55 protein-coding genes and 1 pseudogene are annotated in these 56,102 nt (G+C 64.6%); 28 read left to right on the plus strand and 28 right to left on the minus strand.

The window, feature by feature from the left end; all coding sequences use genetic code 11:
- Nucleotides 1-895: 895 nt before the first annotated feature.
- The 4 genes and pseudogenes from CG51_RS04045 to CG51_RS04060 all read left to right on the plus strand — a co-directional run bounded on the left by CG51_RS04045 (nt 896) and on the right by CG51_RS04060 (nt 8,703).
- Nucleotides 896-2,377, plus strand: a complete 1,482-nt coding sequence (locus CG51_RS04045) for a Y-family DNA polymerase (RefSeq protein WP_084695029.1) — start codon at nt 896-898, stop codon at nt 2,375-2,377.
- Between the two features lie 477 nt (nt 2,378-2,854).
- Nucleotides 2,855-6,139, plus strand: coding sequence for an error-prone DNA polymerase (locus CG51_RS04050; RefSeq protein WP_035742219.1), 3,285 nt, complete (start codon nt 2,855-2,857; stop codon nt 6,137-6,139).
- Between the two features lie 333 nt (nt 6,140-6,472).
- Nucleotides 6,473-7,372, plus strand: a pseudogene (locus CG51_RS04055) (serine hydrolase domain-containing protein).
- Nucleotides 7,373-7,488: 116 nt separating this feature from the next.
- On the plus strand, nt 7,489-8,703 hold the full coding sequence (locus CG51_RS04060) for an FAD-dependent oxidoreductase (RefSeq protein WP_035742222.1): 1,215 nt from the start codon (nt 7,489-7,491) through the stop codon (nt 8,701-8,703).
- Nucleotides 8,704-8,733: 30 nt separating this feature from the next.
- Here CG51_RS04060 and CG51_RS04065 read toward each other — a convergent pair whose 3' ends face one another.
- From CG51_RS04065 to alr, 4 genes are all read right to left on the minus strand, one after another.
- A complete protein-coding gene (locus tag CG51_RS04065; RefSeq protein WP_158212547.1) occupies nt 8,734-9,834 on the minus strand; it encodes a sensor histidine kinase in 1,101 nt (366 codons plus the stop codon).
- Between the two features lie 187 nt (nt 9,835-10,021).
- Nucleotides 10,022-10,777 (minus strand): ABC transporter ATP-binding protein, encoded by a 756-nt coding sequence (locus tag CG51_RS04070; RefSeq protein ID WP_416171661.1) that lies wholly within the window; start codon nt 10,775-10,777, stop codon nt 10,022-10,024.
- Nucleotides 10,774-11,556, minus strand: a complete 783-nt coding sequence (locus CG51_RS04075; protein ID WP_084695031.1) for an MlaE family ABC transporter permease — start codon at nt 11,554-11,556, stop codon at nt 10,774-10,776. The genes CG51_RS04070 and CG51_RS04075 overlap by 4 nt, the downstream gene beginning before the upstream one ends.
- Entirely contained in the window at nt 11,556-12,602 is a 1,047-nt protein-coding gene (alr, locus tag CG51_RS04080; protein ID WP_035742228.1) for an alanine racemase, read from the minus strand. Before alr ends, CG51_RS04075 begins: the two co-directional genes overlap by 1 nt.
- Before the next feature lie 118 nt (nt 12,603-12,720).
- Between alr and CG51_RS04085 the strand changes: the two genes are divergently transcribed.
- Entirely contained in the window at nt 12,721-13,137 is a 417-nt protein-coding gene (locus CG51_RS04085) for a GFA family protein (RefSeq protein ID WP_035742230.1), read from the plus strand.
- 802 nt (nt 13,138-13,939) lie between these two features.
- Here the strand turns inward: CG51_RS04085 and CG51_RS04090 are convergent.
- The 3 genes from CG51_RS04090 to pyrC form a co-directional block, all read right to left on the minus strand.
- Nucleotides 13,940-15,427: a replicative DNA helicase gene (locus CG51_RS04090; protein WP_035708253.1), complete on the minus strand. Its 1,488-nt coding sequence runs from the start codon at nt 15,425-15,427 to the stop codon at nt 13,940-13,942.
- A 287-nt stretch (nt 15,428-15,714) separates the two neighbouring features.
- Nucleotides 15,715-16,389: an orotate phosphoribosyltransferase gene (locus CG51_RS04095; protein WP_035742232.1), complete on the minus strand. Its 675-nt coding sequence runs from the start codon at nt 16,387-16,389 to the stop codon at nt 15,715-15,717.
- Nucleotides 16,390-16,458: 69 nt separating this feature from the next.
- A complete protein-coding gene (gene pyrC / locus CG51_RS04100; protein WP_035742870.1) occupies nt 16,459-17,493 on the minus strand; it encodes a dihydroorotase in 1,035 nt (344 codons plus the stop codon).
- Between the two features lie 115 nt (nt 17,494-17,608).
- Between pyrC and CG51_RS04105 the strand changes: the two genes are divergently transcribed.
- From CG51_RS04105 to ureG, 10 genes are all read left to right on the plus strand, one after another.
- Nucleotides 17,609-18,424: an urease accessory protein UreD gene (locus CG51_RS04105; RefSeq protein WP_035742234.1), complete on the plus strand. Its 816-nt coding sequence runs from the start codon at nt 17,609-17,611 to the stop codon at nt 18,422-18,424.
- A 12-nt stretch (nt 18,425-18,436) separates the two neighbouring features.
- Nucleotides 18,437-18,739: an urease subunit gamma gene (locus CG51_RS04110; RefSeq protein WP_035742237.1), complete on the plus strand. Its 303-nt coding sequence runs from the start codon at nt 18,437-18,439 to the stop codon at nt 18,737-18,739.
- Between the two features lie 10 nt (nt 18,740-18,749).
- Nucleotides 18,750-19,055 carry an urease subunit beta gene (locus tag CG51_RS04115; RefSeq protein WP_035742240.1) on the plus strand — a complete coding sequence of 102 codons (306 nt, stop codon included), beginning with the start codon at nt 18,750-18,752 and terminating at the stop codon, nt 19,053-19,055.
- 119 nt (nt 19,056-19,174) lie between these two features.
- Complete coding sequence (locus tag CG51_RS04120) at nt 19,175-19,525, plus strand: hypothetical protein (RefSeq protein ID WP_051930040.1); 351 nt, start codon at nt 19,175-19,177, stop codon at nt 19,523-19,525.
- A 113-nt stretch (nt 19,526-19,638) separates the two neighbouring features.
- Entirely contained in the window at nt 19,639-21,348 is a 1,710-nt protein-coding gene (gene ureC / locus CG51_RS04125; protein WP_035742243.1) for an urease subunit alpha, read from the plus strand.
- An 8-nt stretch (nt 21,349-21,356) separates the two neighbouring features.
- Nucleotides 21,357-21,653, plus strand: coding sequence for a hypothetical protein (locus CG51_RS04130; protein WP_035742246.1), 297 nt, complete (start codon nt 21,357-21,359; stop codon nt 21,651-21,653).
- Nucleotides 21,654-21,755: 102 nt separating this feature from the next.
- The gene (locus CG51_RS04135) at nt 21,756-21,989 is read left to right on the plus strand and encodes a hypothetical protein (protein WP_051930041.1); all 234 of its coding nucleotides are present in this window, start codon (nt 21,756-21,758) and stop codon (nt 21,987-21,989) included.
- A gap of 60 nt (nt 21,990-22,049) precedes the next feature.
- The gene (ureE, locus tag CG51_RS04140) at nt 22,050-22,613 is read left to right on the plus strand and encodes an urease accessory protein UreE (RefSeq protein ID WP_035742249.1); all 564 of its coding nucleotides are present in this window, start codon (nt 22,050-22,052) and stop codon (nt 22,611-22,613) included.
- A 22-nt stretch (nt 22,614-22,635) separates the two neighbouring features.
- Nucleotides 22,636-23,271, plus strand: a complete 636-nt coding sequence (locus CG51_RS04145; RefSeq protein ID WP_035742878.1) for an urease accessory protein UreF — start codon at nt 22,636-22,638, stop codon at nt 23,269-23,271.
- On the plus strand, nt 23,268-23,879 hold the full coding sequence (gene ureG, locus CG51_RS04150; protein WP_035742252.1) for an urease accessory protein UreG: 612 nt from the start codon (nt 23,268-23,270) through the stop codon (nt 23,877-23,879). Before CG51_RS04145 ends, ureG begins: the two co-directional genes overlap by 4 nt.
- 55 nt (nt 23,880-23,934) lie before the next feature.
- Here the strand turns inward: ureG and infC are convergent, their stop codons facing one another.
- Entirely contained in the window at nt 23,935-24,537 is a 603-nt protein-coding gene (infC, locus tag CG51_RS04155; protein ID WP_233141237.1) for a translation initiation factor IF-3, read from the minus strand.
- A gap of 68 nt (nt 24,538-24,605) precedes the next feature.
- On the opposite strand from infC, the gene CG51_RS04160 reads away from it, so the two are divergent.
- Nucleotides 24,606-25,226, plus strand: a complete 621-nt coding sequence (locus CG51_RS04160; RefSeq protein WP_035742254.1) for a hypothetical protein — start codon at nt 24,606-24,608, stop codon at nt 25,224-25,226.
- Nucleotides 25,227-25,229: 3 nt separating this feature from the next.
- Here the strand turns inward: CG51_RS04160 and CG51_RS04165 are convergent, their stop codons facing one another.
- The 6 genes from CG51_RS04165 to cysG are packed head-to-tail and all read right to left on the minus strand — an operon-like array spanning nt 25,230 to nt 30,624.
- A complete protein-coding gene (locus CG51_RS04165) occupies nt 25,230-26,048 on the minus strand; it encodes a ferredoxin--NADP reductase (RefSeq protein ID WP_035742256.1) in 819 nt (272 codons plus the stop codon).
- 49 nt (nt 26,049-26,097) lie between these two features.
- Entirely contained in the window at nt 26,098-26,502 is a 405-nt protein-coding gene (locus tag CG51_RS04170; protein WP_035742258.1) for a DUF934 domain-containing protein, read from the minus strand.
- The gene (locus CG51_RS04175; RefSeq protein ID WP_035742261.1) at nt 26,499-27,245 is read right to left on the minus strand and encodes a phosphoadenylyl-sulfate reductase; all 747 of its coding nucleotides are present in this window, start codon (nt 27,243-27,245) and stop codon (nt 26,499-26,501) included. The genes CG51_RS04170 and CG51_RS04175 overlap by 4 nt, the downstream gene beginning before the upstream one ends.
- Nucleotides 27,235-28,902, minus strand: coding sequence for a nitrite/sulfite reductase (locus CG51_RS04180; RefSeq protein WP_035742262.1), 1,668 nt, complete (start codon nt 28,900-28,902; stop codon nt 27,235-27,237). The genes CG51_RS04175 and CG51_RS04180 overlap by 11 nt, the downstream gene beginning before the upstream one ends.
- 19 nt (nt 28,903-28,921) lie before the next feature.
- Nucleotides 28,922-29,239, minus strand: coding sequence for a DUF2849 domain-containing protein (locus CG51_RS04185; protein WP_035742266.1), 318 nt, complete (start codon nt 29,237-29,239; stop codon nt 28,922-28,924).
- Nucleotides 29,236-30,624: a siroheme synthase CysG gene (cysG, locus tag CG51_RS04190; RefSeq protein WP_035742269.1), complete on the minus strand. Its 1,389-nt coding sequence runs from the start codon at nt 30,622-30,624 to the stop codon at nt 29,236-29,238. The genes CG51_RS04185 and cysG overlap by 4 nt, the downstream gene beginning before the upstream one ends.
- A 140-nt stretch (nt 30,625-30,764) precedes the next feature.
- On the opposite strand from cysG, the gene CG51_RS04195 reads away from it, so the two are divergent.
- Nucleotides 30,765-31,247 (plus strand): Lrp/AsnC family transcriptional regulator, encoded by a 483-nt coding sequence (locus tag CG51_RS04195; protein WP_035742272.1) that lies wholly within the window; start codon nt 30,765-30,767, stop codon nt 31,245-31,247.
- Nucleotides 31,248-31,272: 25 nt separating this feature from the next.
- Here the strand turns inward: CG51_RS04195 and CG51_RS04200 are convergent, their stop codons facing one another.
- The 4 genes from CG51_RS04200 to CG51_RS04215 all read right to left on the minus strand — a co-directional run bounded on the left by CG51_RS04200 (nt 31,273) and on the right by CG51_RS04215 (nt 35,274).
- Nucleotides 31,273-32,661 (minus strand): glutamine synthetase family protein, encoded by a 1,389-nt coding sequence (locus CG51_RS04200; protein ID WP_035742275.1) that lies wholly within the window; start codon nt 32,659-32,661, stop codon nt 31,273-31,275.
- Nucleotides 32,658-34,031 carry an aspartate aminotransferase family protein gene (locus tag CG51_RS04205; protein WP_035742278.1) on the minus strand — a complete coding sequence of 458 codons (1,374 nt, stop codon included), beginning with the start codon at nt 34,029-34,031 and terminating at the stop codon, nt 32,658-32,660. The genes CG51_RS04200 and CG51_RS04205 overlap by 4 nt, the downstream gene beginning before the upstream one ends.
- Before the next feature lie 64 nt (nt 34,032-34,095).
- Nucleotides 34,096-34,560, minus strand: a complete 465-nt coding sequence (locus CG51_RS04210) for a hypothetical protein (RefSeq protein WP_035742280.1) — start codon at nt 34,558-34,560, stop codon at nt 34,096-34,098.
- Nucleotides 34,561-34,620: 60 nt separating this feature from the next.
- Nucleotides 34,621-35,274, minus strand: coding sequence for a ribonuclease T2 family protein (locus tag CG51_RS04215; RefSeq protein ID WP_035742282.1), 654 nt, complete (start codon nt 35,272-35,274; stop codon nt 34,621-34,623).
- Between the two features lie 121 nt (nt 35,275-35,395).
- Between CG51_RS04215 and CG51_RS04220 the strand changes: the two genes are divergently transcribed.
- Both CG51_RS04220 and CG51_RS04225 read left to right on the plus strand, forming a co-directional pair.
- Complete coding sequence (locus CG51_RS04220) at nt 35,396-36,151, plus strand: DUF1013 domain-containing protein (RefSeq protein WP_035742884.1); 756 nt, start codon at nt 35,396-35,398, stop codon at nt 36,149-36,151.
- A gap of 73 nt (nt 36,152-36,224) precedes the next feature.
- Nucleotides 36,225-37,157 (plus strand): cation diffusion facilitator family transporter, encoded by a 933-nt coding sequence (locus CG51_RS04225; RefSeq protein WP_035742285.1) that lies wholly within the window; start codon nt 36,225-36,227, stop codon nt 37,155-37,157.
- Nucleotides 37,158-37,160: 3 nt separating this feature from the next.
- On the opposite strand, the gene recR is transcribed toward CG51_RS04225, so the two are convergent.
- The 4 genes from recR to CG51_RS04245 form a co-directional block, all read right to left on the minus strand.
- Nucleotides 37,161-37,757, minus strand: a complete 597-nt coding sequence (gene recR / locus CG51_RS04230) for a recombination mediator RecR (RefSeq protein WP_035742288.1) — start codon at nt 37,755-37,757, stop codon at nt 37,161-37,163.
- A 7-nt stretch (nt 37,758-37,764) separates the two neighbouring features.
- Nucleotides 37,765-38,109 (minus strand): YbaB/EbfC family nucleoid-associated protein, encoded by a 345-nt coding sequence (locus CG51_RS04235; protein ID WP_035742292.1) that lies wholly within the window; start codon nt 38,107-38,109, stop codon nt 37,765-37,767.
- Nucleotides 38,110-38,120: 11 nt separating this feature from the next.
- Nucleotides 38,121-39,896 (minus strand): DNA polymerase III subunit gamma/tau, encoded by a 1,776-nt coding sequence (locus tag CG51_RS04240; protein ID WP_035742295.1) that lies wholly within the window; start codon nt 39,894-39,896, stop codon nt 38,121-38,123.
- Between the two features lie 124 nt (nt 39,897-40,020).
- Complete coding sequence (locus tag CG51_RS04245; protein WP_143412842.1) at nt 40,021-40,242, minus strand: hypothetical protein; 222 nt, start codon at nt 40,240-40,242, stop codon at nt 40,021-40,023.
- Nucleotides 40,243-40,605: 363 nt separating this feature from the next.
- On the opposite strand from CG51_RS04245, the gene CG51_RS04250 reads away from it, so the two are divergent.
- Nucleotides 40,606-41,058, plus strand: coding sequence for a TspO/MBR family protein (locus CG51_RS04250; RefSeq protein WP_035742300.1), 453 nt, complete (start codon nt 40,606-40,608; stop codon nt 41,056-41,058).
- Here the strand turns inward: CG51_RS04250 and metH are convergent, their stop codons facing one another.
- A complete protein-coding gene (gene metH, locus CG51_RS04255) occupies nt 41,059-44,814 on the minus strand; it encodes a methionine synthase (protein WP_035742302.1) in 3,756 nt (1,251 codons plus the stop codon).
- A gap of 167 nt (nt 44,815-44,981) precedes the next feature.
- Between metH and CG51_RS04260 the strand changes: the two genes are divergently transcribed.
- Nucleotides 44,982-46,160: an MFS transporter gene (locus CG51_RS04260; RefSeq protein WP_035742303.1), complete on the plus strand. Its 1,179-nt coding sequence runs from the start codon at nt 44,982-44,984 to the stop codon at nt 46,158-46,160.
- 420 nt (nt 46,161-46,580) lie between these two features.
- On the opposite strand, the gene CG51_RS04265 is transcribed toward CG51_RS04260, so the two are convergent.
- Nucleotides 46,581-48,173 carry a D-alanyl-D-alanine carboxypeptidase family protein gene (locus CG51_RS04265; RefSeq protein ID WP_084695056.1) on the minus strand — a complete coding sequence of 531 codons (1,593 nt, stop codon included), beginning with the start codon at nt 48,171-48,173 and terminating at the stop codon, nt 46,581-46,583.
- Between the two features lie 242 nt (nt 48,174-48,415).
- Entirely contained in the window at nt 48,416-49,114 is a 699-nt protein-coding gene (locus CG51_RS04270) for an HAD family hydrolase (protein WP_035742309.1), read from the minus strand.
- Between the two features lie 116 nt (nt 49,115-49,230).
- Here CG51_RS04270 and clpS point away from each other — a divergent pair, with 116 nt between their 5' ends.
- From clpS to fmt, 7 genes are all read left to right on the plus strand, one after another.
- A complete protein-coding gene (gene clpS, locus CG51_RS04275) occupies nt 49,231-49,551 on the plus strand; it encodes an ATP-dependent Clp protease adapter ClpS (RefSeq protein WP_088216640.1) in 321 nt (106 codons plus the stop codon).
- A gap of 31 nt (nt 49,552-49,582) precedes the next feature.
- On the plus strand, nt 49,583-50,632 hold the full coding sequence (locus tag CG51_RS04280; RefSeq protein WP_051930042.1) for a class I SAM-dependent methyltransferase: 1,050 nt from the start codon (nt 49,583-49,585) through the stop codon (nt 50,630-50,632).
- A complete protein-coding gene (locus CG51_RS04285) occupies nt 50,629-51,450 on the plus strand; it encodes an SDR family NAD(P)-dependent oxidoreductase (protein WP_035742312.1) in 822 nt (273 codons plus the stop codon). Before CG51_RS04280 ends, CG51_RS04285 begins: the two co-directional genes overlap by 4 nt.
- A gap of 51 nt (nt 51,451-51,501) precedes the next feature.
- Nucleotides 51,502-52,023, plus strand: a complete 522-nt coding sequence (gene def, locus CG51_RS04290; protein WP_035742316.1) for a peptide deformylase — start codon at nt 51,502-51,504, stop codon at nt 52,021-52,023.
- Nucleotides 52,020-52,529, plus strand: coding sequence for a peptide deformylase (gene def / locus CG51_RS04295; RefSeq protein ID WP_035742319.1), 510 nt, complete (start codon nt 52,020-52,022; stop codon nt 52,527-52,529). Before def (CG51_RS04290) ends, def (CG51_RS04295) begins: the two co-directional genes overlap by 4 nt.
- On the plus strand, nt 52,526-53,026 hold the full coding sequence (def, locus tag CG51_RS04300) for a peptide deformylase (RefSeq protein WP_035742322.1): 501 nt from the start codon (nt 52,526-52,528) through the stop codon (nt 53,024-53,026). The genes def (CG51_RS04295) and def (CG51_RS04300) overlap by 4 nt, the downstream gene beginning before the upstream one ends.
- Before the next feature lie 75 nt (nt 53,027-53,101).
- On the plus strand, nt 53,102-54,001 hold the full coding sequence (gene fmt / locus CG51_RS04305) for a methionyl-tRNA formyltransferase (protein WP_035742325.1): 900 nt from the start codon (nt 53,102-53,104) through the stop codon (nt 53,999-54,001).
- Nucleotides 54,002-54,016: 15 nt separating this feature from the next.
- Here the strand turns inward: fmt and CG51_RS04310 are convergent, their stop codons facing one another.
- From CG51_RS04310 to ispH, 3 genes are read right to left on the minus strand one after another with little or no spacing between them, the layout of a single operon-like run.
- Nucleotides 54,017-54,640: a trimeric intracellular cation channel family protein gene (locus CG51_RS04310; protein WP_035742327.1), complete on the minus strand. Its 624-nt coding sequence runs from the start codon at nt 54,638-54,640 to the stop codon at nt 54,017-54,019.
- A gap of 2 nt (nt 54,641-54,642) precedes the next feature.
- Nucleotides 54,643-55,104 carry a ribonuclease HI gene (gene rnhA, locus CG51_RS04315; RefSeq protein ID WP_035742329.1) on the minus strand — a complete coding sequence of 154 codons (462 nt, stop codon included), beginning with the start codon at nt 55,102-55,104 and terminating at the stop codon, nt 54,643-54,645.
- A 40-nt stretch (nt 55,105-55,144) separates the two neighbouring features.
- Nucleotides 55,145-56,095, minus strand: coding sequence for a 4-hydroxy-3-methylbut-2-enyl diphosphate reductase (gene ispH, locus CG51_RS04320; protein WP_035742888.1), 951 nt, complete (start codon nt 56,093-56,095; stop codon nt 55,145-55,147).
- Between the last annotated feature and the right edge of the window lie 7 nt (nt 56,096-56,102).

Raw genomic sequence — 56,102 nt, forward strand, 5'->3', positions numbered from 1 at the left:
CCTGGCCGGATAACCTCGGAATCTGCAAGGGACCCACGGGGGGCAGGTCAATGCTCAGCCTGACTCAGAAGTTGGAGCCTCCGAAAAACCGCGCGGTTCAGCTTTTTGTCCTTCACGATTGGCTCACCGATCAAATTTGTGGTGCAGTCAAACAGCTGAACTGGTCCCCGTTTCGGCGGATACCCCTGCTTGGAGGACCTGAGCTTATGCGGGAGCATATGCTTATGATAACGTAGATATCACTCCGAGGGCGAGCTTCCGTGCCACTGGAGCGCGGCGGAGAAGTTGCCGGAGACGCGGAAGGTTGTGAGTCTGACATTCGGATGATGTCTTTCAGAAGCAAGCACTATAGTTGAGACCATGTCTTCACCTCTCCCCATACCCCTGCGCAGTGGTCGCGTGCATGAAGCCTTCGGGCCGCTTTCGGCGGCTTTTGCCGCTGTTCTCGGCGCTTTGGGCAAGCGGCCTGTCCTTTGGGTGCGGGAGGCATGGGCACCCGCCCAGGTGACGCCGGAAGGTTTGCGGACGCTTATTGATCCGCGGCGCCTTTTGCTGGCCCGTGGTGACGATCAGGTGGAAACCCTGGCTATCGCAGAAGAAGCATTGAAGGATGGGGTCATACCCATGGTGGTGGTTGAGATCACCCGACCGCTCAATCTGCGTGAGGGGCGGCGGTTGCAGCTCGCGGCGCAGGCGGGGGAAGCAACGGGTCTGTGTCTGATCCCGGAAGGTATGGGCAGCAATGCGGCGGAGACGCGATGGCATTGCGGCCCGGTATTCGATCCCGCTCCTTCTGGGCCAATGTTGAGGGGGCCCGCCTCTGGCAATCCTGTGGACTCGACTCTCATGAGGTGGGAGCTTATTAAGAACAAAAAGGGAACAATTGGGGTGTGGCATGTTCGATGGGATGCAAAGGCGCATCGTCTCGATATGGTTTCCCCGGCTGGCGACTGACCGGGCGCTCCGCTATCACCCGGTGGAGGGGCCGTTCGTCGTTTCCCAGCGACTCAACAACACCGACTTCATTCATTGTCTCAATCCTCTGGCAGAGCGCGCGGGGTTATCGCGCGGTATGACATTGGCGGATGCGAGGGCTTTTTGCCCTCCGCTGGTGAGCGTGAGTGCCGACCAGGCGGGGGAACACCGTTTGCTCTGTGCCTTGCGTCGTTGGGCGCTCCGTTACTGCCCTTGGGTTGGGTTGGAGGAGCCAGACGGGCTGGTGCTCGACATCACCGGTTCCGCGCATCTTGCCGGCGGGGAGGGCCGGTTGTTGTCCGATATGCGGGAGCGGTTGGGAGGAGCCGGGTTCGACCTGCGGATGGGTCTGGGAGATACGCGCGGGGCGGCCTGGGCGCTGGCGCATTATGGTGAAGGGTTGGCGGCTCCCGGCAATACCCTTGCTGCTCTGGCGGATCTGCCGGTTGCCGCGCTGCGGATCAGCGAGGAGCATTCCGTGTCGCTTCAACGGCTGGGCTTGGGGCGGATCGGCGTGCTGGCCGGGGCGCCCCGTGCTCCACTGGCCCGACGTTTCGGCCCGGAACTGTTGGATCTGCTGGACCGCGCACTCGGGCAACAGGCGGAAGCGGTCAATCCCTTGGCGGAGCCTCCACATTTCGCTGTACGCCTGACGCTGCCGGAACCCATTGGCAGGACAGAGGACGTGATGGCGGGACTTTTCCGCCTGCTGGACCGGTTGTGCGACAAGCTGCGCGGACAGGAAGCCGGCGCGCGGGAGCTGCGGCTGACACTCCGGCGAGTGGATGGAAACGCGGTGCACGTGGATCTTCGGCTTGCCGCTGCCATGCGGGATGCAGGGCGGATTCAGCCCTTGTTCACCCGTGGGGTGGAGGGCGTGAATGCCGGGTTCGGCATCGATCAGCTGCGGCTGGAGGCGACGCTGGTCGAGCCGCTGCCCCTGCAACAGATCGGAGAGAGAACGGCGGCGACGGACCGGCTGAATGCGCTGGTAACCCGCATCGGCGCGCGGATCGGTCTTGAGAACATCCTGTGCTTCCGTCCGGTTGACAGCCATATCCCTGAGCGGAGTTTTGCGCTCGTACCCTTTACCGAGGCGCCGCCGATGCAGGAGCCATGGCCGGAGCCTCCCCGCCCTCGTCCACTGATCCTGTTCCCGCCGGAGCCGATTCTTGCGAGCGGCTCAACGCCGCCGGAAACCTTCCGCTGGCGCGGCCTTTGTCTGACGACGGGGAGGGCCACCGGACCGGAACGGATCGCGCCGGAATGGTGGGTGGAAGATGAGAACTGGCGCTCAGGCGTCCGGGACTACTGGCGGGTGGAAACCCTTGAGGGGCGCCGCCTGTGGCTGTTCCATACCCCGCAGGCACCTGGATGGTTCGTTCAGGGGATTTTCTCATGACGCCGCGCGGGACGACCTTTCCCGACCGGATACCCGGCCTTCCGGTACATTGCGGGGGGCCATCCCCTGTCGCAGGCGGTCCCGGGGCGGATGACAGCGAAGGCAGCTATCTGGCGGTGACCTCCCCCCGAGGATGTGCTGCCAGATCCCGTGCCTGCAGGATGCCTGCGATCAGGGAGACCGGCCCTGAACGACGTTCGCAGTCCCGACATGACGGCGGGCCTGACATAACGGCGGCCCTGACATGATAGTGGGCCCGACATGAGTGGGGGGCCGACTGTCCGGCACGGGTTGAAGCGCGGGAAGCACACCGGGCCTCGAAGGCTTCCGCAGCAGGGGGTCGAACCTTCCGGCCTGACAGACCACGCGTCTTCACCGGGCCAAGGCAACACGGCTGCACCCTTGTCCCCCGGCCCGAAGGTGGGGGAGCCGTCCCTTCGGAAGTCCGGAACCCCGCGTTACGCCGAACTCTGTGCCATGACGAATTTCACCTTCCTGACCGGTGCCTCTCACCCCGAAGAGATGGTTTTACGGGCCGCGGAGCTGGGGCTGGAGGCTCTCGCCGTCACGGATCGCAATTCTCTGGCCGGCGTCGTGCGCGCCTGGACCGCCCTGCGCAACCTGCGAGAAGCGGCCGAGGAAGCCCTTGCCGTACGGTCAGACAGACTGGTGGATACCTGCTCCCGGCAGGATGTCGGACATCAGCCCCCGCTCCGCCATCGGGTTCTGTCCGCTTTGCCGAAGCTTATCGTGGGCGCGCGGCTGGTGCTGACCGACTGCCCGGTGGAATGGGTGGCCCTGCCGATTGACCGGGCGGCCTATGGGCGGCTGACCCGGCTTCTCACCCTTGGGAAGGGTCGCACAGTGAAGGGAAAATGTGATTTGCGCCTCGCCGATCTGGAGGCGGGAGGGGAGGGGATGATCCTCATCGCCCTGCCCCGGGAAGAGGAGGAAAGCCTGCCCATCCTATCGCGTCTTCACGGGCGCTTCCCGGGGTTTGTCCATGTCGGTGCCGTGCCGCGATATGATGGGTCGGACCAGCAGTGGTTCGACAGTTGTGCCCGTCTTTCGGAGCAGTCCGGTGCGCCGATGGTGGCGGCGGGGGATGTGCTCATGCATCACGGACGGCGGCGGCCGCTCGCAGATGTGCTGACCTGCCTGCGGGAAGGATTGACCATCGACAGGATCGGTACCCGCGCGCTCCCCAATGCGGAACGTCGGTTGAAAGGGGCTGCCGATGTGGCGAGGCTTTACCGGCGCTATCCCGAGGCGCTCCACCGCACGCTGGAGATCGCGGCCCGCTGCCGTTTCGACCTGAAGGAACTCGCGCAGGACTATCCCGATGAAAGCGACTGCGGGGAGGATCCGCAGACCAGGCTGGAACGGCTGGCGCGGGAAGGGCTGTCCCGCCGCTGCCCGGAAGGGGTTCCAGAGGACTACCTCGCCCTGCTGGACAAGGAGCTCGCGGTGGTCGCAGAGCTCGAATATGCCGCGTATTTCCTTACAGTTCAGGACATCGTGCGTTGGGCGCGGTCAAAGGACATCCTGTGCCAGGGGCGGGGGTCGGCCGCGAATTCCATCATCTGCTGGGCGCTCGGGATCACCGATGTCAGCCCGAAGATGATCGGCATGGTCTTTGAGCGCTTCATCTCCCGTCACCGCAAGGAACCCCCGGATATCGACGTCGATTTCGAGCATGAGCGGCGGGAGGAAGTGATCCAGTGGATCTATGATAAATACTCTCGCGCCCGTGCGGCGCTCTGCGCCACGGTGATCCATTTCCGTACCCGCGCCGCGATCCGCGAAGTGGGCAAGGTGATGGGGCTGTCGCAGGATGTGACCGCAGCCCTCTCCGGCCAGATCTGGGGCACGTCCAACGAAGGCGCCGGAGCGGAGCGGATGCGTGAGGTGGGGCTGAACCCGTCCGACAGACGGCTCATGCTCACCATCGGGCTGATCCGGGAGATCATCGGCTTCCCCCGCCATCTGTCGCAGCATGTGGGCGGTTTCGTCATCACCCGCGGGCGGCTCGATGAGCTTTGCGCCATCGAAAACGCCGCGATGCCGGATCGCACCTGCATCGAATGGGACAAGGACGATATCGACACTCTCCGCATCCTCAAGGTCGATGTTCTGAGCCTTGGAATGCTCACCTGCATCCGCAAGGCGTTCAAGCTTCTCTCCGATCATGAGAACATTTCCCATACGCTGGGCAGCGTGCCGCAGGAGGATGGCAGGACTTACGGAATGCTCCAGCGCGCCGATGCGGTCGGTGTCTTTCAGGTGGAAAGCCGCGCGCAGATGAACTTCCTGCCCCGGATGAAACCCAAGACATTCTATGATCTGGTGATCGAAGTGGCCATTGTCCGCCCCGGTCCGATTCAGGGCGGCATGGTGAAACCCTATATCCGCCGTCGCATGGGGCTGGAAGCGGCGGAGCCTTTCGGCCCGGATCTGGCAGAGGTGACGGCGAAGACGCTGGGTGTGCCACTTTTTCAGGAGCAGGCGCTTCGGATCGCCATGGTCGGTGCGGGCTATTCGGCGGAGGAGGCTGACAAGCTCCGCCGCTCGCTCGCCTCCTTCCGTCGCATGGGTACGATCGCTGAGCACCGAGAGCGATTCGTCACCGGGATGGAAAAGAATGGCTATGCCCGGGAGGTGGCGGCACGTTGCTTCAGTCAGATCGAAGGCTTCGCGGATTACGGCTTTCCCGAAAGTCATGCCGCAGCCTTTGCCATGCTCACCTATGTGTCGGCCTGGCTGAAATGCCGTTATCCCGCCATCTTCACTTGTGCACTGCTGAACAGCCAGCCCATGGGGTTCTATGCGCCCGCGCAACTTGTGCGCGACGCCCGGGAACATGGGGTGGAGGTGCGGCCCGTCTGCGTCAACCATAGCACATGGGACAACAGGCTGCAGAAGCGGCCCGACGGAACCTTTGCCCTGCGGCTTGGTTTCCGGCAGATAAAGGGCTTCCGCAAAGCAGATGCGGAGGCCATCGCCGCTGCCCGCGGCAACGGTTACCCCGATCCGGAGAGCCTTTGGCTCCGCGCCCGGATCGCCCCCGCCGTGCTGGAACGGCTGGCGGAGGCCGATGCCTTCATCGGCATGGGCCTGAACCGGCGGGATGCGCTCTGGGCGGTGCGGGCCATCCGCGCCCCCGAGCCGCTGCCGCTCTTTGCCGACCCGCTGGATGGCGAGGGGCATCGGGAGCCGCCGGTGGCCCTGCCCGCCATGCATGAGGGGGAGGAGGTGGTGGAGGATTACGTGGCCACCCGCCTTACCCTGCGTACGCATCCCGTGGCCCTCCTTCGCTCCGCGCTTCAGGGGGTGACGCCACATGGGGATTTGGTAGCAACGCCGCTCCGATGGGTGTCGGTCTGTGGTCTTGTCATCACCCGGCAGCGGCCCGCCACCGCTTCCGGCGTGATCTTCCTGACGCTGGAGGATGAAACCGGGGTTTCCAACATCGTGGTGTGGAAGCGGACTTTCGAGCGGTTCCGCCGTGTCGTGATGGGCGGCCGGCTCATCCGCGTGAGGGGGCGAGTGGAGCGGGAAGGAGCGGTCGTGCACGTGATCGCGGAACAGCTGGAGGATCTTTCCCACCGGCTCACGGAACTCGGCCATCCACTCGAAGGGGTGGTGGGCGAACCTGCCGCTCCCGCCGACAGCGCGCCCCGGCCCGTCCGTCCACCCCGCCCGACCGCCCGGCACCCGAGGGAGCAGACCAAACGCCTGTTCCCAAGCCGGGATTTCCATTGATTGCAGCCTCCCTCTCCAGGATCCGCAATCTCTGTTCATCCGCATTCACCGAAGTCCCGGCAGCATCGGGAATCCTTGCTTGCAGGAAACGGGTAGCCAGCAACCCCGCAGGTTCCAGGGATTGCTGGCAAGCGATTGTTGGCGGGTGAGAGCATCTTAGCAGGCTGCTGAAAAAGACCTGCAGGTCCGCGATGGAACGAGAATTGTCCGCTCTCTGACGGAATTCCTCAAAAATTCACGCATCTCGAATCATTCCGGGCTTATTTTCCGACTTCCAGAGCCTGGATATGACACTTCAGAGCTTTTTCGGCAGCGTGGTAGCGTGAGAGGATGATGCAGCACGGTCCCCTGTTCTCCAGCACCCTTCTGCTTGGGGCAGCCGAGTCGGCTGACACTGGCGGCTCCCGTCTGTTTCCCTATTGGAGCTTCACGAAGACCGTCATCGCGATCTGCGCCCTCATGCTGGCGGAAAGGGGTGTGGTCGATCTGGACGAAGCTCTCCCGCGGCAGTCTTTTACCCTGCGCCAGCTTCTGAACCATACCGCTGGCCTGCCCGACTACGGGACGCTTCCTGCCTATCATCAAGCCGTGTGAAACAATGATGAGCCATGGGCGCGTGACGATCTGCTCCGGGAAACGATGATGCAGGGCATGCTGTTCCCGCCGGGCGGGGGCTGGCGCTATTCGAATGTCGGCTACATGCTTGCGCGTGAGCGTATCGAGGAAGCTGCCGGATCCGCTTTCCCCGATATGGTGGAAAGCATGATCGCTGGGCGACTTGGGCTCAAAACCCTTTCCCTCGCGACGACCCGGGAACAGTTCTCATATGTGCATTGGGAAGGGGCGCAGCGCTACCATCCGGGCTGGGTCTATCACGGCTGCCTCATCGGGACTGCACGGGAAGCAACACTGTTGTTGCATGCTCTCTTTACCGGACAGCTTCTGAACGAAGCATCGTTTCGGCAGATGCTGAGCCATGTGCCGCTTGGCGGCGCGCTCGAAGGGCGCCCCTGGACCGACTGTGGATATGGCCTTGGCCTCATGACCGGAAGGATGGGATCTGTCGGCAGGGCCATAGGGCACTCGGGCGGCGGGCCCGTCGGTGTGAACGCCGTCTATCATTTTCCGGACCTGCCCGAGCCAGTCACGGTTGCCACCTTCGCCGATAGCCATGATGAGGGCCGGGCCGAGTTTGCGGCCGTGAGGAACAGCGGCAGACGGCAGCCGAAGTGAACTCTTTCTTTTCGGCCCATAGGGATGCCGTATTCCGGGGAGAGCCCTTTCGGTCGCAGTGGAGATCGGCGATGATCACGGAGAGCCGCCGGAGATCCGACTGAAGGAGGAGCACCATGGCCCCGCAAAGCTGTGTGATCGTGGGAGCAGGTCCGGCGGGCATGATGCTGGGCTATCTTCTGGCCCGCGCCGGTATTCCGGTGACGGTGGTGGAGAAGCATCCCGACTTTCTGCACGATTTCCGCGGCGACACGATCCATCCTTCCACCCTGGAAGCCTTTGCCGATCTGGGCCTGCTCGAAGATTTCCTGAAGATCCCGCATCAGAAGGCGCCAGTGCTTCAGGCAGAGATCGGGGGCGTGCAAACGAAGATCGCCGACTTCTCCCGGATTCCTGCGCGTTGCCGGTTCATCGCCTTCATGCCGCAATGGGACTTTCTCGACTTCCTCGCTCGCCGGTCAGCGGCTCTCCCCTGTTTCCGCCTGATGATGGGGGTAGAAGTCTTGGGGCTTGTGCAATCCGACGGACAAATCCGGGGTATCCGCATCCGGGAGGAGGGTGTGGAGCGCGAGATGCCGGGCGATCTGGTCATCGGTGCCGATGGGCGGAATTCCGTCACGCGACGCGATGCGGCGCTTCCCGTCACGGATTTCGGTAGTCAGGTGGATGTGCTCTGGCTGCAGCTTTCGCGGCGGGACGGGGATCCGGTCCTGACCATGAGCCACGCCGGGCCGCAACAGGGCCTCGTCCTGATAGACCGGGGGGATTACTGGCAATGCGGATACGTGATCCGCAAGGGCAGCTACGATGATCTGAAGGCCCGCGGCCTGCCTGCGTTCCGGGAAAGCCTCGCGGCTCTCGCACCACTTCCCCCGGACCGGTTCGAGGAAATCCGGGACTGGGATCAGGTGCATCTGCTGTCCGTTCGTATGGACAGGCTCGAACGCTGGTGGCGGCCGGGGCTGCTCTGCATCGGGGATGCGGCCCATGCCATGTCACCGATCGGCGGGTTCGGAGTGAACCTTGCCGTGCAGGATGCGATCGCGGCGGCGAATATCCTTGCGGCCCCGCTTGGTGAGGGGCGAGTAAGCCCCGATGATCTTGCTCGTGTGGAGCGTCGTCGCCGCTTTCCGACCCGCGCCACGCAGAAGCTGCAACTGATGATGCGCCGCAAGCGGCCTGTGACTGCCGGGGAGAGTGCGGCTGCCACCCCGGAAAAATCTTCCGGCCCCCCGAAATTCCTGCGAGTCATCGGACGCTGGCCCGCATTGAGCCATCTTGCCGGACGCCTGGTGGGGCTTGGTTTCCGGCCGGAGCGGGTGCGCATATAGCGTGCCCACGGATTTCCTGCAGTTGCGCTCCTAGCGGACAGGGAAGTCCAGTCGGAACATCGCACCACCATCCAGCGTGTTCCCGCAGGTCAGATCTGCCTCAAGCTGATCGCTGTAGATCGACAGGATCCGCATACCCAAACCATGACGTGCGGTCGGGTCGAAGTTGGGGGGAAGACCAGGCCCATTGTCCGAAACGGAGAGAAGAAGCCGCCCCTCTCCCTCCGCGGCAAGGGCGACTTCGACAATCGGCAGACGCTCCTTTCCGGCATGCTTGATCGCATTGCCGACAAGTTCGGCCATGACCTGTCCGAGCGCAGTCGCGGCATTGACGGAAAGAAGCATCTCCTTCGGCACAAGGATCTCCGCCCGTACCGTTCCGGTCAGCGCCCGGTCAAGATCGGCGAGCAGGCCGGAGGCAAAAGCTGCCAGAGGCAGATGGTCGGATTCCGGATCGCGATAGAGCTGGTCGTGAACGCGGGCGAGGGTGGCGATTCGGCTTGCGGCCTGCGCCACGGCCTCGCGCAAGGCGGGGTCGGTATGGTTCCGGGCCTGCAGGTTCAGCAATCCGATGACAGCGGCGAAACTGTTTTTCACGCGGTGGTCGATCTCGGCCAGCAAAACCTTCTGGCGTGCCAGCGCGGTATCTTTTTCCGCGACTTCGCGCGCCAGCGCCGCCGCCTGTTCCTCCAGCATCCGGCGTGCATTGACGGTCTCGGTCACATCGCGGGAGGAGGCGAGGATCAGACTGACTTCCCCCATCGGGTCGCGAACCGGTGTCACGGTGACCGACCACCACCGGGGGGTTCCCTTGGCGGTCGGACAAAAAGCCTCGAATTCCGTCAGCTTGCCATCCCGGGCAGCCGCCAGCGCGGTTTCCAGCGTCTCCCTGGCTTCCAGTGGCCACATATTGGTCCACCGCAACCCGGCCACGGTGCCGAAGTCCTCGATCTCCATGGCGCACATGCCATTTTCACTCATGAAGGACACGCGTCCCTCGAGATCGATGAGCTTGATGCAATCCGGCGAGGCCCCGAGAATGCCAAGCGCAAATCCCGGCAGACCGCTCCCCATCAGGTCGAGGGCTCTGCGCGCCAGCATCTCCTTGTCGGAGGCGGGTGTGGCGTTCACCGACCGACCCCGCATGAAGCCGGGCTTCCGTGGTGGCTTGTCAGTTTGGCAAACATGGGGTTGCGGCAGAAATCCGGCATGAGCCCTCCCCCGGACAGGCGCAAGATGCGCTATCGGCTAGAGCAATGTAGGCGCTTTGGAGCGGGGGGGCAACGTGACATCCTGATTCACAGGCGGGAATACAGTGTCAACGGACGGATTCAATGGGTCCATCCGCGCGACCGTGGATGAATTGCTGCAGATAGGGGTCGTCCGCCGCGTCCATCTGCTCCACTGGCCCAGTCCAGCGGATCAGCCCGTCGTGCAACATGGCGACCGTGTCCGCGATGGCTCGGACGCTGGTCATGTCATGCGTGATTGTCATGGCGGTCGCGCCCATTTCGCTCACGATCTCGCGGATTAGATCGTTGATGACGCCGGACATGATCGGATCGAGGCCGGTGGTGGGCTCATCGAAGAAGATGATCTCGGGCTCCGCGGCAATGGCGCGGGCAAGGCCCACGCGCTTCTGCATGCCGCCTGAAAGCTCAGCCGGGAAAAGATCCGCTGTTTCCGGCTTCAGGCCGACACGGCGGAGCTTCTCGATGGCGATTTCGCGTGCTTCCGCCTTGGGGCGCTTCAGGGAGCCGCGCAGCAGACGAAAAGCGACGTTCTGCCAAACCGTAAGGCTGTCGAACAGCGCGCCACCCTGAAAAAGCATGCCGAACCTGGCAAGGAAGGCGTCGCGATCCCCCTCCGTCACGTCATGGCCATCCACCTTGATGTCGCCGCTATCAGGGGTAACGAGGCCGAGCACGCATTTCAGCAGCACCGACTTGCCCGTGCCCGATCCGCCGATGATGACCATGCTCTTGCCTTTGGGGACAGAGAGGTTCACACCGCGCAGAACATGCTTCGGCCCAAAGGATTTCTTCAGCTCGGTGATCTCGATCATATCGGTCATGAGGCGAAGAAGAACTCCGTCAGAACATAATTGGAAGCGAGGATCAGGATGGAGGCGGCGACCACTGCGGATTTTGTCGCCCCGCCCACGCCCTGTGCACCTCGGCCGGAATTCATGCCGTAGTAGCAGCCGACCACCGCAATCAGGAAGCCGAACACCGCGCCTTTGACAAGTCCGGAGCCGATGTCCCAGCCCTGAAGGAAGTTCCATGTGTTGTGCAGATAGGTCGCACCGTTGAAGCCAAGCCGGGTCACGCCGACCAGATAGCCGCCCATGATCCCGATGATGTCGCCGATCCCCACCAGCACCGGCACGGACAGCGTGGCGGCGAGCACACGGGGGACGGTCAGATATTTAATCGGATTGGTGGACAGCGTCGTCAGCGCGTCAATTTGCTCCGTCACCTTCATCGTGCCGATCTCCGCCGCGATGGAGGAGGCGACACGCGCGGCCACCATCAGCCCGCCCAGCACCGGGCCGAGTTCCCGTGTCATGCCGATGGCTACGATGGAGGGAACGACCGAGGAGGCATTGAACCGCGAGCCGCCCGCATAGATCTGGAGGGCGAGAGCGCCGCCCGTGAACAGCGCCGTCAACCCGACGACGGGCAGGCTGAGGTAGCCAATGGCAAGGAGTTGCTGCGCGAACTCGCGAAAGTAGAACGGCGGGCGAAAAAGATGGCTCACAGTCTGGGCCGCATAGATCGCGACCTGCCCGATGGAGGTCAGCAGCGACAGCACCATCCGTCCAAGGGTGGCGAGTGGAGAGAGCAGGATCATCAGCGCGTCTCCCTGTAGGTCCGGCGATAGCGGGGGCCAAGCGAGGTCAGCACCTCATAGCCGATGGTGCCGATCACCTCTGCCAACTGGTCGGGCGTCTGGCTCGGGCCAAGGATGTCGAGATAGCCCGGCATCTCGTCCAGATGCGACACGTCGGCAGTGATGAGATCCATGGAGACACGCCCGATGAGCGGGCAGGGCACGTCGCCCGCCCAGAGCGTTCCCTGGCCCGACAGCCGCCGGCTCAACCCGTCGGCGTAACCCGCGGCGACGGTAGCGATGAGCGTCGGCGCTGTTGCCTGCCAGGTTGCGGAGTATCCTACGATTTCCCCCGGCTCCACCGCGCGGATCTGCACCACGGGCAGCGACAGGCGAACTGTCTGGTTGGCCTCCGTAAAGGGCAGGCCGCCATAAAGACCGATGCCGGGGCGGGTGAGTTCGAAATGGTAGTCGGGGCCGAGCAGGATGCCGCCCGTCGCGGCCAGCGACCGGGGCAGGCCGGTGCCATCCGTCATGCGGCGGAAACTGTCGAGCTGCGCGCGGTTCATAGGATGATCCGGCTCATCGGCGCAGGCGAGGTGCGACATCACGAAATCCGGCCCCTGCGCAACGGCGAGGCTGGCAACGGCCGCCCATTCCCCGGGTTCCAGTCCAAGCCGGTTCATGCCGGTGTCGAGCTGGATGCCGAAAGGATGACCGGGCAGCGCCTCGAAATGCCGGGTGAGCTGGTCAAGCGAATTCAGCATCGGCGTCAGTTCGGCTTCCGCGATCAGCCGGGTATCGCCCTCCATGTGTCCGCCGAGCACGCAGACCTGCGGACCGGGGCCGAGCGCCTGCCGCACCCGCGCGCCTTCTTCCGTCATCGCGACGAAGAACCGCCGCGCCCCGGCGCGTGCGAGGGTCCGCGCCACCCGGTCGGCGCCGAGCCCGTAGGCGTCGGCCTTCACGACCGCGCCCGTCTGGGTCTGGGGGGAGGATGCCTGATCGAGCGCCCGCCAATTCGCGGCGATCGCGTCGAGATCAATGGAGAGGATGCCGCTTGCCATGGCGGTTGTTTCGGCTGGCCCTCCGCGAAGGTCAAGGGGCAAGGCACCACAGGCGGTTGACCTTGGCGCAGACGGGCGACAGCTTTGCCGCACTTTCGCGGCGGAAAAGGGGCAGGGCATGGAACGGAACGATGAACGGCTGGAGGGCGCCTGCCACTGTGGCAAGGTGCGTTTCAGCGTACGGCTTGCGGGCGGGCTGAACGCGGCCAGACGCTGCGATTGTTCCATTTGCGCGATGCGCGGTGCAGTAACTCTTTCGACGCGGCTGGCGGATTTCACCCTTCTGGGGGGCGCGGAGGTGCTGCGCACCTACCGGTTCAACACCGGGGTCGCGGAGCATCATTTCTGCGGAAACTGCGGGATCTATACGCATCACAAAAGGCGTTCCAACCCGGATCAATTCGGTGTGAATGCCGCCTGTCTGGGAATCAGCCCGTTCGATTTTGCCGAAGTTCAGGTGAACGACGGAGTTCATCACCCCGCGGACGGCAGTGAAAGCCGGGTGGTGGGTGTGCTGCGTTTCGAGCGCCTCTGAGCGCTTTGATGTGAGGCGAGGCGTGCCAGGGATCGTGCGAGCGGTGCACCGGTCCGCCTGCAGGTCTTCTTCGGCGAGCGGATTGGCCTTAGCAGCGACAAGGGCTGCGGCTCTCCGAGCTTCCAGACTGCCAACTCCCAGTGAGGCCCGCCCCCGGAAGGTCGCACCGAAAGTGCGACCTAAGCAGAACAGTCTCCCTTGAGGTCAGGTTGCTGCCCTCAAGCGCAGGTTGACGGCGCTTTGACCAAACGGGAGAGCTTCGCTGCCACGCTGCCACGCTGCCACGCTGCCACGCTGCCACGCTGCCACGCTGCCACGCTGCCACGCTGCCACGCTGCCACGCTGCCACGCTGCCACGCTGCCACGCTGCCACGCTGCCACGCTGCCACGCTGCCACGCTGCCACGCTGCCACGCTGCCACGCTGCCACGCTGCCACGCTGCCACGCTGCCACGCTGCCACGCTGCCACGCTGCCACGCTGCCACGCTGCCACGCTGCCACGCTGCCACGCTGCCACGCTGCCACGCTGCCACGCTGCCACGCTGCCACGCTGCCACGCTGCCACGCTGCCACGCTGCCACGCTGCCACGCTGCCACGCTGCCACGCTGCCACGCTGCCACGCTGCCACGCTGCCACGCTGCCACGCTGCCACGCTGCCACGCTGCCACGCTGCCACGCTGCCACGCTGCCACGCTGCCACGCTGCCACGCTGCCACGCGCTGAAGCAGGTCACCTGCACAGCAGCCCCGTGTCGATGGGGGCTGGCTAGCGGCAGGTTATGCCTGCCGCTGTAGCAGTAGCCTAAAACCCCGCGTCGATCCCCTGCTGCCATGGCTTCACGAGATTGCCGAATCGGGTGAAGCGTCCCTCGAAGGACAGCTCCACCGTGCCGATCGGCCCGTGACGCTGTTTGCCGATGATGACCTCGGCCTTGCCATGCACCCGTTCCATGGCCTCCTGCCACTTCGCCATCGCTTCGAGATTGTCGTCGCCCGGCTTTTCCCGCTCCCGGTAATATTCGTCGCGATAGACGAACATCACCACGTCGGCATCCTGTTCGATGGAGCCCGATTCGCGCAGGTCGGAGAGCTGGGGTCGCTTGTCCTCGCGGCTTTCGACCTGACGTGAAAGCTGGGAAAGGGCGACAACGGGGATGTCCAGTTCTTTGGCGACGGCCTTGAGGCCCTGCGTGATCTCGGACACTTCGTTCACCCGGCTGTCCTTCGCCGTGGCGGGGCGGAGAAGCTGGAGATAGTCCACCACCAGCAGATCCAGACCGTGCGTCCGCTTGAGCCGCCGCGCCCGCGCCGCCATCTGGCTGATCGGCAGCGCCGGCGTATCATCGATGTAGAGCGGGCAGGCCTCCAGCGCTTTTGCGGCCTCAACGAAGCGGCGGAATTCGGCCTCCGTCATGTCGCCCCGGCGTATCTGCTCGGAGGGCACCTCTGCCGCTTCCGACAGGATCCGGGCGGCAAGCTGCTCGGCCGACATTTCCAGGCTGAAGAACCCGACCACGCCCCCATCCACCGCGCCTTCGGAACCGTCCGGCATCCGGCCGCGCTTGAAGTTCTTCGCGACATTGAAGGCGATATTGGTGGCGAGTGAGGTCTTGCCCATCGACGGCCGTCCGGCGAGGATCAGCAGGTCCGAGCGGTGCAGACCGCCGAGCTTCTTGTCCAGATCGACAAGGCCGGTGGAGACGCCCGCCAGGCCGCCATCCCGCTGATAGGCGGCGTTGGCGACGTTCACTGCATCGGTCACGGCCTTCAGGAAGGACTGGAACCCGCGCTCCGCCACCCCCTGCTCGCCGAGCTTGTAGAGCCGCTGCTCCGCCTCGACGATCTGCTCCTTCGGCTCGCTCTGCACATCGACCTTGGCCGCCTTCGCGGCGATGTCGCGGCCCAGCCCGATCAGTTCCCGCCGGACGGCGAGATCGTAGATCATCTGCGCATAGTCCCGCGCCCCGAAGGAGGAGATGGCCGCCCCGGCAAGGCGCACCAGATAGGCCGGTCCGCCCAGTTCCTTGAGGCCCTGGTCGTCCTCAAGGAATGCCTTCAGCGTCACCGGTGAGGCGAGCGCGTTCTTGACGATGCGAGAGGCCGCGATCTCGAAGATCCGCTGGTGGACGGGGTCGTAGAAATGCTCGGGCCGCACCAGACTGGCGATGCGGTCGTAGATGTCGTTGTTCGTGAGAATCGCGCCCAGCAACTGCTGCTCGGCCTCGATATTGTGGGGAAGAACCTCTGCCTCCGGCTCGGCAGCGGCCTGGATCGCCCTTAGTTCGGTCATCATGATCCTGCCCTTTGCGACGCCCCCGCAGGCAGGCGGGCCGTCGTCTTCTGTCAAGCGACTGTCATACTCCCTATGGCGCCCGGCCAAAAGCACGGGAAAACCCTGTGGATAAGACTCGCCTCTGCCTGTGTGTAATCCTGTATATCACAGGCTGCGCCGCGGCGCGCCCCGAATGTTGGGGTCGGCCTGCGGTGCGACACCGCATCTACCCGATTCCGCCGCGCCGCCGAAACAGGACAGTCCACAGCGGGGTTCCTGTCTCGGCGGATTTCCGCAGACTCCTCTCAGGCGTGACGGCCCTGCCAGCCGCGGGGATCGTTCAGGAACTCCTCCACCCCGTCCAGCGTGGTGGCGTCAAAGCTGCCCGCGGCCTTTGCTTCCGCGAGCATGTCCCACCAGGTGCAGAGATGATGAAGCTGAACGCCATGATCGGCGAGACGCTGTTCTGTGCCCTCGAATATGCCGTAGAAGAAGATCACCGCGGTATGGTTGCAGCTCGCACCGGTTTCGCGGATCGCATCGACGAAGGAGAGCTTCGATCCGCCGTCGGTGGTGAGATCCTCCACCAGCAGCACGCGCTGACCCTCGGTCATGGCGCCCTCGATCCGGGCGTTCCGGCCATAGCCCTTGGGCTTCTTGCGGACATAGCTCATCGGCAGTCCCATCCGCTCCGCCACGAGGGCCGCGAAGGGGATGCCCGCCGTCTCGCCGCCGGCAATGTTGTCGAAAGCCTCGAAGCCCGCGTCCCGAAGCACCGTCATCGTCAGGAAGTCCATCAACGTGGAGCGGATGCGCGGATAGGAGATGAGCTTGCGGCAGTCGATATAGGTCGGCCCCTTCAGTCCGGAGGCGTAGGTGAAGGGAGTGGCGGCGTTGAAATCGACCGCCCCGATCTCAAGGAACATGCGGGCGGTGAGGCGGGCGATTTCCTCTCTGGAAGGGAAACTCGTGGGGATCATGCAGGATTTCCTTGGACGAAGGGTCTTTTGAAAAGGCCGCCCGGTGAGGGGCGGCCCGAAGCGGAGGTGTCAGGCGACGGCCCAATGGACCGGGAAACCCGCGTCGAAAACGGTGACCGGCCCAGCCCCCGTCTCGATCCTGGTCGGAAAACGGGTGGGCGCTTCCCGCTTGACCAGCGTCAGGGTGGCCTCGTTCGCGGGCAGGCGGTAGAAGGCCGGGCCGTTCAGGCTGGCGAAGGCCTCCAGTTGGTCGAGGGCCTTCTCCTCTTCGAACACATGCGCCAGAAGCGGCATGGTGTTCGTCGCGGTGAAGCAGCCCGCGCAGCCGCAGGCGCTTTCCTTCGCCGCATCCGCATGCGGCGCGGAGTCGGTGCCGAGGAAGAAGCTGGCTGCGCCGGAGGTGGCCGCCTCGCGTAGCGCGATACGGTGTTCCTCGCGCTTGGCGACGGGAAGGCAGTAGTAGTGCGGCTTGATCCCGCCCACGAGAATGTGGTTGCGGTTGATGATCAGGTGGTGCGTGGTGATCGTGGCGGCGATGTCATCCCCGCCGTTCTTGACGTATTCCACACCGTTGCGGGTAGTGATGTGTTCCATGACCACGCGAAGGCCTGGTGTCTTCTGCCGCAGCGGCGCCAGAACACGCTCGATGAACACGGCTTCCCGATCGAAGATGTCCACGGCAGGATCCGTCACCTCGCCATGCATGCAGAGGGGCAGGCCGATCTCCGCCATCGTTTCCAGAACGCCCCGCACCTTTTCCAGGTCGCGGACACCGGAAGCGGAGTTCGTCGTGGCCCCCGCGGGATAGAGCTTGACCGCCTTTACCAGACCGGAGGCATGGGCGGTGGCGACATCCGCCGCCTCCGTCGTCTCTGTCAGGTAGAGCGTCATCAGCGGCTCGAATGCCTGTCCCTCCGGCAGCACGGAGAGGATGCGGTCGCGGTATTGTCGGGCGTCATCGCCCGTCACCACGGGCGGAACAAGGTTGGGCATCACGATGGCGCGGGCGAAATCGCGGCTTTCGGGCAGGATGCCTTGCAGCATCGCGCCGTCGCGCAGATGCAGGTGCCAGTCGTCTGGGCGGCGAAGGGTGATCTGGGTCATGAGCCCGGCCCCTAGCATGCTCCGGCCTGCCGCGCAATTTCTCCCGGTGATTCGCAGGCCTCTTCCCCTGGGCCCTGCTTTCCGGGCATGGTGCGCAGCAAAGAGCGGAGAGACGATGCAGGGCAGGCAGGCATATCGGCTGGAACGGGTGCGGGGCGCAGCGGAAGTCACGCTCTCACATCGCGCTGATGCTGTCCGCCTCGACAAGCTGGGGCAGCAGGGGTCCGCCAAGGCGTTTCTGCCGCGTGTGCATGGGCCGGTTCCGGAAGTGGTTTTTCTCAACACCGCGGGCGGGCTCACGGGGGGGGACCGGCTTTCCTACCGGCTGGCCGTCGGGGCAGGGGCGGCGGTGACCGGTACCACCCAGACAGCCGAGCGGGTCTATTCCAGTACCGGCGATCTGGCGGAGGTGGAGGTTCGCCTTCTCGCCGAGGCGGGCGCACGGCTCCACTGGTTGCCACAGGAGACGATCCTGTTCGACCGCGCGCGCCTTGCCCGCCACACGCGGGCCGATCTGGCAGGCGATGCGGAGCTTCTTCTTGTGGAAACGCTGGTTCTGGGCCGCGCGGCAATGGGGGAGGAGGTGCGAAGCCTCGATCTCCTCGACCGGCGTGAGGTGTGGCGCGACGGGCGCCCGGTGTTTCTGGAGCCGCTGCGCCTGGGAGGTTACTCGCAGGGGCGGGCGGCGCTGATCGGCGCGCATCGGGCGATGGCGACCCTTGCGCTCCTGGCCCGTGGTGCGGAAGATGCAGTCGGACCGCTGCGCTCCGCGCTGGGCGGGATGAATGGAGTGGAGGCCGGGGTTTCGGGCTGGGACGGTCGTTGTCTTGTCCGTCTTGCTGCGGAACGGGCGGCAGCGCTCCGGCAGGCGCTGCGCCTGGCCATGGAAGTAGTGCGGGGTGCTCCCCTTCCCCGCGTTTGGCAGTTGTGAGGACGAGAACACGTGAACCTGACGCCCAGAGAAAAGGACAAGCTGCTCATCAGCCTCGCCGCCATGGTCGCGCGGGGCCGGCTTGAGCGGGGGGTGAAACTCAACCATCCCGAGGCGATCGCTCTCATCACCGGCTATGTGGTGGAAGGCGCGCGAGACGGTCGGTCGGTCGCGGACCTGATGATGGCGGGCGCGCATGTCGTCACCCGCGATCAGTGCATGGCGGGTATCCCCGAAATGATCCATGAGGTGCAGGTGGAAGCGACCTTCCCCGATGGGACCAAGCTCGTCACCGTTCACCACCCGATCCGCTAGAGGTCCAGAGATGATTCCCGGAGAAATCCTTCCCGCCGAGGGTGAGATCACGCTGAACCAGGGCGCCGAGGCGATCACCATGACGGTCGCCAATACCGGCGACCGTCCGGTTCAGGTCGGCTCGCACTATCATTTCGCCGAAACCAATCCCCGGCTGTCCTTCGACCGGGAGGCCGCGCTGGGCTACCGGCTCGACATCCCCTCCGGCACCGCCGTCCGGTTCGAGCCGGGGCAGGAGCGGGAGGTGCGTCTGGTGCCCTTCTCGGGTGCGCGTATCGTGTATGGGTTCAACCAGAAGGTGATGGGCGGCCTCTGATTGCGCAGCGTCATTCCATTGAATGATTGACGCGCTCCGCCTGCGCGACATCTTGTCGCGCAGGCGCTCCGGGATCGTTCCTGCGAGGCGGCTGGCCTTTACTGTCGTGGGAGCGTGTCATGAGCGATCTGAAAGACCTTCCCGACCCCCTGGCGCTATGGCGGACAGGGATGGAGTTCGCCCAGCTCGGTATGGAGGCGAACGCGATCATCGCGATGCGGATGATGGGGTTCATGGGCTTCTGGCGCATGCGGGATACCGAAGCCCTGCGGATGATAACCGAAAAGCCACCTGCCTTCTTTGAGGGCTGGATGCGGGGCATGTCCGCGGCGATGAACGGTGAATCGGCGGAAAGGGTGGCGGCAGAGGCGATCAAGCCGTTGCGCAAGAAGACGCGCGCCAATCATCTGCGCCTCGTAAGGTCCGGCCCCGCGGTCGGGCTCACTGCCAGACCGGGAAGCAAGCGCTGATTTTGCCTGAAAAGTGGGCATGAGCGGGATACGCCGCGGGCGACTGCGCGCAGCCTGTTGAAACGTACGCCGCTGCACGGCAGAACGGACCGAGAGCCATCCCGGAGAACCCGATGCCCGCCAAGATTTCCCGCGCCGCCTATGCCGACATGTATGGCCCGACGACCGGGGACCGGGTCCGGCTGGCCGATACCGATCTGATCGTGGAGGTGGAGCGCGACCTCACCACCTATGGCGAGGAGGTGAAGTTCGGCGGCGGCAAGGTTATCCGCGACGGCATGGGCCAGTCACAGGCGACACGGGCGGAAGGTGCGGTGGATACCGTCATCACCAATGCGCTGATCCTCGACTGGACGGGCATTTACAAGGCGGACGTCGGCCTCCGTGACGGCCGTATCCACAAGATCGGCAAGGCGGGCAACCCGGACACCCAGCCGGGCGTGGACATCATCGTCGGCCCCGGCACCGAGGCCATCGCAGGGGAGGGGCGGATCCTCACCGCCGGGGGCATGGATGCGCATATCCACTTCATCTGCCCGCAACAGATCGACGACGCCCTCTATTCCGGCATCACAACCATGCTGGGCGGAGGAACGGGGCCGGCTCATGGCACGCTCGCCACGACCTGCACGCCCGGCCCCTGGCATCTGGCGCGGATGATCCAGGCGGCGGATGCCTTTCCGATGAACCTCGCCTTTGCCGGCAAGGGTAACGCCTCGCTCCCCGCCGCTCTGGAGGAGATGGTGAAGGCGGGCGCTTCCTGCCTGAAGCTGCACGAGGACTGGGGCACCACGCCGGGTGCCATAGACTGCTGCCTGTCCGTCGCGGACGACATGGACGTGCAGGTGATGATCCACACCGACACGCTGAACGAATCGGGCTTCGTGGAGAATACGCTGGCAGCCATCAAGGGCCGGACGATCCATGCCTTTCACACCGAAGGTGCGGGTGGCGGTCATGCGCCCGACATCATCAAGGTGGTGAGCCAGCCGAACGTCATCCCGTCATCGACCAATCCGACCATGCCCTATACGGTGAACACGCTGGAAGAGCATCTCGACATGCTCATGGTGTGTCACCACCTCGACAAGGCGATCCCGGAGGATGTGGCCTTCGCCGAATCCCGTATCCGCAAGGAGACCATCGCGGCGGAGGATATCCTGCACGACATGGGCGCCTTTTCCGTCATTTCATCGGATAGCCAGGCCATGGGGCGCGTGGGAGAGGTCATCACCCGTACATGGCAGACCGCCCACAAGATGAAGGCGCAGCGCGGGCGACTGGCGGAGGAGACCGGCGACAACGACAACTTCCGCGCCAAGCGGTACATCGCCAAGTACACGATAAACCCCGCAATCGCGCATGGTTTGTCGCGCCATATCGGCAGCATCGAGGAAGGCAAACGTGCTGACCTCGTGCTCTGGCACCCCGCCTTCTTCGGCGCAAAGCCGGAGATGGTGATGATCGGCGGCACGATCGTGGCGGCGCAGATGGGCGATCCCAATGCCTCTATCCCCACGCCGCAGCCGGTCTATACCCGGCCGATGTTCGGTGCCTACGGCAGGTCGGTGGAACGCTCGGCCGTGGTGTTCGTCTCTGCCGCGGCGGAGGCGGAAGGGCTGAGAGGCAGGCTCGGCATTGCCAAGGAAACGCTCGCGGTCCAGAATACCCGCAACATCGGCAAGGCGGACATGAAGCTCAATGCCGCCACGCCCGAGATCGAGGTGAACCCGGAAACCTATGAGGTTCGCGCGAATGGTGAACTTCTGACATGCGAGCCGGCGAAGGAACTCCCCCTCGCGCAGCGCTACTTCCTGTTCTGAGGTCTCCCATGCGTCTCTGGCTCATCCTGCCTCTCGCCCTCGCCGCCTGCACAGATCCGGGTTTCCGCGGCGTTTCAGGTGTCCGTGAGGTGGAGGCTTCGCAAGTCGGCTCCTGCGTCTATGTGTCCAACATCACCGGCAGGCCCAGTGTCTATGGGCCGCTTCTTGGCGATCAGGGCATCAGCTATGCGCGCAATCAGGTATTGGATACCGCACGCAGCTCCGGGGCGAATACCGTGGTCTTCCAGAAGGTCACACCTGGCGAGCCGGTTTACGAGCTCAATGCGACAGCTTACCGCTGCTGATCCAGCAGCAACGCTGCAATGCAAAAACGTCCGTAGCGCTTCGGGAGAAGGCCGCCTATTTCCCCCTTCGGGGAGGAACACCGCAAGTTCGGACGTTTCCCAATGAACGCTTACAATCGCATCGAAACCACGCCCGCCCGCGAAAAAACCCTCCGCGAGATCGTGGATGATTTCTTTGTAGGCCTCGGTCAAGGCGTCAGCGCCTATCGTGTCCGCGAATCGCGCATGGCAGAAATCCGCAGGCTTGACGCCAAATCCGACGCAGAGCTCAGCAACATGGGCCTGACGCGCGACCGGATCCCGCAATACGTCTTCCGCGATCTTTTCGCCGCCTGAGCCGCCTTGACGCTTTTCCCGGAAGGAGGCACCAACGGGGAAAGCGCGGGAGATCAGGCAATGGCAGACATTCCGAAAGCGGTGCGCATCCGCCCGGCCGGCACTTGGGCAGGCGCGGTGGATGAAGTGCTGCTCGACTACGATCAGCGGTTTCTCCGTCGCCGTCGGCTGGACTCCGCGGCGGGCGAGGCGTTCATGGTCGATCTGCCGGAGACGACCAGCCTCAACCATGGGGATGCCTTCGAATTGGAGGACGGTCGCCTGATTTCCGTCGCTGCTGCGGATGAACCGCTGCTGGAAATCCATGCCGACGACTTGGTGCGGCTCGCCTGGCACATCGGAAACCGGCATACGCCCTGCCAGATCGAACCGGGCCGTCTGCTGATCCGCCGCGATCACGTTTTGCAGGACATGGTCGAGCGGCTGGGGGGACATGTCCATACCATAATCGCCCCCTTCCGGCCCGAAGGCGGCGCCTATGGCCACGGCCGGACCCTTGGCCATTCACATGGGCCGGATGACCACGTTCAGGATCGCCCTGACAGCTCCGGAACGCAGGTGCGTTTCCACGGCAGTCATGGCCCGGAGGAGGAGGAGGATCCGCCGCCGCGGGATCCCGAATGATCGCTGCGGGTTGATTTCCTCCATGACGGCGGCGCTTCTCACTCTTGCCCAACGCCTTTCCCCGGCATTCCCGGTCGGCTCCTTTGCCTATTCGCATGGGCTGGAGTGGGCCATTGCCGGAGGTGATGTGACGGACGCGGATACGCTTCTTCTGTGGGTGGAGGATGTCCTGGCCCATGGCAGCGGGCGAAGCGATGCGATCCTGCTGGCGCATGCCCTCGCCCCCGGGGCGGATTTGCGGATGCTTTCGGATGTGTCCCTTGCGCTCGCCGCCGGCGCGGAGCGGGTGCGGGAAACGCTCGATCAGGGCCGCGCCTATCTGGCGGCACTCCCGGAAGACAGGGGATCGTTGGCGCTCGATCTCCCCTATCCCGTGGCGCTGGGCGCGACCTGCCGTGATCTGGACCTCGCCGCCGAGACGGTCGTGGCCTTCTATCTTCAGGCTTTTGCCGGGATGCTGGTGCAGGCGGCGGTGCGCTTCGTGCCGATCGGCCAGACAGCGGGGCAGCGCGTGATCGCCGCGCTCCATCCACTGATGATGCGGGTTGCGGAGGAGGCGATCACAACGCCGCTGGAAGGCATCGCCAGCGGCGCCTTCCGCTCCGACCTCGCCGCCATGCGGCATGAGACGATGGATGTAAGGATTTTCAGAACATGAAGAGCGGGAATGGCCCCCTTCGCGTCGGGATCGGTGGCCCTGTCGGCGCGGGCAAGACGACCCTGACGGAGCAGCTTTGCAGGGCGATGCGGGATCGCTGGTCAGTGGCCGTGATCACGAATGATATCTATACCCGCGAGGATGCGGAATACCTCATGCGCGCACAGGCGCTGCCGCTCGAACGCATCCGTGGGGTGGAAACAGGCGGGTGTCCCCATACCGCGATACGCGAGGATGCGTCGATCAACCTTGCGGCGGTGGCCGATCTGACAGTCTCCATTCCCGATCTGGACGTGATCCTGATCGAATCGGGGGGAGACAATCTGGCGGCGACGTTCTCACCCGAACTGGCGGACTTGACGCTCTATGTCATCGACACGGCGGCGGGGCAGGACATCCCGCGCAAGAGGGGACCGGGGGTCACGAAATCGGACCTGCTCATCGTGAACAAGGTCGATCTCGCGCCGCACGTCGGTGTGGATCCAGCCTTGCTGGAGAGCGACACCCGCGCGGCGCGCGGCAGGCTTCCCTATGTGATGGCTTGTCTCCGGCAAGCGGTCGGCGTGGACGAGGTCGTCCGCTTCATCGCGCGGGAAGGCGGGCTTTAAAAAAGCGAAAGGCCCCCGCGAGGGGGCCTGGGAGGCGATAGAGATGATACGGGTTTTACCTCGGACCGATCATCATCACCATCTGGCGACCTTCGAGCTTCGGCATGTTCTCCACCTTGCCCACCTCGGCCACATCGGCAGCGACGCGATTCAGAAGTTCCATGCCGAGCTGCTGGTGCGCCATCTCACGGCCACGGAAGCGAAGGGTCACTTTCACCTTGTCGCCGCCTTCGAGGAACTTGAGAACGGAGCGCATCTTCACGTCGTAGTCATGGGTATCAGTCCCCGGACGGAACTTGATTTCCTTGACCTCGATGGTCTTCTGCTTCTTCCGCGCCTCGGCCTCGCGCTTCTGGTTCTCATACTTGAACTTGCCGAAGTCCATGATCTTGCAGACGGGCGGCGTTGCATTCGGCGAGATCTCGACGAGATCGAGACCGGCCTCCTGCGCCAAGGCGAGCGCCCGCGCTGGCGTCACGACCCCGACGTTCTCGCCCTCCGCCCCGATCAGCCGAATCTCCGGCGCGCGGATGCGTTCGTTGACACGGGGTCCGGTGTCGCGTTGGGGCGGGGCATTGTGCGGTCTGCGGGCTATGGTGGTAATCCTTACGATGTTGTGTGCCGCGGGCAAAATAGTGTTGGCGAAGGCGTGATACAACAGGGATTCGGTATTTCCGCCACGACCCGGTACCACGATGGGCGGTAAAAGCACCGAGGAGTTGGAAGATGAAGTCGTTTCTGATCGCGGCGATACTGGTGGCCATCGGCGTTCTGACCTGGCGCCACTTCGCCACGGAGGTTCGCGGCCCGGTCGGCGGACTCGCGCGGGAAGCGCCCTCTCCACCTCCGGTCTTCCGGTTTCCCGTCGAGGAGGACGACGAGGAGAGTTTCGTCACCCGCGCCGCCCGCACCGCGCGCGAAGCCGCTACCGACGCGCAGAGCGCCGCAGAGCAGGCAGGCCGAGCGTTACGCAGCATGACATCCACCAATCTGCGCGAGGCGGTGACCCTTGCCGCGGGAGAAGCGGAACGTGCTCTCGACGCCGCGATATCAGGTGTGCAGGACGCGCTGCGCGATCCCTCAGAGTCGACCCGGAGCGCGGCGGAGGGGGCGCTTGCCGCAGCCGATCATGCCACAGATCTCGTCACAGCGGGGACAGCGGCGTTGGGAGGAAAGGCGCAGCACTGGTGGGCGGAGCAGGCTGGAGCCTTCCGCGCGAACATCGCGGCGGCCGATCTGACACCGGAGTTGAAGGATCGGCTGCTCCAAGTCTGGGACAAGGCAAAAGACGCCCCGGCGGCGATCCAGGGCGTCCTTCAGGAACTTAGGGCTCAGCTGGCAGAGTGAGGGTCAGCCGACGAAAGCCTTTTCCACCACATACTCGGCCGGTTCGCTGTTTGCGCCTTCACGCAGACCGAACCCGTCGAGGATTTCCATGATGTCCTTGTTGAAGGCGAGGCTGCCGCAGACCATTCCCCGGTCCGTCGCGGGGTTGATCGCCGGGATGCCGAGCCGCTCGAACACTTCGCCGGAACGCAGATGATCCGTGATCCGCCCCATGACGGGCGAGGTCTCGCGAGTCGTCGTGGGATAATAGCGCAGCTTGCCTGCGGCAAATTCGCCGACCAGCGGATCCTCGGCGACGGAGGCGACCAGCTCCTCACCATAGGTCAGCGCCGCCACTTCCCGCGTGGTATGGGTGAGAATGACCTCATCATACCGCTCATAGGTTTCCGGGTCGCGGATCAGCGAGGCAAAGGGCGCGATCCCGGTGCCGGTAGCGAAGAGCCACAGTCGCTTGCCGGGCAGCAGCGCGTCCAGCACGAGGGTTCCCACCGCTTTCGGCTTCAGGATGATCTCGTCCCCTGGTTGGATGTGCTGCAACCGGGAGGTGAGCGGGCCGTCCTGCACCTTGATGGAATAGAACTCCAGCTCCTCATCCCAGGCGGGGGAGGCGATGGAATAGGCGCGCAGCAGCGGACGACCGTTGTCCCCGGTCAGACCGATCATCACGAATTCGCCCGAGCGAAAGCGGAGCGACCGCGGACGGGTCACGCGGAAGGAAAACAGATGCTCCGACCAGTGCCGGACAGAGGTCACTGTTTCGGTGGGAAGCGTCTTGGCGGCGGGTGCGGCGGCGTTATCGGTCACGGGAGCGAGGTCGTTCATGGCGGAGAATCGCATCCTTTTTATCGGGAATTGGCGGTCGGCGGAAGGGTCAGCCCCGCAGTCGCCGCTGGTAATCGTGTGCGCGCCAGTCGGCACGGGCGAGCCACTGATCCTCGGGCTGGCGCGCGGCGAGTTCGGAGGCAATCTCCACCTCGTCGAAACCGGAGCGACGCGCCATGGCATATTGATCGGCGATCACATGGCCTTTGGCGCGGAGCCGCCCGGTGAAACCCAGCCGCCGCAACTCCCGCCCGAGGGTGAAGCCGCGACCGTCGGAAAAGGCCGGGAAGTCGATCCTTACGAATCCGGCCGAAAGAAGCGGTGCCAGATCGGCGGTTGCAGTGTCCGAAGGGACATCCACAGCCGGGCTTGGACCATCCATCGCATCGAGCGGCAGAAAGTCTCCGGCAAAATCCTCGGCATGGAAGCCGTCGTCGCGCACGATCACGGTCATGCCGCGTTCTCCTTGTCCTTTGGCATCCGCACGGCCTTGCCGTCGATGAAATGGATGCCGCACTCGACCTTTGCCTGTCCCCGCCAGCGGCCGGCCCGCGGATCCTCTCCCGGTTTCACCGGAGAGGTACAGGGGGCGCAGCCGATCGACGGATAGCCTTTCGCGACGAGCGGGTGCCGGGGCAGGTCATGGCGGGTCATATAGGCGTCCACTTCCGCTGGCGTCCAGTCGGCGAGCGGATTGATCTTGATCCGGCTATCGCCCTCCACCTCGAACAGGTCGAGCGCGGCGCGGGTCGTCGCCTGAAACCGCTTCCGCCCGGTGATCCATGCGTCGAACCCCTTCAGCGCTCGTTCGAGCGGGCGGGTCTTGCGCAGGTCGCAACAGGCGTCGGTATTGAACTGGTACAGCGTATTGTCGGGATCCTCGAATGCAAGTTCCTCTGGATCCGCAGTGATGCGCCGGATGCCGGTCAGGCGGAGGCTACGTGCGACCTCCTGCTGATAGGCGATGGTTTCCGCGAACAGCATCTCGGTATCGACGAACAGGACAGGCAGATCGGGCGCGACTTCCGCCACCATATGGAGCAGCACGACCGATTCCGCCCCGAAGGAGGAGACAAGCGCTACCCGGCCCGCCGCCGGATCGGCAAGCGCGGCACGTATCGCATCCGCGCCACCTTTGCCGCCATGACGTGCGTTCAGGGCATCCACCCGATCCGCTACCGAATCGTCAGGCCGCATCGCGCTTGCCTTCCTCCGGGTAGAGCGCGGCCTTGAAGGGGGCCGGGCCAAGGCGCCGGAAGGCGTCGAGGAACGTCTCCTCCGGCCCCTGCCGTTCGGCCAGATAGGCGCGCATGAGCCGTTCGATGGCCGGCACCACCTCCTCCGCCGGAAATCCGGGGCCGGCGCGTTCGCCGATGGCCGCGCGTTCAGTGCCATCGCCGCCCAGCGTGATCTGATAATTCTCCACCCCCGCGCGGTCGAGGCCGAGAATTCCCACATGCCCCACATGGTGATGGCCACAGGCGTTGATGCAGCCGGAGATCTTGATCTTCATGCCGCCGATCTCCTCCTCCAGCCCGAGAGCATGGAAGTGGGTGGCGATGTCCTGCGCGATGGGAATGGAGCGGGCCGTGGCCAGCGCGCAGTAATCCATGCCGGGGCAGGCGATGATGTCGGAGATGAGCCCGATATTCGCCGTGGCCAGGTCGGCAGCCTTCAACGCGGCGTGGACGGCGGGCAGATCACCCTTGTGCACATGCGGCAGGATGACATTCTGCTCATGGCTGATGCGCAGCTCGTCATGTCCGTAGCGCTCTGCCAGATCGGCCAGCACGCGCATCTGGTCGGACGTCGCATCCCCGGGCGTCGCACCCTGTTTCTTCAGCGAGACGGAGACGATGGCGTAGCTGTCGTTCCTGTGGAGGCTCAGGTTCTGTTCGCTCCAGCGACGGAACTCCGGGTCGCGAAGCGCGACGTCATAGGCGTCAGTCGGCGCATTCTTCCATGCGGGCGGAGCAAAGGCCGCCTCGATATCCGCAAGCAATGCCTGATCCGCGCCATGGAACTCCGGCCGGATTTCCGAGAATCGCGCCTCGACAAGCTCCCTGATCGTTTCGAGGCCCGTTTCATGCACGGTGATCTTGATGCGCGCCTTGTATTTGTTGTCGCGGCGGCCAAGCTCGTTATAGACGCTGAGAACCGCTTCCACATAGGGCAGCAGGTCAGCTTTCGGCAGGAACTGCCGAACGACATGGCCAAGCATCGGGGTCCGGCCAAGGCCACCGCCCACGATCACCTCGAACCCCGGCTCGCCCTTCGCATTGCGCACCATGCGCAGCCCGATGTCATGTGCACGCGTCACGGCACGGTCGTTCGGGCTGCCGGTGATGGCGATCTTGAACTTGCGCGGCAGGAACTGGAATTCCGGATGGTCGGTGGACCATTGGCGGAGCAGCTCCGCGACGGGGCGCGGATCTTCGATCTCATCCGCTGCCGCGCCGGCGAAATGGTCGGCGGTAACGTTGCGGACGCAGTTGCCCGAGGTCTGGATGGCGTGCATTTCAACCTCCGCCAGAGCCTCCAGCATATCCGGCACGTCGCGGAGCAGCGGCCAGTTGTACTGGATGTTCTGACGGGTGGTGAAATGGCCGTATCCCTTGTCCCACCGGTCTGCGATGAGCGCGAGCTGACGCATCTTGGCACCATTCAGGGTGCCATAAGGGATGGCCACGCGCAGCATGTAGGCGTGAAGCTGGAGGTAGAGGCCGTTCATCAAACGGAGCGGCTTGAACTCGTCCTCCGTCAGCGATCCGTCGATCCGTCGCTCCACCTGCGCGCGGAACTGGGCCACCCGTTCGCGGACGAAGGCTGCGTCGAAATCGTCGTAGCGGTACATGCGGTCGTGCTCCTGGGGTTCAGCCGACGTGGTCGAGGTTGCGTTCGGCCTGCTTGCCGTGGGGATAGTTTGACGGGCCGGTCGCGCGAAACGCCTCCCGGAAGTGGACGGGTTCCGGTCCGGCGGATCCCGCCTTGGCATCGGCGAGATAGGCGCCAACGACAAGTCCGGATTGGGCTGCCGCATCCAGCAGGCGGATCGCGGCATGGGCCTCGTCCTCGATCAGTTCCGCCTCGCGCAGTTCGCGCGACCAGCGGTCATCGGGGGTGAGATAAACGACATCGCCCTCAAGGAGGGCGTTGGCGGTTACGACCTTCGGGGTGAAACGGCGGCTCATGGTCTGGCCTCCTTGTAATCTTCGAGAAGTTGGACTGCGCGTCGGGGTGACAGCCCGTAAAGAATGATCGCTGGGCCCGTCAGTTCCGTGACGGCCCTGGTAAAATCATTGAGACAACAGCCAATAATTCGTTCATCCGGGCGGGAAGCGTTCTCGATCAGCGTGACGGGAGTGGTCCCCACCGCGCCGTGCATCATGAGTCGGCCCTGAACGAATCGCGCGGACCTCCGGCCCATGTAGATGGCGGCCACCTCGCCCGGACGGGCGAGCGTGCGCCAGTCATGCTCGGCAAAGCCCTGCATGTCGTGGCCGGTGATGAACCGGACGGAGGAATTGCGTCCGCGGCGGGTCAGGCTCTGGCCTATGCTTGCCGCGGCGGCCACGGCGGAGGTGATGCCGGGGACGATGCGCCAGGAAATGCCGGCCTCCTCCACCGCCTCAAGTTCTTCGTCAAGCCGCCCGAACAGGCCCGAATCACCGGACTTGAGTCGCACCACATGTGCGCCCGATCCTGCGTGGGCAAGGATCAGCGCATTGATCCGCTGCTGGCTCATCGACGGGCCGAAACCTTCCTTGCCCGCATCTATCAGCGTGGCCTCGCGCCGGGCGAGTTCAAGGATCTCCGGGGAGATCAGGCGGTCGTGAATGACCACATCCGCCGCATCCAGCGCGCGCCGCGCCTTCAGCGTAAGCAGTTCGGGGTCACCGGGGCCGGCGCCAACGAAATCCACGTGGCCGGGCCGGGGAGCCGCGTCCAGGTGGCGGACGAGCAGATCGTCCAGCACCCGGGCCGCCCCGTCTTCGCCGCCCGTTTCATGCGCCCTGGGGCCGACGTCGAAGTAATACTCGCTCCAGAAATCGCGGCGACGCCGGCCCATGGGCAGCGCCTCCGCCATGTTGCGGAAGGCTTTACCGATCCGGGCCAGAGTGCCAAGGCGCACAGGCAACCGCGCTTCCAGATCCGCCTTGATTGCGCGGGCAAGGACCGGGGCCGCCCCCTCCGTTCCGATCGCGACGGTGACCGGATCGCGATCCACGATGGCGGGCGTGATGAAGGCGCTGCCATGGAGATCGTCAACGATATTGTGCAGAACGCCTGCCGTACGGGCGAGGGCCGCGGTCGCGGCATCGCGTGCCGCATCCTCATCCGCCGCATAGACGAGCATCGCCCCCGCCAGATCCTCGGAGGTGAGCGCGCGATGATGGAGCGTGATGCTCCCCTCTGCCGCCCAGAGGAGGATTTCGTTCACCGGATCGTCGGAAAACACTTCGACCAGCGCTTCCGTCTTGAGCAGCAGCCGCAGCTTCGCGACGGCAGCATCGCCCCCTCCGGACAGAAGGATGCGGCGCCCCGTGGTATCGAGAAAGAGCGGAAAATGCTTCATGACAGGAACCAAGTCTGGAATCGCATTTCCAATGTAGGATATTTTCCGCGATGAATGCTATCCTGACTTGCAGATAAGGATGTTTGTTCAGATAATCGGCTCCAACGGGGCATCCTTCCCGGTTTGAGGGAGATCAACGAATGGCAGTCCGGCTGGATGAGATCGATCGGAAAATCCTTGCCGAATTGCAGGAAGATGCCAGCCAGTCGTTGGATGAAATCGCCCGCAAGGTCAATTCCTCCAAGACACCGGTCTGGAACCGGATCCGCAAGCTGCGCGAAGCCGGAGTGATCGGGCGACAGACGGTGATTCTGGACCCGGAGTCGCTGGGGCTGGAGGCCTGTTTCTTCGTGCTGATCCGCACGTCGGAGCATGAGGCCGACTGGCAGAAGAAGTTCCTCAAGGCCCTTCGCGAACGTCCGGAAGTGCTGGAGGCGCATCGGCTTGCGGGCGATATCGACTACATCCTGAAGGTCCGTGTCGCCAATGCCCGCGCCTACGACAAGTTCTATCAGGCCCTGATCTCGGAAGTGCGGATCTACAACGTCACGGCGCTCCTTTCCATGGAGGAGATCAAGGCCACGACCATCCTGCCGATCCCGGAGGAGACGCCCTCCCAGTGACCCCCTCTGCCAGGGTCGCGCGCCGTCAGACGGAGTGGAGATAGAGATCGAAATCCACGTCAGGGATGGTCGCGGCGACACGGGCATATTCGGCCGCCTTGATGGCGGTGAAGGTACGATGCATCTCCTGCCCCAGGGCGTCCCGGAGGAATGCGGATTGTTCCGCTGCCTGAACGGCCTCTCGCCAGTCGCGCGGGATGGAGAGCGAAGAACTCTCCTCATATCCGTTGCCGACAGTCTCCGGCCCGGGGTCCAGCTGCTCGGCCAGCCCCTTGCGGATACCGGCCAACACCGTCGCGCCGACCAGATAGGGATTGGCATCCACCCCGGCGGGGCGATGTTCGATGCGGCGGGCCGAAACAGGTCCGGCGGGGATGCGCAGCGCCACCGAGCGGTTGTTCACCCCCCAGGTCGGGGACACCGGGGCATAGCTCTGACTCGCGAAGCGGCGCCAGGAGTTGCCGTGCGGGGCAAAGACCAGCATCGATTCGCCCATCGTGGCGCGAAGACCGCCGATCGACCAGCGGATCGGATCGTTCCAAACGCCCTCCTGCGGCTCGGTGAAGATGTTGTGCCCCCCGACATCGGCCATCGACACATGGAAGTGCATCCCCGACCCGGCGTAACGCGCAAAGGGCTTCGCCATGAAGCAGGCCGTCACGCCAAACCGCCGCGCGGCGAGGCGCACGATGCGTTTGAGCCGGATAAGGTCATCGGCCGCCCTCACGACATCGGACCTGTAATGGAGCGTCAGCTCATACTGGCCGGGCGCGTATTCGGAGATTACTGTCTCCGCCATGATTCCGGCTGCCGCAGCGCCCGCATAGATGGCGGAAAAGAGCGGCTCCATCCCGTGCAGGTGATCGACGGAATAGACCTCCGTCCGCTCCGACCGCCGCCCGTCCAGCACGGCGGCGGCGGGGCGGACGCGCCCCTCTGGGTCACGGGCGTTGTCGAGCAGGAAGAACTCCAGCTCGAACGCGCCCGCGGGAAACAGGCCCTCTGCCGCCAGCGCCGCCACCTGACGGCAAAGGGCGTGACGCGGATCGGAAGCCATCGGCTCTCCGTCGAGGGTGAACATGGAGATCAGCACCTCCGCCCGCGCGGGCGAAGTGCCCGCGATGGGCACCAGGCTCCCCGGCACCGGCCAAGCGCGAAGGTCGCCATCCCCCTGATCCCAGATGAGCCCGGTTTCATGGACATCCTCGCCGCAGATATCCAGTCCGAGAATGGAGATCGGAAGATGCCGCCCGTGACGGTAGAGCGACATGAGTTCATGTCGGCGTATGATCTTGCCGCGGCCCACACCGTTCGCATCCGTCAGAACCAGGTCGATCGCCTCGATCTCCGGGTGCCGGGCCAGAAAGTCCTCAGCTTCTGATGCGTCAGAGCTGGAAGGGGAAAGCGATGTCATCGGAACAGCTCCGCGCAGATCTCGTCAAACGCGTGGATAAGCTGGTCGATCTGCTTCTTCCGGGTGACGGGCGAGACGAGCATCATGTTGTGAAAGGGAGCGATCAGCAGGCCGCGGTTGACAAGGGACAGGTGAACGGCCGCCTCCACCAGCGGCTGATAGGAGTCCTCGGCCTCCGTGCCGTTGCGGAGGGGGCCGGGGGTGCAGACGAATTCCACCCGCGCGCCGCAGCGGGCGATGTGCCACGGCGCACCCCGCCCCTCGACGACAAGGCGCAGCCCCTTTTCCAGTCGCTTCGCGCCCCGCTCCATCCGCTGATAGGCGTCTTTGGTCATGACTTCGGAGAGCGTGGCCCGAAGCGCGGCAAACTGCAGCGGATTGCCAGAGAGAGTGGTGCCCATGCCGGTATGGCCCGCCGCGCGCTGTGCCTCCTGCGCCGAAAAACGGGAAGCGATGTCCTCCGTCATGCCCCAGACCGCCGCCGCGACGCCGCCCGCCACCGCTTTTCCGCAGGTGATGATGTCGGGCCGCAGCCCGTGGCGGCGCGTGTAGCCGCCGAGACCGGAGCTGATCGTATGTGTCTCGTCGAGGATGAGGAGCGTTCCTGTTGCCCGTGTGAGCCGCCGGAGCGCCTCATGAAAACCGGGTTCGGGCAGTACCATGCAGGCATTTGTCATCACCGGCTCCGCGATGACCGCCGCCACGTCCATTTCGCAAAGCGCGGTTTCCAGCGCGGCGGGATCATTGAACTCCACCGCGACCGTCTCCGAAGCCGGGTCCCCGGCCATGCCGACAAGGCCGGAGCGCGTCACCGTGCGCCCATTGGACAACTGCACCATCGTTTCATCCACGGTGCCGTGATAGGCACCGTTGAAGACGACGATCTTCCGCCGTTCCGTCACCGCCCGCGCGATCTTCAGTGCGAAGCGGTTGGCGTCCGTTGCCGTCGTCGCCACCTGCCATCGGAACTCTCCAAAGCGCGAGGAGAGCAGCTCTCCGACAGCCAGTGCGTCGATATTCGGCAGCATATAGGTCAGGCCGTGCCGCGCCTGCCGGCGAATCGCCTGTGCCACCGGCTTGGGTGAATGACCGAAGAGCGAGCCAGTGTCCCCAAGGCAGAAATCGTCGAAATTGTGCCCGTCGATATCGGTGAGCGTTGAGCCTTCCGCACGTTTTACCATGATCGGGAACGGCAGGGGCCAGTCCCGCATCCAGTGCATTGGCACACCGTCCAGCCAGGCTGCCGCGCCGTGGTCGAGCGCCATACGGCTCCGCGGGCGCGCCTGTGTATAGGTTTCCGTTTCCCGCGCAAGCAGCTTGCGGAGGCGATTCGTCGGGACACCGCCCGAAAGAGAAGTCAGCGGCGACATGGGCGCCTCGCTCTTGGGGTTCGTGGGGTTCTCACTCAAGGTGAGCGCAGGCGCAAGGGGGCCGTTACTCCACCAGCGGGACGAGCGCGAGCAGGCGCTTGCTCTCCTCCGCGCTCAGAAGGGTGCGGAACAGCCGCTCGATCCGGTCGCGATAGGTCAGCAGGGTGGCGGAGGACAGCGCTGCCGGATCGCCTCGGAGTTGGCCGGCGGAAGCCTTTTGCCACAGGATCAGCAACTCGCGCGCGGCAACGGCGCTGGTGGCATTAGCGACGCGGCTTTCCTCCCGGAGAAGCTGAACCCGGAGGCGCGTCTCCACTTCCGCATAGCGGGGCCGGAGTCGTTCGACCGCTGCCGCACGCTCCGACGGCGGCAGGATGAGCAGATCCTGATAGATGCCTATGGTCAGCGTTGCGAGGTCGGCGGCCCGATCCACCGTGCCGGCATCGTAGAGCGCAAGTTGCGGTGCGCAGCCTGCCAGAGCCAGCGAGAGGGCGATGATCAGCGGTCGGAACAGGGGAGAGAGGCGCATCTGGAAGCCGCGTCTGGATAGATGTCCACCATACCGTGCCGCATTGCAGCGAAGAAGCCCCTAAGGCGCTTCGAGTATCGCGTTTTTTAAGGTGCAGTCGCGGATCGCATCCGGTCCGCAGCGACGGGGTTCAAGACCTTTCGTCAGACAGACGCGCACCTCGGCGATATGGCCGGCGGAACAGGTGACGGTGAGCATGTCGCGTGTCATTCCGGGGTTCGCCTCGATGAACGCATCCTCGACCACGGAGGCGGGAAGGCGCACGTCCTGCTGCAAGCGGGAGAATATCTCCGGCACCGCGATGCTGCGGTAGGCCCTGCGCTGAGTGGCAAGATAGTCGCGCGCACTCAGCCCGGCGCAGCGGCCATGCTTTTTCCATTGATACCATGCAAGTCCCTGCGACCCCATGATATCCGTCATCGCTCCCGTCTCCACCCGCGACGGATCGCGCGTGGGGGTGCGGCAGAATTCGGGCCAGCCTCCCTTGTCATACTGCGGCCATAGGCCATGGAGGAGGAAGCCGTGGCGGTGTTGGGGGGCGCACTGTCCGCCCGTTTCCCCCTCGCGTGAACACCAGCCGGGGGACCATGTGAGCGCCATGACATAGTAGTCGAATTCCCCTGCCGGACGTCCGCCGCGCGCCTGCGACAACGCGCCGTCTGCCGTCGAGCAGAGGCTCAGGAAGGCGGCCAGAACCGCTGTGGTGACGCGCATTGCCTCTTTTCTCCTTCGGCCTTCCCGCATATATATCACCGGACTTCCCGAAAACGTGGAGATCGCGGCCAAGGCCGCAGCCGTTTTCCCGGCGCGGGAGAGATATGTTAGGAGAGACCCGATGAACAAGCCCCTGATGGCCAAGGCGACCGCGGTCTGGCTCATCGAAAACACCACCCTGTCGTTCAAGCAGATCGCGGATTTCTGCGGACTTCACGAGCTTGAGGTGCAGGGCATCGCCGATGGAGACGTAGCCACCGGCGTCAAGGGTTTCGATCCGATCGCCAACAACCAGCTCGACGCCGTGGAGATCGAGAAGGGTGAGAAGAACCCGATCTACCGGCTCAAGTTGAAGTTCAACCCGGCTGCGGTGGGCGAGGAAAAGCGCCGCGGACCTCGGTACACGCCCCTTTCCAAACGTCAGGACCGGCCCGCCGCGATTCTGTGGCTCGTGAAGTTCCATCCTGAACTGACGGATGGCCAGATCGCGAAGCTGGTGGGCACGACGAAGCCGACAATCCAGTCCATCCGCGACCGTTCGCACTGGAACATCTCCAACATCGCGCCTGTCGATCCGGTGGCGCTGGGCCTTGCCCGCCAGTCCGAGCTGGATGCAGCGGTGCAGCAGGCCGCCCGCAAGAAGACGGCGGATGGTGTTGTGATGACCGACGACGAACGTCGCAAGCTCGTCTCTACCGAGCAATCTCTCGGCATGTCTCCCGATGCGCGCTTGCCGTCCTCCATCGCGGGCTTGGAGAACTTCTCCCTCTCCGAGGAGGAAAAGAAGCCGGCCGATTTCTCCAATGCGGACAGTTTCTTCAACCTGCCCAACAATGATGACGACGATGAGGACGAGGACGACGATCACCGTCGCTGAGGCCATCGCCGTGGCTGGACTTTACGGAAGCCACGGCTAATTCCCCCCCAACGGCGGCTAGCCGGTGGGGAAAATGGACAAACTGACCGAACAGAGTGCGCTGCGCCTTTCCATTGGCGCGACCGTCATGGTCGCGCTTTTTGGCATTCTGTTCGGATTGCTGTCGGGGGCCTTTTCCATTGCCTTCGACGGGTTCTACTCGCTTGCCGATGCCACGATGACGGCGCTGGCCCTCATCGTGTCGGAGCTGATCTTCAGGTCCGCCCGTACGAATGCGCTCTCCGGCAAACTGCGCGACAGGTTCACGATGGGCTTCTGGCACCTGGAACCCATTGTGCTTGGCCTGAACGGCCTTCTGCTCATGGTCGTGGCGATCTATGCATTGATCAACGCCGTGATTACCATTCTGGACGGCGGTAATGTCCTGAAATTCGACCTGGCCATCCTCTATGCCGTGGTGACGTTGGCGGTCTGCGTGGGGATGGCTTGGATGGCGTACCGGGTGAACCTGCGGCTCAAATCCGAGTTCCTGAAGCTCGATGTGCGGGCTTGGATCATGTCGGGGTGTATCACCGGCGCGTTGCTGGTCGCCTTCGTGCTGGGTTGGGCGGTGCAGGGAACACGCCTGGAGTGGTTGGCGCCTTATGTCGATCCAGCGGTGTTGGCGCTGGTTTGCCTTGTCATCATTCCGCTGCCGCTCGGCACCGTGCGGCAGGCGCTTTCGGATGTGCTGCTCATCACTCCGCCCGACCTGAAGGTGCATGTGGACAGCGTGGCTGAGGAGATGGTCGCGAAATACGGCTTCAAGGGCTACCGCGCCTATGCCGCCCGCGTCGGGCGGGGCACTCAGGTGGAGCTCTACTTCATCCTGCGGACAGGCCTGCCACCTGAGCCTCTGGAGCATTGGGATCGCCTGCGAGACGAAATCGGGGACGCCATCGGGGGAGAAGGGCCGGATCGCTGGCTGACCATCGCCTTCACCACCGATCCTGGATGGGCGGAGTGAGGGTCAGAAGGATCGCCGCGCCCGCATCGCTGCGCTGATCGTACCATCGTCCAGATAGTCGAGCTCGCCCCCCACCGGCACGCCCTGTGCGAGAGAGGTAACAGCCGCCCCGGAGCCTTCCAGCGCCTCGGCGATGTAGTGCGCAGTGGTCTGACCGTCCACCGTGGCGGGGAGCGCGAGGATCACCTCACGCGCCTCCTTCGCCCGCAAGACCAGCGCCGGGATGCGCAGATCTTCCGGCCCGACGGCGTCAAGCACGGACAAGGTGCCGCCCAACACGTGATAGCGCCCGCGGAACGCCCCCGCCCGCTCCATAGCCCAAAGGTCCGCCACATCCTCCACCACGCAGATCTCGCCCGTCTCCCGCCGGGGATCGGCGCAGATTGCGCAGCGATCATTGGTGCCGATATTGCCGCAGATCACGCAGTCGCGCGCATTGATTGCAACCTGCTGGAGCGCCTCACCCAAGGGCGCCATCAGCGCGCCTCGACGACGGAGGAGGTGCAATACCGCCCGCCGTGCAGACCGGGGGCCAAGCCCCGGCAAACGCGACATGAGCGCGATCAGCGCCTCGATCTCCTCGCTGGCGGCGTCTTTCAAGATGACCTCAGAAGGGCAGCTTCATCCCGGCGGGAAAGCCGAAGGATTCGGTGAGGCTCGCCATTTCCGCCTGCGATTTTTCAGCGGCCTTGGTCTGCGCGTCCTTGATAGCGGCAAGGATCAGATCCTCCACCACTTCCTTTTCTTCCGGGTTGAAAATGGAGGGGTCGATGTCCAGTCCCGTCAATTCGCCCTTTGCTGTCGCGGTGGCTTTCACAAGACCGGCACCGGATTCGCCCGTCACCATCGTGGTGCGAAGCTCCTCCTGAAGCGCCTCCATTCTCTCCTGAATGTCCTTGGCCGATTTCATGAGCTTCGCCATGTCGCCCATCTGGCCCAATCCTTTGAACATCCGTTATCCTCTCATTCGTCCTCGAAGGGGTCCCATTCATCCGGCACTTCTGGAAGCGCCGCCTCTGCCGCTTCGGCCGTTGCCGTCTCGGCTGTTCTGACTTCCGCCACGCGTGCTCCGGGGAAAGCCTCCAGAACCGCCTGCACCAGCGGATTGTTCCGTGCCTCCAGCCGCAGGACTTCCTGCTCCGCGTCGCGTTCTTCTGCAATCGTGCGGCCACCGCCCTCGGAAACGACGGAAACGCCCCAGCGCACGCCGGTCCATCCCTGTAAGCGCCCTGAAAGCCGTGCTGCAAGATCCGGGGGTGCTTCGGGTGTCGGCTGGAATTCGATCCGGCCGGGCGCATAATGGACAAGGCGGAGCGTCGTCTCCACCTCGATCAGCAGTTTCACATCCCGGTTCGCGCGGATGAGCTCGACGACCTGCGGAAAGCTGGCGTAGCGGGCAAGCGACGTTTCCGGTGCGGAGGACAGCGCCATCGCGACGCCCCCGCCCGAGGGTGTAGCGACCGTCCGGGGGCCGGCCTGTGCGGTCTGCGGAAGCGGACGTTCGGCTCCTGCCCGGTTGCCCCGCCCAATTCCAGGTCCGTTTCCCGGGCTGCCGGGGCCGGGCGGAGGCAACGACTGCAGCCTGCGCACCAGATCCTCGGGGGAGGGAAGGTCGGCCACATGTGTCAGCCGGATCACCGTCATTTCAGCGGCCATCATAGCGTTCGGCGCGCGAGAGACCTCCTCCAGCGCCTTCAGCAGCATTTGCCACATCCGGGTCAGGACCCGCATGGAAAGCCGCTCTGCCAGATCCAGCCCCCGCGCGCGCTCGTCCGGCGGAACGGTCGGATCCTCCGCCGCCTCCGGGGTGATGCGGACGATGGAGAGCCAGTGAGTGACCTCCGCCAGATCGCGCAGCACCGCCATCGGATCGGCGCCTGCCGCGTATTGGGCGGAAAGTTCCGCCAGCGCCCCGGCCGCATCTCCCCGCATGATGAGGTCGAAGAGGTCGAGCACCCGCCCCCGATCGGCGAGGCCGAGCATCGCCCGCACCTCCTCCAGCGTGGTTTCGCCCCCGCCATGCGCTATCGCCTGATCGAGCAGGGACATCGCATCCCGCACCGATCCTTCGGACGCCCTCGCGATCAGCGCCAAGGCATCGGCGGCGACAAGGGCGCGCTCGCGTTCCGCCACGCCGGCGAGATAGGGAATCATAACCTCAGGCTCGATCCGGCGAAGATCGAATCGCTGGCAGCGGGACAGCACGGTCACCGGGACCTTGCGGATTTCCGTGGTGGCGAAGATGAACTTAACATGCGGCGGCGGCTCCTCCAGCGTCTTGAGCAGCGCGTTGAACGCGCTGGTCGAGAGCATGTGGACCTCATCGATGATATAGATCTTGTAGCGCGCTGACGCCGCCCGATAATGGACGGAATCTATGATCTCCCGTATGTCGCCGACGCCGGTGCGAGAGGCAGCGTCCATCTCCATCACATCGACATGGCGCCCCTCCGCAATGGCACGGCAGGCGTCGCAGACACCACATGGCTCCGTCGTCGGGCCGCCGGTGCCGTCGGGGCCGGTGCAGTTCAGCCCCTTGGCTATAATCCGGGCCGTGGTCGTCTTGCCCACACCCCTGACGCCGGTCATGATAAAGGCATGGGCGATCCTGTCCGCCGCGAAGGCATTCTTCAGCGTGCGGACCATCGCCTCCTGCCCGATCAAATCGGCGAAGGTCTGGGGCCGGTATTTGCGGGCAAGGACCTGATAGGTCGCCGGGGCGCTGTCGCTGGCAGGCATAAGGAGTGTCCGTCGGAGAGTTCCGCTGAACCTATAGTTTCCCGCCGGGTGTCACAAGACCGCGGCAGGACCAACACAGCTACCGCCCAGAGCGGCTACCCTCCTGGGCGGCCATACCCGACCGTTACATCCTCACGAGACGCCGGACCTGCGAGGCGATGGTGCGCAGCACTTCTGCCTCATCGGCACGCGAATCGCTGGCAAGATCTTCCAGATCATCCACCAGGCAGAGCCTGTTGTACTCACCCTTCACATTCGCGAGAAGCACGGCCACGGCGGTACGGATGGCAACTTCACCCGTATCGCGCGGCATGGGGGAGAAGTGGGAAGCGGGAACAGCACTCATGACACTCAAACCTTAAAAAAAAGCACTTACTGCTGGAAAATGATCTAGCCTTGTCTGCAAAAAGAAAAGTGCAAGTCGCGAAGCAGTTAATTCGCCGGGTGGCTTTTCGGTATCCAAAGCCACCCGGCGTTCGGGCCAGCTTCCCTGCCCACTCATGCCAGATACTCCAAAGAAGTATCTACAGTCATTGATAAAAACACAAAACACTCCTCTTTAGTTCCCTGGCCATGTGAACAACCATAAGGTGAACCTGTTAATCACCGGTGAAAGCAGTGTTTCGAAAAACCCAGCAGGCCAGCCCGCCTTGACGCGATCTTTCCTCGAATTATCTCGCATTCGACGGTTTGAATACGGTGAGGCGGGATGGGCCGGATTGCAGTCTATGCGATGTTCGTCATCGTGGTTCTGGCCATCGGCTTCGGAACGGGGATGACCGTGGAGCCGGGCGGTTGGTATGAGTCGCTGGTCAAGCCCTCCTTTACTCCGCCGAACAGTGTCTTCGGCCCGGTCTGGGGGGTGATGTATCTGCTGATCGCGGTTGCGGGAGCACGCACGTTGCTTAGAGAGCGGACCGAGCGACCCTTCTGGCTCTGGATCATCATCCCAGCTCTGACTTTCATCTGGACGCCCATCTTTTTCGGGGCGCAAATGACGGTGCTTGCGGCAGTGGTGGTGGTGGCCCTTTGGCTCGCCGTCGCGGTGTTCATCCGGGACCGCTGGCAGAAGGACCCGCCAACGGCTTGGATGATGGTGATCTATCTGCTCTGGCTGACCTACGCGACGGCGCTGAACCTGGGCATTGTCTGGCTCAACTGATCATTCCGCAGCTGCACGGCGCGCTGGCGTGTAGTTGAGGATCGGCGCCAGCCAGCGTTCCGCCTCCGCCAGATCCATTCCCTTCCGGCTGGCGTAGTCGGCCACTTGATCCGCCTCCACCCGCGCCACGCCGAAATAGTGCGCGTCGGGATGGGCAAGATAAAGCCCGGAGACGGAGGAGCCGGGCCACATGGCGTAGCTTTCCGTCAGCCGGACGCCGATCCGGGCTTCCGCATCCAGCAGGCGGAACAGCGTGAGCTTTTCCGTATGATCGGGCTGGGCGGGATAGCCGGGGGCGGGGCGGATGCCGCGATACGGCTCCCCAATCAGATCTGTCGGAGCATAGGTCTCATCGGGCGCGTAACCCCACAACTCCTTGCGGACATGTTCGTGCATCCGTTCGGCAAAGGCTTCGGCGAAACGATCGGCCAGCGCCTTGACGAGAATGGCGGAATAATCGTCGTTCGCCCGCTCGAAGCGTTGAGCAATCTCCTGCTCCTCTACCCCGGCGGTGACGACGAAGCCGCCGACATAATCGGGCGCGGAGGGGGAAACGAAATCGGACAGCGCGGTGTTGGGCCGCCCCTCCCGTTTCCATGTCTGCTGGCGAAGGGTGAAGAACGTCGCCAGCTCCGCATTCCGCCCGTCATCCGTGAACAGCCGGATGTCGTCACCCACGGCCTGAGCGGGCCAGAAGCCCACCACGCCCTTGGGAGAGAACCATTTCTCCTCGATGATCCGCGCCAGCATCGCCTGTGCATCATCCCAGAGTGCGCGGGCGGCGACCCCCTGTTTCTCATCTTCCAGAATGGCCGGAAAGCGGCCCTTCATTTCCCATGTCTGGAAGAATGGCGTCCAGTCGATGTAGCGCGCCAACTCCTCGAGACTCCAGTGGTCATAGACCCGCGTGCCGAGAAAGCTGGGCCTCGGCGGCTGGTAGGCGGACCAGTCCGCGTGGAATGCGTTTTCGCGCGCCTTGGTCAGCGGCAGGCGCTGTTTTTCGCGCTCCGACCGGGCATGGGCTTCCGCCACGTTGCGGTATTCGGCGCGCACCGTTTCCACATAGGCGTCCCGGTTGTCGGACAGCAGGCCGGAGACCACGCCAACCGCGCGGCTGGCATCCGTCACATAGACGGCTTGGCCGGCGGTATAGTTCGGGTGGATTTTCACCGCCGTGTGCACGCGCGACGTGGTGGCCCCCCCGATCAGCAGCGGGATCTCGAAGCCCTCCCGCTCCATCTCCGCCGCCACATGCGCCATCTCGTCCAGCGACGGCGTGATGAGGCCGGAGAGACCGATCACATCTACGCCCTTCTCCCTTGCGGTGGCGAGGATCTTTTCCGCCGGGACCATGACGCCGAGGTCGATGATCTCGTAATTGTTGCAGGCCAGCACGACGCCGACGATGTTCTTGCCTATGTCGTGGACATCGCCCTTCACGGTGGCCATCAGAACCTTGCCCGCGGTTTGCCGCCCCTCGCCCTTTTCGGCCTCCATGTAGGGCAGCAGAACCGCAACTGCCTGTTTCATGACGCGGGCGGATTTCACTACCTGCGGCAGGAACATCTTGCCCGCGCCGAACAGGTCGCCCACCACGTTCATCCCGGCCATCAGCGGCCCTTCGATGACGTGGAGCGGCCGGTCGGCCGCCAGCCGCGCCTCCTCCGTATCCGCATCGATGAATTCGGTGATGCCGTTGACCAGCGCATGCTCCAGCCGCTTCTCCACCGGCCATTCGCGCCAGCCGAGGTCGCGCTCCTTCGCTTCTTTCGCGCCGGTGCCCCGGAAACGCTCGGCGATTTCCAGCATCCGCTCCGTCGCCGTGCCGCCGGCTTTCGGCGCACGGTTCAGGACCACGTCCTCGCAGGCTTCGCGCAGGTCCGGGTCGATCTGGTCATAGACGGCGAGCTGGCCCGCGTTGACGATGCCCATGTCCATCCCGGCCTGAATGGCATGGTAGAGGAACACGGCATGCATCGCCTCCCGCACAGGCTCGTTGCCGCGGAAGGAGAAGGAGAGGTTGGACACGCCCCCCGAGATATGGGCGTGGGGCAGGGTCGCCCGGATCTTGCGCGTGGCCTCGATGAAATCGACGCCGTAGTTGTCATGCTCCTCGATGCCCGTCGCCACCGCGAAGATGTTCGGGTCGAAGATGATGTCTTCTGGCGGGAAATCGACTTCCTCGGTGAGGATGCGGTAGGCGCGGGTGCAGATCTCGACTTTTCGCGCCTCGGTATCCGCCTGCCCCGTCTCGTCGAACGCCATTACGACCACCGATGCGCCATAGGCGCGGCAGAGACGCGCATGGTGCAGAAAAGCCTCCTCGCCTTCCTTCAGGGAGATGGAGTTCACCACAGGCTTGCCCTGCACGCATTTCAGCCCGGCCTCGATCACCTCCCATTTGGAGCTGTCGATCATTACCGGCACGCGTGCGATGTCCGGCTCCGCCGCGATGAGGTTGAGATAGGTGGTCATCGCCTTCTGCGAGTCGATGAGCCCCTCGTCCATGTTGATGTCGATGATCTGGGCGCCGTTCTCCACCTGATCGCGGGCCACGTCCAGCGCAGCGGCATAATCCCCGTTGGTGATGAGCTTGCGGAAGCGCGCGGAGCCGGTGACATTCGTCCGCTCCCCCACGTTCACGAAAGGAATGTCAGGGGTCAGCACGAAGGGCTCCAGCCCCGAAAGACGCATTCTGACCGGCACGTTCGGCAGGGCACGGGGTGCCTCCGCCGCCACTGTCTCCGCGATGGCGGCGATATGCTCGGGCGTCGAACCGCAGCAGCCCCCCACCACGTTGATGAGCCCGTCGCGCGCGAAATCGGCGATCTGCTCGGCCATCTGGTCGGGCGTTTCGTCATAGGCGCCCATCTCGTTCGGCAGGCCCGCGTTTGGATAGGCGCAGATGAACGTCTCGGCCACGCCCGACAATTCCGCCAGGTGAGGCCGCATGGCGCGGGCACCAAGCGCGCAGTTCAGCCCCACCGTGAAGGGCCGCGCATGACGGACGGAGTTCCAGAACGCGGTCGGCGTCTGACCTGAAAGCGTGCGCCCGGACAAGTCGGTGATCGTGCCCGAGATCATCACCGGCAGGCGCAGGCCGGTTTCCGCAAAGACCTCCTCGCAGGCAAAGATCGCCGCCTTGGCGTTCAGCGTGTCAAAGATCGTCTCGATCAGGATCAGGTCGGCCCCGCCTTCGGCCAGCCCGCGGATCTGCTCGCCATAGGCGATGCGCAGGTCGTCGAACGTCACGGCACGGAAGCCCGGATCGTTCACGTCCGGGCTGATGGAGGCGGTGCGGTTCGTCGGCCCCACCGCGCCCGCGACCCAGCGGGGCCGCCCGTCCTCGGCCGTCGCCCGGTCCATCGCGCGGCGGGCGATGCGCGCGCCTTCCCGGTTCAGATCGCGGACGAGATGCTCCATGCCGTAATCGGCCTGCGCGATGGTGGTGGAGGAAAAGGTGTTCGTCTCCACGATATCCGCGCCCGCTCTGGCGTAGCGGTAGTGGATTTCCTCGATCGCCTTCGGCTGGGTCAGGATCAGCAGGTCGTTGTTGCCCTTCTGCGGCTTCTCGCCGTTCACGCTGTGGCAGCCGCATCCACATCCAGCGCCGTGGCCGTGAAAATCCTCCTCCGACAGGCCCAGCCCCTGAATTTGCGTGCCCATCGCTCCGTCGAGGATCAGGATACGCTCCCGTGCGGCGGCGGTGAGCGCGTCGAAGACGGGGGAGCGGAGCGGTTTTGCGGCACGGGTCATGGCGGACCTCCCGTAAAATCTGGGGCAAGGGGCGGATCGTTCCTGTTACGCCCTAACATAGTCACCCCGCAACCACATGCGAACCGCGTCTTTGCCTGCGGCTTGCTCTTTTCGGGGCCGCACGGCACGGTTGCGAGCGGCGCTGGAGAGGTACCGGGAGGGGACCAATGCATCCGGGACTGATCTGCCTTGTGGCGGGCTATCTGCTCAGCCAGTTCTACCGCTCGTTTCTCGCCGTGCTGGCGCCCGTGCTCGCACAGGATATCGGCGCGACGCCGGAGGTTCTGGCGCGGGCCTCCGGCTTCTGGTTCCTTGCGTTCGCCGCCTGCCAGCTTCCCATCGGCTGGGCGCTGGACAGGATCGGGCCGCGGCTGACCTCCGGCATTCTGCTAGGGCTCTGCGGTGGCGGCGGGGCGCTGATGGTGGCGAATGCACGGGGAAGTGGCGAACTTGATCTCGGAATGGCGTTGATCGGTGTGGGATGCGCGCCGATTCTGGTCGCAAGCTATTATATCCTCGCACGGGAGTTTCCGCCGCGCCTGTTCGCGACAATGGCCAGCGCCATGATCGGTCTTGGCATGATGGGTGATCTCGGCGCCTCACTGCCGCTTGCCTGGTCCACGGCGGCCTTCGGCTGGCGGGCGACGATGGGCGGGGTGGCTGTCCTCACTGTCACGGTCGCCGTCGCTGTGCTGATCTTTGTGCGCGATCCAGCGCGGCTGGCACCTGCGACCGGTGATGCACAGGGGCTTCTGCGGGTGCTACGGTCCAGGCCGCTCTGGCTGGTGATGGCGATTCTGGTCGTGGGGTATGCGCCGGTCGCAGCGTTGCGGGGGCTTTGGGTCGGTCCTTATCTGGAGGCGATCCATCATCTCGACCCGGCAGGGATCGGACTCGTGACCAGCGGAATGGCCATGGCGATGGCGGCGGGGACTTTTGCCTACGGGCCGCTCGACCGCGTTCTCGGTACGCGCAAATGGGTGGTGCTGGGCGGTGCGCTCGGCACGGCGGCATGTTTCGCGCTGCTCGCCACGGAGAGCAGTCCGCATCTGTTCCGCGACGTGGTTCTGCTGCTGCTCGCCGGGTTCTTCGGCATGAGCTATGGGTTGCAGATGGCGCATGGCCGCGCCTTTTTTCCTCCACATCTGACGGGCCGGGGCGTGGCTGTGCTGAACCTGTTTTCCGTGGGCGCGGTGGGGCTGTTTCAGATGCTCTCGGGCCGTATCTTCGCCGCCGTGAGGCCGGCAGGCGAAGGGGTGGCCTATTCCGCTATCTTCGGCTTTCTGGCTCTCAGCATCGTGGTGGGATGCGCCGTCTATGCCTTCGCGCCTGACCGGACGGATTGATAGCATTCCTGAGCGAATCTGGCCGGGAGCCGTCCTGCCCGCAGCATGGGATGCGGTGCAGAACGTCGGGGGGAGGCGGTTGTTCCCCTGCGTCGACGGCTCAAGGGGAGTTTCCGGCGGAGGGATGTCTGCGCCATTCCATGACGTGTGGCTCCAACTCTAACAGGCAACTGAAGAAGGCTTTCTGGCTTGTGTTGGGGCGGAAATCATTCGCTATGTGACGAAATCCAACCGGAAATCACTATACTTCCGGCCGTTTCCACGCCCATTTTACGATTTCCGGCACACAGGCATGACATTTCAGGACTTTTTCAGCAGCCTGCTAGGTCCTTGAAAGAAAGGGTTCAATGCAAAACACCGCCCGATGGACGGGCGGTGTTTTGGCAGATGGAGACACGTCGGGGCCAGTTAGCGCGGGCTTCAGGAAGGACCGACGGTGAAACACTGGATATTGCGGGCCTGAAGCCTGCGGCACGCCAGATCGGCGGTGTCCTGGGTCAGCCCCATGAAGGTCGCATCAAAGCCGGTCGGACGCTGCACCACCTTGCGGAGCCCATCGCTCAACGTCCCCATTTCGCTCAGCGCGGTGCGCAGAAGAACCTTCTCCGCTTCGTATCGGGAATTGAAGCGCCCGAGATTCACACCCCAGAACCGCCCACCGGACGTCGAGAGCCGAGTAACGACTTCCGGCCCTTCCGGAGGGGCAGGTGCCAACGCTGCGGCCTGCGGTTTGGCCGTTGGCTGCTTGTGGACCGCAGCCGTCGCGAGGGCCGGGCGCGAAGGCGGCGCGGGAACCGCCGCTGCCAGAACCATTTCGCGCGCGGGAACCACAGGAGCGGGTGAGGCGACCGTATCGGCGGATGAATCACCCTCTTCCTCGATAGCGGCCTCATCCTCACCCTCGCTGGCAAAGGGCAGGGCGGGCCGGGCGTCGGGCGCTACCGATGCCATGACAAGCGAGGCGGAGGCCCGCCGTGCCGGTGCATCGTGAACCTCTGCCACCACGCTCGAGATATTTTCCCGGATCGCAGCGATAAGCGCGGGATCTGGCGCCCGTTCAGGCCGTTTGGCGGGGCGGGTGCTGGAGGGGGGGGCCATTGCACTTGCTTGCGGCGCCGCGAGGGCCACCTGAATCGCGCGAGAGGCATCTATATTCGGCATGGAAGAGGCACGGGAAAGAGGCGCGGGAACGGGTTCAGGGTCCGCCTGCGCGACCAGCGCTTCGCTCACCGGGGCACGCGTCGGTGCCTTCTTGAAGCCGATGTCCAGCAATTCCGCCATTTTGGCATTCCGTGCAGGCGTGGACGCCGCACCAAAGACCGTGGCGATGATCCGCTTGCCTCCCCGTTCCGCAGAGGCGGTCAGGTTGAAGCCCGCGGCATTGGTGAAGCCGGTCTTGATCCCGTCCGCGCCCTTGTAGGCGTCAAGGAAGCGGCGGTTGGTATTGGCCACCTGCGCGATACCGGCGTCCGACGCACGCCGAGAAAAGATATTGTAATATTGCGGAAAATCGTAGAACAGCCGCCGCCCAAGAATGGTCATGTCACGCGCGGTGGACATGTGCCCGGCCTTGGTTAGGCCGTTGGCGTTCTGGAACGTGGTATTGGTCATGCCGATCTGCTTGGCCGTCCGGTTCATCCGCTCAGCGAAGGCGGTTTCGCTCCCGCCGATCAGTTCGCCCAGCGTCGTTGCCGCATCGTTTGCGGACCGCAGCGCCGCCGCGCGGATCAGATAGCGCACCGCGATCTTCTGGCCCGGTTTCAGGCCGAGTCGCGAGGGGGGTTCCGACGCCGCGTTACGGGTGACCGTCGCCCGGGTATCGAGCGATATCTCTCCCCGTTCGATCGCCTGGAAGGTGATGTAGAGCGTCATCATCTTCGTCAGCGACGCCGGGTGGAGCCGGGTCGTGGCGTTCTCTTCGTAAAGCACCTCACCCGAACGGGCGTCGATGACATAGGCCGCGAAAGGCGCGGCGCGTCCCATGAGTGGGAGAAGCGTCATTAGGCAGGCCATGCCCGCCAGGAACAGCCCATGACGGGCCGAAAGCCCCAGCTTACGGATCACTGCTCGTCCTCGTTCTGCCGCGGACCCCGTCGTTCGTCGCGAGGTCTCGTTGATATGGAGGGACGGTAACATGGGCTTCCTCCTTTGGGAAACCCTATGTTTATCGGTGAGTTGTCGCCAATTCCTTAACCGGCCCCCATATTTCGTGGCGGTTCCGCCGATACGCCCCCACCGAAGGCGGTTTCCTGCCGTCACGCCCCCGTGATTTCGGCGATCAGGCTCTCCAGCACGCCGAGATGGGGAATCACACGGAAGCGCGACTGTTGCTCCGGCGCATCATCGTGTTCCAGCTCCCACGTCAGATCATGGGGCACATGCACGCCCCAGCCGCCTGCCGCAAGCGCGGGAATCACGTCGGAGCGGAGCGAATTGCCGATCATCATCGCCTCGCCTTCCCGCGCGCCATGCCGGGCAAAGAGCGCGCGGTAGATCTCCGCCGTCTTGTTGGAGACGATCTCGACCGCGTCGAAATGCGGCCCCAGCCCCGACTGGGCGAGCTTGCGCTCCTGATCCAGCAGGTCGCCCTTGGTGATGAGCACGAGCCGATAGCGCCCGGCGAGCTGCGTCACTGCCTCCTCCGCATGTGGCAGCAGGTCGATGGGATGGCGGAGCATGTCCTGACCGGCTTCGATCAGCTCGCGGATCACACGGGCGGGGACCCGCTCCTCCGTCACCTCGATGGCCGTTTCGATCATCGACAGCACGAATCCCTTGATGCCGAAGCCATAGGAGCCGAGGTTGCGCCGCTCCGCCGCGATCAGGCGTCTATGCAGTTCCTCCTGCGCGACGTAGTCCGCAAGCAGCCCCGCGAAACGATCTTGCGTCAGCCGGAAGAAGGTCTCGTTCTGCCAGAGCGTATCATCCGCATCGAAGCCGATCACCTGCAACATGGCGTGCCCTTTTTTCCCGCGACCTTTCGCGCTATATCTTTGGCGACACCCTTCATCCTTCCCTCCGCTTCGGAGACAGTCCGTTGAGCCTGCCCATGATCCGTGCTCCCTTCACGATGTCCTCGCGCAAGGACAGTCCTGACAGTGATGCCTCGGTCATCACCAAGACTAAGCCGAAGACGCAGCGGCCACCGCTTTACAAGGTGATGCTGCTGAACGACGACTATACCCCCATGGAATTCGTCGTGCATGTGCTGGAGCGGTTCTTCGGCCTGTCCCATTCGCAGGCCTTCGAGATCATGCTGACAGTGCACAAAAAAGGCCTCGCCGTCGTGGGTGTGTTCAGCCATGAGGTTGCGGAGACGAAGGTCGCGCAGGTGATGGATTTCGCCCGCCGTCACCAACACCCCCTGCAATGCACCATGGAGAAGGAATGACGCGGGACATCCCCCGTCATTCCACCGAAGAATGACAGACATCAGACTTTCGCTCGCCATCGAGGCAGGCGTCTTTGCGGTGCCCGATACGGGCACCATTCTCGTGCTCCGGCCCCACGCCGGGGCGGATCTTTCGGCGCTGCCGAAGGAGCGCGTGCGCATCGTGCAGGGCTTCCGGCCCGATTACGATGCATTTGTCGCTGCCGGCTATGCCGTTACGCCGGAAGCGGAGGGACAGCATGGTGCGGCGGTGGTCGTTCTGCCCCGGTCACGGGTTGAGGGGCGTGCGCTCATCGCGGCCGCTGTGGTCAGCCTGCCTGCGGGCGCGCCTGTCATTATCGACGGGGCGCGGACCGATGGCGTGGAAGGCATCCTCCGCGAAGTCCGTACGCGGGTGACGGTGGGAGAAGTGATTTCCAAGGCGCATGGCAAGATCTTCGCCTTTGCCGCGCCGGAGGCTTCCGTCTTCGCCGACTGGGAGGCGCGGACCACCGTTCTTGAAGACGGATCGGTGACGCTGCCGGGGATATTCTCCGCCGATGGGCCGGATCCGGGGTCGGCGCTGCTGGCGGCGAGCCTGCCGGAGAAGCTTGTCGGGGTGGGCGCCGATCTGGGGGCGGGTTGGGGCTATCTGGCAAAGGCGGTTCTGACGCGACCCGGCGTCAGTCAGCTCGATCTGATCGAAGCGGAGCATGCGGCGCTGGACTGCGCGCGCCAGAACGTGAGCGATCCTCGGGCCGCCTTTGTCTGGGCGGACGCGACACGTTATCAACCACCCCACCGCTATGACTTCATCCTCTCCAACCCGCCGTTCCATACCGGCCGTGCCGCCGATCCGGCGCTTGGCGCGGCGTTCATCCGGGCGGCCGCACGGATGTTGACCCCGTCGGGAGCGTTCTGGATGGTGGCGAACCGGCATCTCCCCTATGAGGCGACCCTTCGCGACGCCTTCCGCGAGGTGGAGGAGATCGCCGGCACCGGAGCCTTCAAGATCTTCCGCGCGAGCCGCGCGGCAGTCGCCACACGCCCCGCTTCCGGCCGATCTGGCGCGGCCGTCCAGCGCCGACGGCCCGCGAGATGAGCTTTTCCATCGCGGGAAAGACGGCCATCGTCACCGGAACCGCCACGGGGCTGGGCCTCGCCATCGCCCGTCACTTCGTGGAACGCGGCGCGAATGTCATGTTCGCGGAGGCCGATGAGCAGCGGCTTCTGTCGCGCGTGGGCAACGAGGTGGATGCCGATAGCGGCCCGCTCCGCTTCTTTGTGGCGGACACGCGCCGCAAACTGGCGGTGACCAACCTCATTTCCGCAACCTATGACGCGTTCGAGCGGGTGGACATCCTTGTGAACGCCGGGTTCTTCATGCAGCCCTCGGAAGATGTGCTGGACCCGGAGTGCGACGGTGTCGAGGAACTCTGGCAGACGAACGTGCTCCCGGCACTCCGGCTTTCCCAGCAGGTTGCCCGTCGCATGGTCGCACAGACGGAGGCAGATGCGCTGGCCGAAGGGGAGGCAGGTTCGATCATCACACTCTCCTCCATTGCCGCCCGTCGCACGCGGCCGGAGATGCTGGCTGCCTCCATCGCCGCCTCCGGCGTGGAGCAGGTGACGCGCTCCCTGGCGCTGGCGCTGGCGCCGAAACGGATCAGGGTCAACGCGCTCGCCCTTGGCAGCGTGATGACGGAAACTCTCCAAGGCGCCATCCGTGAGACGCCGGATTACCGTGACGAAGTCATTTCCCACACGCCCACGGGCCGGATCGCAGGCGCGCGCGAGGTTGTGGAGGCCGTGCAGTTCCTGGCCTCCGAAGCGGCATCCTTCATGACGGGGGAGGTGCTGACCCTTGATGGCGGGCGCTCGCTTCTCGATACCGTGCCTTTCGTCACCGGGCGGGCCTGACGGCGCGGCAATCCCGTTGCACAGCGGGCAGTCATCGCCTAAATCCCGATCATGGCACGCAGACTGATCCTCATTCACCCCGATCCGAGGCTCCGCAAGGTTGCGGAACCGGTGACGGAAATCACGCCCGAACTGGCGGAACTGGCGGACGACATGCTCGCCACGATGTACGACGCGCCGGGCATCGGTCTCGCCGCGCCGCAGATCGGCGTATCGAAGAGGTTGATCGTGCTGGACTGCGTGAAGGAGGCGGAGAGCGAGCCACGTCCCATCGCCATGTTCAATCCCGAAATCCTCTGGAGTTCGGAGGAACGCAGCGTCTATGAGGAAGGCTGCCTGTCCATTCCCGACCAGTACGCGGAAGTGGAGCGCCCGGCCGAGGTGGAAGTGCGCTGGCTCGACCGGGAGGGGCTGGTTCAGCAGGAACGTTTCTCGGGGCTTTGGGCCACCTGCGTCCAACACGAGATCGATCACCTCGATGGTAGGTTGTTCATCGACTATCTCAAACCGCTGCGCCGGCAGATGATCACCCGGAAGATGGAAAAGCTGAAGCGGGAGCGGGCGCGGGCATGAGCCGCCGCAGCATCCTGTGCTGGCCCGACCCGGCGCTCCGCCGCGTCGCCGCGCCGGTGGAGGAGATCACCGCGGAGATCCGCGATCTGGCCGCGGATCTGCTCGACACGATGTACGCTGCTCCCGGGCGCGGTCTGGCCGCCACCCAGATCGGCGCGATGCACCGCGTTTTCGTGATGGATGCGGAATGGAAGACCGGCCCTGCCAATCCTGTCATCATGCTGAACCCGGAGATCGTCTGGTCCGCGCCGGAACGCGCGCTTTGCGATGAGGGTTGCCTGTCGCTCCCCGGTATCGTGGTGACGGTCGAGCGTCCCGCAGAGGTGAGGCTGCGCTGGCAGACATTGTGCGGCGGACTGCGCGAAGAAAGCTACCGGGGCTTTGCCGCCGCCTGTGTGCAACATGAGCGGGATCATCTCGACGGGCAGCTCTGCATCGACCTCATCGGTGAGGAGGCACGGGCGATGATCGCGCCGGCGCTCCGCCTGCTGGAGACTTCCGCATGATCCGCCCCTTTCTGCCTTGGCCTGACCGCAGGCTCCGCACGGCGGCAGCACCCGTCACGGAAGTGACGGAGGAGACGCGGACCATCTGGAACGACATGATCGAGACGATGGACGCCATGCCGGGTTACGGGCTGGCGGGGCCGCAGGTCGGCGTGATGCAGCGGCTGGCGGTGGTGGATTGCTCGGAGGCGCGGGGACAGGCCGTGCGTCTGGCAAACCCGGAGATCCTGCATGCCTCCGGGCAGTTGCGTATGCATGAGGAAGCCAGCCCAAATCTGCCCGGCGTCTTCGCTGCCATCGAGCGGCCCCGTGCCGTGACCGTCCGGTTCCTGAATGAGCAGGGTGAGCTTGAGCAGAGGGATTTCGTCGGTCTGTGGGCCACCTCCGTGCAGCATCAGATCGACCATCTCGACGGACGCATGTATTTCGACCGGCTGTCTCCCCTGAAGCGGCGGATGCTGCTGGCGAAGGCGGAAAAAATCACCCGGCGTGCCTGAAAAGACGCTCCGCCTCGCAGTCGGTGGTTTCCGCCCCGCAGGGCGAACGCCTCGGCACTGGACAAGGACATGTGCATGCGACTGATCTTCATGGGAACGCCGGACTTTTCCGTACCCGTGCTGGATGCGCTCGTTGCTGCGGGCCATGAGGTCGCGGCGGTGTATTGCCAGCCACCACGCCCGGCGGGGCGGGGAAAGCGTGAACGGCCAAGCCCTGTCCAGTCGCGGGCGGAGGCATTGGGGCTGACGGTGCGCCATCCCCGCAGCTTGCGCACTCCGGAGGCACAGGCCGAGTTCGCGGCGTTGCAGGCGGAGATCGCGGTGGTGGTGGCCTATGGCCTTATCCTGCCCAAACCTGTTCTGGATGCGCCGAAGCAGGGGTGCCTCAATATCCATGCCTCGCTTCTGCCGCGCTGGCGGGGGGCCGCACCGATCCATCGCGCCATCCTTGCCGGCGATGCGGAAACGGGGGTCTGCATCATGCGGATGGAGGAGGGACTGGACACCGGGCCGGTGCTGCTCCGCCGGACAACTCCCATCGGGGCGGAGGAGACGACGGGGGAGCTGCATGACCGGCTCTCGGCCCTCGGGGCGGTGGCCATTGTCGAGGCACTGGACGGGCTCTCGACGCTGACCGCTGTACCGCAGGCGGAGGATGGCGTCACCTATGCCACGAAGATCGACAAGGCCGAGGCTCGGATCGACTGGACCCGCTCCGCGGAGGAGATCGACCGGCTGATCCGCGGGCTTTCTCCCTTTCCCGGCGCATGGTGCCTTGCCGAGACGGAGCGGCTGAAACTTCTCCGCTCCCGGCCCGTGGCGGGCAGCGGCGCGCCGGGGCAGGTCATCGGTGGATTGACGGTGGCCTGCGGAACGGGCGCGGTGGAAATCACGCTGGCGCAGCGGGAAGGAAAGCGCCCGATGGTGCCGGAGGAGCTGCTTCGCGGCGTCCGTCTGCCGGAGGTGCTGGGCTGATACTGGCAGGGGAAGTTATTGACGGGGCGGGCGCGGCTTGTAGCTTGGCAGGCGCCAACCGAAGAGCAGGCTTCCGGCGCGCAGTCCGAAAGTGACGATCCCGCCGATCAGCGCTGCCGCCGGGCCGCTTTCCGAAAGGTTCAGGGAGAGGGAGACGACGAGCGCGCCTCCCGCTGCCGCGGTGACATAGAGTTCTCCCTGCCGGAGAACCAGCGGCACTTCATTGCTCACCACATCCCGCATCAGGCCGCCGAGGCAGCCGGTGATGACCCCCATGATGGTGCAGATGGACCAGGGCTGGCCCATGCTTGCGGCGATGTTCACGCCTGCGGGCACGGCGATGGAAAGGGCCACGGCATCGCACCACAGGATCGCGCGGGCACGGCTTTCCAGCCGAGGCGCCAGAAAGAACACCAGGGTTGCCGCCACGGCGGCAACAAGCAGCATCCCGGGCCGGCCGATCCAGAAGACGGGATCACGGTCCAGCAGCACATCCCGCACCGTGCCGCCGCCCACCGCAGTCAGGCAGGCAAGGAACAGGAAGCCGATCGGGTCAAGCTGCGCCCGGCTCGCCGCCAGCGCCCCGGTGAGGGCGAAGACGAACACTGAAGCCGCGTCCAGCCACAGCCCGGAGCCCATGTTCAGCTCTTGCCCGGCTTGTAAGGGGCCATGGCGTGCCGCGCGAGTTCATCCGCCCGCTCGTTCTCCGCGTGGCCTGCATGGCCCTTGATCCACTGCCACGTCACCTTGTGCGGGCTGCGTGCAGTATCCAGCCGCTGCCACAGGTCGCTGTTTTTCACCGGCTTGTTGGTGGAGGTCTTCCAGCCGTTCCTTTTCCAGCCGTGGATCCATTCGGACACGCCGTTCTTCACATAGGCCGAATCGGTCACCACCGTAATGCTGGACGGGCGGGAGAGGGCCTCCAGCGCAGAAATCGCAGCCATCAGCTCCATGCGGTTGTTCGTGGTCAGCGCCTCGCCACCGGAAAGCGTGCGTTCCTTCAGCACGGCCTCTCCATCACGGGCGATCATCAGGACGCCCCAGCCACCCGGGCCGGGATTGCCGGAGCAGGCTCCGTCGGTATAGGCAAAGAGGTCGGTCATCGGGACGAGGTAGCGGCAGCGCGTGCAGCCCGCAAGCCCTTCACGCCGGGATGCGGAGCACGCGGGGCACCTTGAACTCGATGTTCTCGACGGCGGTCTCCACGATATCGACGGTCACGTCGAACCGCGCGCGGAAGGCGTCGAGCACCTCCTCCACCAGAACCTCAGGCGCGGAAGCGCCCGCAGTCACGCCGATGGCAGCGGGTGTTCCGAGCGCGCGCCAGTCGATATCGGTGGCCCGTTGCACAAGCTGGGCATAGTCGCAGCCTGCTGCACGTCCGACTTCCACCAGCCGCCGGGAGTTCGACGAATTTGGCGATCCCAGCACGAAAAGCGCGGCGATCTTCGGCGCAATCGCCTTCACCGCCGCCTGACGGTTGGTGGTAGCGTAGCAGATATCCTCATGCTGGGGGACGATGATTTCGGGGAAGCGCCGGCGGAGGGCCTCGACGATGCCCGCGGTATCATCGACGGAGAGCGTCGTCTGGGTGATGACCGCAAGCTGCGAGGGGTCGCGGACGGTGATCCGCGCCACATCCGCCTCTGTCTCCACGAGGAGGACCTCGCCTTCGGGGAGCTGGCCCATGGTGCCCAGCGTCTCCGGGTGCCCGGCATGGCCCACCATGATGAGCTGCCGCCCGACGCTGTTGTGGCGTGCAGCCTCGTTATGCACCTTCGTCACCAGCGGGCAGGTGGCATCGACATGGATGAGATTACGCCGCTCGGCTTCCGCAGGGACGGCCTTCGGCACCCCATGCGCGGAAAAGACGACGGGGCGGTCGTCGGGGCAGTCGTCCAGTTCCTCTACGAAAACGGCGCCCTTGGCGCGAAGTTCGTCGACCACGTATTTGTTGTGAACGATCTCATGGCGGACATAGACGGGGGCCCCCCATTTCTCGATGGCCATTTCCACGATGCGGATGGCCCGGTCCACGCCGGCACAGAAGCCACGCGGGGCGGCGAGATAGAGGTGGAGAGAAGGTCGCGTCATATCTGGC

Origin of the sequence: Haematobacter missouriensis (assembly GCF_000740775.1) — a bacterium.
Taxonomy (GTDB): Bacteria; Pseudomonadota; Alphaproteobacteria; order Rhodobacterales; family Rhodobacteraceae; genus Haematobacter; species Haematobacter missouriensis.

Coding starts and splice junctions, on each gene's coding strand:
- CG51_RS04070 (WP_416171661.1), bottom strand. CDS start 10,777: ATGACCGATATGATCGAGATCACCGAGCTGAAGAAATCCTTTGGGCCG.
- clpS (WP_088216640.1), top strand. CDS start 49,231: ATGTCCTCGCGCAAGGACAGTCCTGACAGTGATGCCTCGGTCATCACC.
- CG51_RS04250 (WP_035742300.1), top strand. CDS start 40,606: ATGGGCCGGATTGCAGTCTATGCGATGTTCGTCATCGTGGTTCTGGCC.
- CG51_RS04145 (WP_035742878.1), top strand. CDS start 22,636: ATGACGGCGGCGCTTCTCACTCTTGCCCAACGCCTTTCCCCGGCATTC.
- CG51_RS04130 (WP_035742246.1), top strand. CDS start 21,357: ATGCGTCTCTGGCTCATCCTGCCTCTCGCCCTCGCCGCCTGCACAGAT.
- CG51_RS04220 (WP_035742884.1), top strand. CDS start 35,396: ATGAACAAGCCCCTGATGGCCAAGGCGACCGCGGTCTGGCTCATCGAA.
- CG51_RS04245 (WP_143412842.1), bottom strand. CDS start 40,242: ATGAGTGCTGTTCCCGCTTCCCACTTCTCCCCCATGCCGCGCGATACG.
- CG51_RS04185 (WP_035742266.1), bottom strand. CDS start 29,239: ATGAGCCGCCGTTTCACCCCGAAGGTCGTAACCGCCAACGCCCTCCTT.
- def (WP_035742319.1), top strand. CDS start 52,020: ATGAGCCGCCGCAGCATCCTGTGCTGGCCCGACCCGGCGCTCCGCCGC.
- CG51_RS04135 (WP_051930041.1), top strand. CDS start 21,756: ATGAACGCTTACAATCGCATCGAAACCACGCCCGCCCGCGAAAAAACC.
- CG51_RS04210 (WP_035742280.1), bottom strand. CDS start 34,560: ATGCGCCTCTCTCCCCTGTTCCGACCGCTGATCATCGCCCTCTCGCTG.
- ureC (WP_035742243.1), top strand. CDS start 19,639: ATGCCCGCCAAGATTTCCCGCGCCGCCTATGCCGACATGTATGGCCCG.
- CG51_RS04215 (WP_035742282.1), bottom strand. CDS start 35,274: ATGCGCGTCACCACAGCGGTTCTGGCCGCCTTCCTGAGCCTCTGCTCG.
- CG51_RS04175 (WP_035742261.1), bottom strand. CDS start 27,245: ATGCGGCCTGACGATTCGGTAGCGGATCGGGTGGATGCCCTGAACGCA.
- CG51_RS04200 (WP_035742275.1), bottom strand. CDS start 32,661: ATGACATCGCTTTCCCCTTCCAGCTCTGACGCATCAGAAGCTGAGGAC.
- metH (WP_035742302.1), bottom strand. CDS start 44,814: ATGACCCGTGCCGCAAAACCGCTCCGCTCCCCCGTCTTCGACGCGCTC.
- CG51_RS04270 (WP_035742309.1), bottom strand. CDS start 49,114: ATGTTGCAGGTGATCGGCTTCGATGCGGATGATACGCTCTGGCAGAAC.
- CG51_RS04235 (WP_035742292.1), bottom strand. CDS start 38,109: ATGTTCAAAGGATTGGGCCAGATGGGCGACATGGCGAAGCTCATGAAA.
- CG51_RS04285 (WP_035742312.1), top strand. CDS start 50,629: ATGAGCTTTTCCATCGCGGGAAAGACGGCCATCGTCACCGGAACCGCC.
- CG51_RS04180 (WP_035742262.1), bottom strand. CDS start 28,902: ATGTACCGCTACGACGATTTCGACGCAGCCTTCGTCCGCGAACGGGTG.
- rnhA (WP_035742329.1), bottom strand. CDS start 55,104: ATGACCGACCTCTTTGCCTATACCGACGGAGCCTGCTCCGGCAATCCC.
- CG51_RS04120 (WP_051930040.1), top strand. CDS start 19,175: ATGAGCGATCTGAAAGACCTTCCCGACCCCCTGGCGCTATGGCGGACA.
- CG51_RS04160 (WP_035742254.1), top strand. CDS start 24,606: ATGAAGTCGTTTCTGATCGCGGCGATACTGGTGGCCATCGGCGTTCTG.
- ureG (WP_035742252.1), top strand. CDS start 23,268: ATGAAGAGCGGGAATGGCCCCCTTCGCGTCGGGATCGGTGGCCCTGTC.
- CG51_RS04240 (WP_035742295.1), bottom strand. CDS start 39,896: ATGCCTGCCAGCGACAGCGCCCCGGCGACCTATCAGGTCCTTGCCCGC.
- def (WP_035742322.1), top strand. CDS start 52,526: ATGATCCGCCCCTTTCTGCCTTGGCCTGACCGCAGGCTCCGCACGGCG.
- ispH (WP_035742888.1), bottom strand. CDS start 56,095: ATGACGCGACCTTCTCTCCACCTCTATCTCGCCGCCCCGCGTGGCTTC.
- CG51_RS04280 (WP_051930042.1), top strand. CDS start 49,583: ATGACAGACATCAGACTTTCGCTCGCCATCGAGGCAGGCGTCTTTGCG.
- CG51_RS04205 (WP_035742278.1), bottom strand. CDS start 34,031: ATGTCGCCGCTGACTTCTCTTTCGGGCGGTGTCCCGACGAATCGCCTC.
- fmt (WP_035742325.1), top strand. CDS start 53,102: ATGCGACTGATCTTCATGGGAACGCCGGACTTTTCCGTACCCGTGCTG.
- CG51_RS04045 (WP_084695029.1), top strand. CDS start 896: ATGTTCGATGGGATGCAAAGGCGCATCGTCTCGATATGGTTTCCCCGG.
- CG51_RS04105 (WP_035742234.1), top strand. CDS start 17,609: ATGCAGGGCAGGCAGGCATATCGGCTGGAACGGGTGCGGGGCGCAGCG.
- CG51_RS04195 (WP_035742272.1), top strand. CDS start 30,765: ATGGCAGTCCGGCTGGATGAGATCGATCGGAAAATCCTTGCCGAATTG.
- CG51_RS04265 (WP_084695056.1), bottom strand. CDS start 48,173: ATGGCCTGCCTAATGACGCTTCTCCCACTCATGGGACGCGCCGCGCCT.
- cysG (WP_035742269.1), bottom strand. CDS start 30,624: ATGAAGCATTTTCCGCTCTTTCTCGATACCACGGGGCGCCGCATCCTT.
- CG51_RS04085 (WP_035742230.1), top strand. CDS start 12,721: ATGGAACGGAACGATGAACGGCTGGAGGGCGCCTGCCACTGTGGCAAG.
- def (WP_035742316.1), top strand. CDS start 51,502: ATGGCACGCAGACTGATCCTCATTCACCCCGATCCGAGGCTCCGCAAG.
- CG51_RS04115 (WP_035742240.1), top strand. CDS start 18,750: ATGATTCCCGGAGAAATCCTTCCCGCCGAGGGTGAGATCACGCTGAAC.
- CG51_RS04075 (WP_084695031.1), bottom strand. CDS start 11,556: ATGATCCTGCTCTCTCCACTCGCCACCCTTGGACGGATGGTGCTGTCG.
- pyrC (WP_035742870.1), bottom strand. CDS start 17,493: ATGACCCAGATCACCCTTCGCCGCCCAGACGACTGGCACCTGCATCTG.
- CG51_RS04090 (WP_035708253.1), bottom strand. CDS start 15,427: ATGACCGAACTAAGGGCGATCCAGGCCGCTGCCGAGCCGGAGGCAGAG.
- CG51_RS04165 (WP_035742256.1), bottom strand. CDS start 26,048: ATGAACGACCTCGCTCCCGTGACCGATAACGCCGCCGCACCCGCCGCC.
- CG51_RS04095 (WP_035742232.1), bottom strand. CDS start 16,389: ATGATCCCCACGAGTTTCCCTTCCAGAGAGGAAATCGCCCGCCTCACC.
- CG51_RS04260 (WP_035742303.1), top strand. CDS start 44,982: ATGCATCCGGGACTGATCTGCCTTGTGGCGGGCTATCTGCTCAGCCAG.
- CG51_RS04050 (WP_035742219.1), top strand. CDS start 2,855: ATGACGAATTTCACCTTCCTGACCGGTGCCTCTCACCCCGAAGAGATG.
- CG51_RS04225 (WP_035742285.1), top strand. CDS start 36,225: ATGGACAAACTGACCGAACAGAGTGCGCTGCGCCTTTCCATTGGCGCG.
- CG51_RS04310 (WP_035742327.1), bottom strand. CDS start 54,640: ATGGGCTCCGGGCTGTGGCTGGACGCGGCTTCAGTGTTCGTCTTCGCC.
- CG51_RS04060 (WP_035742222.1), top strand. CDS start 7,489: ATGGCCCCGCAAAGCTGTGTGATCGTGGGAGCAGGTCCGGCGGGCATG.
- ureE (WP_035742249.1), top strand. CDS start 22,050: ATGGCAGACATTCCGAAAGCGGTGCGCATCCGCCCGGCCGGCACTTGG.
- alr (WP_035742228.1), bottom strand. CDS start 12,602: ATGGCAAGCGGCATCCTCTCCATTGATCTCGACGCGATCGCCGCGAAT.
- CG51_RS04170 (WP_035742258.1), bottom strand. CDS start 26,502: ATGACCGTGATCGTGCGCGACGACGGCTTCCATGCCGAGGATTTTGCC.